General features: G+C 71.6%; 43 protein-coding genes. 16 read left to right on the top strand and 27 right to left on the bottom strand.

All coding sequences use genetic code 11. The features are described from left to right. On the top strand, positions 1 to 195 hold a 195-nt coding region (locus tag ACIPK4_RS12825; RefSeq protein ID WP_402311757.1), incomplete at its 5' end, for a hypothetical protein. 170 nt (positions 196 to 365) lie between these two features. Here the strand turns inward: ACIPK4_RS12825 and ACIPK4_RS12820 are convergent. Next, entirely contained in the window at positions 366 to 1007 is a 642-nt protein-coding gene (locus ACIPK4_RS12820; protein WP_402311755.1) for a DNA-3-methyladenine glycosylase, read from the bottom strand. Between the two features lie 111 nt (positions 1008 to 1118). On the opposite strand from ACIPK4_RS12820, the gene ACIPK4_RS12815 reads away from it, so the two are divergent. From ACIPK4_RS12815 to ACIPK4_RS12805, 3 genes are all read left to right on the top strand, one after another. Next, the gene (locus ACIPK4_RS12815) at positions 1119 to 1901 is read left to right on the top strand and encodes a sporulation protein (protein WP_054222285.1); all 783 of its coding nucleotides are present in this window, start codon (positions 1119 to 1121) and stop codon (positions 1899 to 1901) included. A 50-nt stretch (positions 1902 to 1951) separates the two neighbouring features. Continuing rightward, on the top strand, positions 1952 to 2485 hold the full coding sequence (locus ACIPK4_RS12810; RefSeq protein WP_054222284.1) for a YbhB/YbcL family Raf kinase inhibitor-like protein: 534 nt from the start codon (positions 1952 to 1954) through the stop codon (positions 2483 to 2485). A 149-nt stretch (positions 2486 to 2634) separates the two neighbouring features. Continuing rightward, positions 2635 to 3141 (top strand): HNH endonuclease, encoded by a 507-nt coding sequence (locus ACIPK4_RS12805; protein ID WP_402311752.1) that lies wholly within the window; start codon positions 2635 to 2637, stop codon positions 3139 to 3141. Positions 3142 to 3189: 48 nt separating this feature from the next. Here the strand turns inward: ACIPK4_RS12805 and ACIPK4_RS12800 are convergent, their stop codons facing one another. The 4 genes from ACIPK4_RS12800 to ACIPK4_RS12785 form a co-directional block, all read right to left on the bottom strand. Beyond that, positions 3190 to 3960: a sulfite exporter TauE/SafE family protein gene (locus ACIPK4_RS12800; RefSeq protein WP_054222288.1), complete on the bottom strand. Its 771-nt coding sequence runs from the start codon at positions 3958 to 3960 to the stop codon at positions 3190 to 3192. Between the two features lie 124 nt (positions 3961 to 4084). Then, positions 4085 to 5077, bottom strand: coding sequence for an SPFH domain-containing protein (locus tag ACIPK4_RS12795; protein ID WP_054222282.1), 993 nt, complete (start codon positions 5075 to 5077; stop codon positions 4085 to 4087). A 101-nt stretch (positions 5078 to 5178) separates the two neighbouring features. Continuing rightward, entirely contained in the window at positions 5179 to 5607 is a 429-nt protein-coding gene (locus ACIPK4_RS12790) for an NfeD family protein (RefSeq protein ID WP_402311750.1), read from the bottom strand. Positions 5608 to 5696: 89 nt separating this feature from the next. Further along, positions 5697 to 6497 carry an ABC transporter ATP-binding protein gene (locus ACIPK4_RS12785; RefSeq protein ID WP_054222280.1) on the bottom strand — a complete coding sequence of 267 codons (801 nt, stop codon included), beginning with the start codon at positions 6495 to 6497 and terminating at the stop codon, positions 5697 to 5699. Positions 6498 to 6642: 145 nt separating this feature from the next. Here ACIPK4_RS12785 and ACIPK4_RS12780 point away from each other — a divergent pair, with 145 nt between their 5' ends. Beyond that, the gene (locus ACIPK4_RS12780; RefSeq protein ID WP_402311748.1) at positions 6643 to 7455 is read left to right on the top strand and encodes a hypothetical protein; all 813 of its coding nucleotides are present in this window, start codon (positions 6643 to 6645) and stop codon (positions 7453 to 7455) included. 90 nt (positions 7456 to 7545) lie between these two features. Here ACIPK4_RS12780 and ACIPK4_RS12775 read toward each other — a convergent pair whose 3' ends face one another. The 3 genes from ACIPK4_RS12775 to ACIPK4_RS12765 form a co-directional block, all read right to left on the bottom strand. Further along, the gene (locus tag ACIPK4_RS12775) at positions 7546 to 7791 is read right to left on the bottom strand and encodes a chaplin family protein (protein ID WP_402311746.1); all 246 of its coding nucleotides are present in this window, start codon (positions 7789 to 7791) and stop codon (positions 7546 to 7548) included. 151 nt (positions 7792 to 7942) lie between these two features. Continuing rightward, positions 7943 to 8584 carry a response regulator transcription factor gene (locus ACIPK4_RS12770; RefSeq protein ID WP_054222278.1) on the bottom strand — a complete coding sequence of 214 codons (642 nt, stop codon included), beginning with the start codon at positions 8582 to 8584 and terminating at the stop codon, positions 7943 to 7945. Further along, positions 8577 to 9722, bottom strand: a complete 1146-nt coding sequence (locus tag ACIPK4_RS12765; protein ID WP_402311743.1) for a GAF domain-containing sensor histidine kinase — start codon at positions 9720 to 9722, stop codon at positions 8577 to 8579. The genes ACIPK4_RS12770 and ACIPK4_RS12765 overlap by 8 nt, the downstream gene beginning before the upstream one ends. A gap of 509 nt (positions 9723 to 10231) precedes the next feature. Between ACIPK4_RS12765 and ACIPK4_RS12760 the strand changes: the two genes are divergently transcribed. Beyond that, the gene (locus ACIPK4_RS12760; RefSeq protein ID WP_402311741.1) at positions 10232 to 10909 is read left to right on the top strand and encodes a transglycosylase SLT domain-containing protein; all 678 of its coding nucleotides are present in this window, start codon (positions 10232 to 10234) and stop codon (positions 10907 to 10909) included. Positions 10910 to 11041: 132 nt separating this feature from the next. Here ACIPK4_RS12760 and ACIPK4_RS12755 read toward each other — a convergent pair whose 3' ends face one another. Then, positions 11042 to 13570: an FHA domain-containing protein gene (locus ACIPK4_RS12755; protein WP_402311739.1), complete on the bottom strand. Its 2529-nt coding sequence runs from the start codon at positions 13568 to 13570 to the stop codon at positions 11042 to 11044. 324 nt (positions 13571 to 13894) lie between these two features. Between ACIPK4_RS12755 and ACIPK4_RS12750 the strand changes: the two genes are divergently transcribed. Further along, entirely contained in the window at positions 13895 to 15463 is a 1569-nt protein-coding gene (locus ACIPK4_RS12750; RefSeq protein ID WP_402311736.1) for a streptophobe family protein, read from the top strand. Positions 15464 to 15684: 221 nt separating this feature from the next. Continuing rightward, entirely contained in the window at positions 15685 to 16884 is a 1200-nt protein-coding gene (gene serB / locus ACIPK4_RS12745; protein WP_054221798.1) for a phosphoserine phosphatase SerB, read from the top strand. Between the two features lie 81 nt (positions 16885 to 16965). On the opposite strand, the gene ACIPK4_RS12740 is transcribed toward serB, so the two are convergent. From ACIPK4_RS12740 to ACIPK4_RS12725, 4 genes are all read right to left on the bottom strand, one after another. After that, positions 16966 to 17487 (bottom strand): SixA phosphatase family protein, encoded by a 522-nt coding sequence (locus ACIPK4_RS12740; RefSeq protein ID WP_402311733.1) that lies wholly within the window; start codon positions 17485 to 17487, stop codon positions 16966 to 16968. 124 nt (positions 17488 to 17611) lie between these two features. Next, positions 17612 to 17827: a hypothetical protein gene (locus ACIPK4_RS12735; protein WP_402311731.1), complete on the bottom strand. Its 216-nt coding sequence runs from the start codon at positions 17825 to 17827 to the stop codon at positions 17612 to 17614. 166 nt (positions 17828 to 17993) lie between these two features. Further along, positions 17994 to 18113, bottom strand: a complete 120-nt coding sequence (locus ACIPK4_RS12730) for an SGM_5486 family transporter-associated protein (protein WP_376202100.1) — start codon at positions 18111 to 18113, stop codon at positions 17994 to 17996. Between the two features lie 5 nt (positions 18114 to 18118). Continuing rightward, positions 18119 to 19426: a CynX/NimT family MFS transporter gene (locus ACIPK4_RS12725; protein WP_402311728.1), complete on the bottom strand. Its 1308-nt coding sequence runs from the start codon at positions 19424 to 19426 to the stop codon at positions 18119 to 18121. Positions 19427 to 19539: 113 nt separating this feature from the next. On the opposite strand from ACIPK4_RS12725, the gene ACIPK4_RS12720 reads away from it, so the two are divergent. Further along, entirely contained in the window at positions 19540 to 20238 is a 699-nt protein-coding gene (locus ACIPK4_RS12720) for a FadR/GntR family transcriptional regulator (protein ID WP_402311823.1), read from the top strand. Between the two features lie 94 nt (positions 20239 to 20332). Here ACIPK4_RS12720 and ACIPK4_RS12715 read toward each other — a convergent pair whose 3' ends face one another. From ACIPK4_RS12715 to fabG, 3 genes are all read right to left on the bottom strand, one after another. Beyond that, positions 20333 to 20803 (bottom strand): hypothetical protein, encoded by a 471-nt coding sequence (locus ACIPK4_RS12715; protein WP_402311727.1) that lies wholly within the window; start codon positions 20801 to 20803, stop codon positions 20333 to 20335. A 213-nt stretch (positions 20804 to 21016) separates the two neighbouring features. Then, positions 21017 to 21787: an enoyl-ACP reductase FabI gene (gene fabI / locus ACIPK4_RS12710; protein WP_054221794.1), complete on the bottom strand. Its 771-nt coding sequence runs from the start codon at positions 21785 to 21787 to the stop codon at positions 21017 to 21019. Positions 21788 to 21792: 5 nt separating this feature from the next. Continuing rightward, positions 21793 to 22512 carry a 3-oxoacyl-[acyl-carrier-protein] reductase gene (fabG, locus tag ACIPK4_RS12705; RefSeq protein ID WP_048476758.1) on the bottom strand — a complete coding sequence of 240 codons (720 nt, stop codon included), beginning with the start codon at positions 22510 to 22512 and terminating at the stop codon, positions 21793 to 21795. Positions 22513 to 22696: 184 nt separating this feature from the next. Here fabG and ACIPK4_RS12700 point away from each other — a divergent pair, with 184 nt between their 5' ends. The 3 genes from ACIPK4_RS12700 to tyrS are packed head-to-tail and all read left to right on the top strand — an operon-like array spanning position 22697 to position 26947. Further along, entirely contained in the window at positions 22697 to 24220 is a 1524-nt protein-coding gene (locus ACIPK4_RS12700; RefSeq protein ID WP_402311723.1) for a TldD/PmbA family protein, read from the top strand. Further along, a complete protein-coding gene (locus ACIPK4_RS12695) occupies positions 24217 to 25620 on the top strand; it encodes a metallopeptidase TldD-related protein (RefSeq protein WP_402311720.1) in 1404 nt (467 codons plus the stop codon). The genes ACIPK4_RS12700 and ACIPK4_RS12695 overlap by 4 nt, the downstream gene beginning before the upstream one ends. A 58-nt stretch (positions 25621 to 25678) precedes the next feature. After that, positions 25679 to 26947, top strand: a complete 1269-nt coding sequence (gene tyrS / locus ACIPK4_RS12690; protein WP_376192151.1) for a tyrosine--tRNA ligase — start codon at positions 25679 to 25681, stop codon at positions 26945 to 26947. Between the two features lie 78 nt (positions 26948 to 27025). On the opposite strand, the gene ACIPK4_RS12685 is transcribed toward tyrS, so the two are convergent. After that, positions 27026 to 27304 (bottom strand): GlsB/YeaQ/YmgE family stress response membrane protein, encoded by a 279-nt coding sequence (locus tag ACIPK4_RS12685; RefSeq protein WP_054221790.1) that lies wholly within the window; start codon positions 27302 to 27304, stop codon positions 27026 to 27028. 234 nt (positions 27305 to 27538) lie between these two features. Here ACIPK4_RS12685 and ACIPK4_RS12680 point away from each other — a divergent pair, with 234 nt between their 5' ends. Both ACIPK4_RS12680 and ACIPK4_RS12675 read left to right on the top strand, forming a co-directional pair. Next, positions 27539 to 27817, top strand: a complete 279-nt coding sequence (locus tag ACIPK4_RS12680; RefSeq protein ID WP_054221800.1) for a DUF3099 domain-containing protein — start codon at positions 27539 to 27541, stop codon at positions 27815 to 27817. Positions 27818 to 27963: 146 nt separating this feature from the next. Beyond that, positions 27964 to 28239, top strand: coding sequence for a hypothetical protein (locus ACIPK4_RS12675; RefSeq protein ID WP_402311718.1), 276 nt, complete (start codon positions 27964 to 27966; stop codon positions 28237 to 28239). A gap of 41 nt (positions 28240 to 28280) precedes the next feature. Here ACIPK4_RS12675 and moaA read toward each other — a convergent pair whose 3' ends face one another. The 3 genes from moaA to ACIPK4_RS12660 form a co-directional block, all read right to left on the bottom strand. Then, a complete protein-coding gene (gene moaA, locus ACIPK4_RS12670; RefSeq protein ID WP_402311716.1) occupies positions 28281 to 29270 on the bottom strand; it encodes a GTP 3',8-cyclase MoaA in 990 nt (329 codons plus the stop codon). 177 nt (positions 29271 to 29447) lie between these two features. Next, positions 29448 to 31085 (bottom strand): cation acetate symporter, encoded by a 1638-nt coding sequence (locus tag ACIPK4_RS12665; RefSeq protein WP_054221787.1) that lies wholly within the window; start codon positions 31083 to 31085, stop codon positions 29448 to 29450. Next, entirely contained in the window at positions 31082 to 31447 is a 366-nt protein-coding gene (locus tag ACIPK4_RS12660) for a DUF485 domain-containing protein (protein WP_054221786.1), read from the bottom strand. The genes ACIPK4_RS12665 and ACIPK4_RS12660 overlap by 4 nt, the downstream gene beginning before the upstream one ends. Positions 31448 to 31707: 260 nt before the next feature. On the opposite strand from ACIPK4_RS12660, the gene ACIPK4_RS12655 reads away from it, so the two are divergent. Next, entirely contained in the window at positions 31708 to 33249 is a 1542-nt protein-coding gene (locus ACIPK4_RS12655; RefSeq protein WP_402311712.1) for a S8 family peptidase, read from the top strand. Between the two features lie 76 nt (positions 33250 to 33325). Here ACIPK4_RS12655 and ACIPK4_RS12650 read toward each other — a convergent pair whose 3' ends face one another. The 3 genes from ACIPK4_RS12650 to ACIPK4_RS12640 are packed head-to-tail and all read right to left on the bottom strand — an operon-like array spanning position 33326 to position 36037. Further along, complete coding sequence (locus ACIPK4_RS12650) at positions 33326 to 34369, bottom strand: zinc-dependent alcohol dehydrogenase family protein (RefSeq protein WP_402311709.1); 1044 nt, start codon at positions 34367 to 34369, stop codon at positions 33326 to 33328. Between the two features lie 28 nt (positions 34370 to 34397). Continuing rightward, the gene (locus ACIPK4_RS12645) at positions 34398 to 35093 is read right to left on the bottom strand and encodes a lysoplasmalogenase (protein ID WP_402311706.1); all 696 of its coding nucleotides are present in this window, start codon (positions 35091 to 35093) and stop codon (positions 34398 to 34400) included. Then, on the bottom strand, positions 35090 to 36037 hold the full coding sequence (locus ACIPK4_RS12640) for a sterol desaturase family protein (RefSeq protein ID WP_402311704.1): 948 nt from the start codon (positions 36035 to 36037) through the stop codon (positions 35090 to 35092). Before ACIPK4_RS12640 ends, ACIPK4_RS12645 begins: the two co-directional genes overlap by 4 nt. Positions 36038 to 36150: 113 nt before the next feature. On the opposite strand from ACIPK4_RS12640, the gene ACIPK4_RS12635 reads away from it, so the two are divergent. Then, the gene (locus ACIPK4_RS12635) at positions 36151 to 39246 is read left to right on the top strand and encodes an NACHT domain-containing protein (RefSeq protein ID WP_402311702.1); all 3096 of its coding nucleotides are present in this window, start codon (positions 36151 to 36153) and stop codon (positions 39244 to 39246) included. A gap of 22 nt (positions 39247 to 39268) precedes the next feature. Here the strand turns inward: ACIPK4_RS12635 and ACIPK4_RS12630 are convergent, their stop codons facing one another. From ACIPK4_RS12630 to ACIPK4_RS12615, 4 genes are read right to left on the bottom strand one after another with little or no spacing between them, the layout of a single operon-like run. After that, the gene (locus tag ACIPK4_RS12630; RefSeq protein WP_402311699.1) at positions 39269 to 40489 is read right to left on the bottom strand and encodes an amidohydrolase family protein; all 1221 of its coding nucleotides are present in this window, start codon (positions 40487 to 40489) and stop codon (positions 39269 to 39271) included. Beyond that, positions 40486 to 41778, bottom strand: a complete 1293-nt coding sequence (locus tag ACIPK4_RS12625) for an amidohydrolase family protein (protein ID WP_402311696.1) — start codon at positions 41776 to 41778, stop codon at positions 40486 to 40488. Before ACIPK4_RS12625 ends, ACIPK4_RS12630 begins: the two co-directional genes overlap by 4 nt. An 11-nt stretch (positions 41779 to 41789) precedes the next feature. Then, on the bottom strand, positions 41790 to 42674 hold the full coding sequence (locus tag ACIPK4_RS12620) for an SDR family NAD(P)-dependent oxidoreductase (RefSeq protein ID WP_402311694.1): 885 nt from the start codon (positions 42672 to 42674) through the stop codon (positions 41790 to 41792). Between the two features lies 1 nt (position 42675). Further along, positions 42676 to 43473: an acetoacetate decarboxylase family protein gene (locus ACIPK4_RS12615; RefSeq protein ID WP_376192127.1), complete on the bottom strand. Its 798-nt coding sequence runs from the start codon at positions 43471 to 43473 to the stop codon at positions 42676 to 42678. Between the last annotated feature and the right edge of the window lie 92 nt (positions 43474 to 43565).

The raw sequence follows: 43565 nt of genomic DNA, 5'->3' as shown, positions 1-43565 counted from the left end.
CTGGCGTTGATTTTTGGCACGCTGTTGAGTTCTCAAGGAACGGACGCTTCCTTTGTACTCACCCTCGCGGGCTTTCCTCCGGGCTTTCGTTCTTCGTTTCCAACTCTACCAGATCATTTCCGCTGTCGTTTCCGACTTGGATTTGAATTCGGTGGCCGTTGGGGGCCTTTGCCTTTCGGCGTTCCACCACTTTAGCGCTTATCCCTTGCGGCTCATAATCGAGCCACTGGATTCGAATTCGGGCGCGCCGAAATCGACCCCGCCAGGGGTGCGTCGTTGGTAGTGGGTTGGCCGCTCCGGGGTCTGCTGATGGCAGTGCCCCGTTCAAGCGGCTCGGACTACGTTAGGCGTCCGCCAAGGGCGAGTCAAGTTGAGCGGCGGCGTGGCGCGTGGGCGCGGTACGGGCTGACCGTCGGGTCGTGGGTGATCCAGTAGCGGTAGGGATGGCCGGCTCCGGCGCCGCCCACTCCCGTGCGGGGACCGTTGCTCACCAGGTCGGACGACGTGGCGGTGCCGGTCAGGAGCTCCAGCGGGGAATCGGGGCCGGCGCAGAGGTCGGTGCCGTCCAGGGAACGGTCGATCGCCAGGGCAGTGGCCAGGCGGGCCGGCCCTCTGGCCAGTTCTCGGTCACTTCTGGCTGAAAGTCGACGTTTGCGGGCCAGCTCGGCGCCCACGGTGATTTCACCCGCGCGCAGCAGGACCCCGCTCGCGTGGCCCGGCGGCCCGCACACCAGGTTGAGGCTGAACCACATGCCATAGATGAAGTAGACGTACGCATGTCCGGGCGGACCGAACATCGATGCGTTGCGTGCGGTGCGTCCGCGGTAGGCGTGGGAGCCGGGGTCGGCCTCCCCCTCGTACGCCTCCACCTCGGTGATGCGGAGTTCCAGCGGGCCCTCCGGTGTACGGCGGACGAGGGTGCGGCCGAGGAGGTCCGGGGCCACGGTGAGGACCGGCCGGTCGAAGAAGGACCGGGTCAGGGGCGTACGGTCGGGGCGCGCGGTCATCCGGTCGAGCGTAGTCGAACGCGCACGTGTGCAACCGGGGCCTAAGGTTCCGCGTTTGTCAGGGTGTACTCGTAAGCGGTAGTCGCACGAGCCTTCAAGGGGAGTCAGAGCATGGGGTTCAAGAAGCTGTTCGCGGCGCTGGGTGCCGGCGGTGCTTCGGTGGACACGATCATCACCGAGCCGAACGTCGTGCCGGGCGGGATCGTCCAGGGCGAGGTCCGCATCCAGGGCGGTTCCGTGGAGCAGCAGATCGAGGGCCTGTCCGTCGGCCTGCAGGCGCGGGTCGAGGTGGAGGGCGGCGACCAGGAGTACAAGCAGGACGTCGTCTTCACGAAGCAGCGCCTCGGCGGTGCCTTCCAGGTGCAGCCGGGTGCCCTGCACGTGGTGCCCTTCGGGCTGGAGATCCCGTGGGAGACGCCGATCACCCACTTCGGGGGTCAGCACCTGCACGGGATGAACATCGGGGTCAGCACGGAGCTGGAGATCGCGCGTGCGGTGGACGCCGGCGACCTCGACCCGATCAACGTGCACCCGGTGCCGGCGCAGCAGGCGATCCTGGACGCGTTCCGTCAGCTCGGCTTCAGCTTCCGCAGCGCGGACATGGAGCGCGGGCACATCCGCGGCACGCGCCAGACGCTGCCGTTCTACCAGGAGATCGAGTTCCTGCCGCCGTCGCAGTACCGCGGGCTGAACCAGGTGGAGCTGACCTTCATCTCGGACGGCCGTGAGATGGACGTCGTCCTGGAGATGGACAAGAAGTCGGGGCTGTTCACCGAGGGCAGCGACACGTACCGCTGCTTCCAGGTGGGGCTGCAGTCGTACCAGGGGACCGACTGGGCGGCGTACCTCAACCAGTGGATCGCGTCCGTGGGTTCGCAGCGCAACTGGTTCTAGGCTCGGGCCCGGTACCGGCCGGTACCGGTTCGCGATCAGGAGGTTCAGCAGTGGCCGAGCAGAACAGGGCGCCCCTTCCGCACGACTTCCACCCCCGGGTGCACGCGTTCTCCGTGGAGAGTGCCGATCTCGAACCCGGTGGGGAGCTGGGCGACGCCCAGGTCCTGCGGGGCGGGAACGTCTCGCCGCACCTGCGGTGGGAGGGGTTCCCGGAAGGGACGAAGAGCTTCGCCGTGACGTGCTTCGACCCGGACGCCCCGACGGGCAGCGGGTTCTGGCACTGGGTGCTCTTCGATCTGCCGGCCTCGGTCACCGAGCTGCCGGCCGGGGCGGGCAGCGGGAAGTTCGAGGGCCTGCCCGCCGGGGCCGTGCACGTTCGCAACGACTACGGCACGCAGGACTTCGGCGGGGCCGCTCCGCCGGCCGGGGAGCGGCACCGGTACGTGTTCACCGTGTACGCGGTGGACCAGGAGAAGCTGGGCCCCGGTGCGGACGTCTCGCCGGCGGTCGTCGGATTCAACCTGCGCTTCCACACGTTGGGACGGGCGCAGCTGATCGGTGAGTACGAGGCCCCCGCGAGCTGATCGTTCGCCGCGCGTTTGCCCGGTCCTGGTCTAAAGACGACCAGGACCGGGCATTTTTATTGCGTTGTCCCGCGTGGCGCGCGCGGCCAGAGTGGTTGCGGGCCCTGCCGCCAGGGTGGTCGCGGGCCTGCACACGGGAGGTGGGCGAGATGCGGGACACGCTGGTGCTGAATGCGAGCTTCGAGCCGCTGTCGACGGTGACGTTGAACCGGGCTGTGGTCCTGGTGCTCCAGGACAAGGCCGTCGTCGAACAGTCTCATCCCGAGCTGCGTGTGCGCGGTGCCAGCATGGACCTTCCGATGCCCCGGGTGATCAGGCTGTGCAGGTACGTACGGGTGCCGTTCCGAAGACATGCTCCCTGGTCACGGAGGGGGGTGTTGGTCCGGGACCAACACCGTTGCGCGTACTGCGGGAAGCGCGCGACGACCGTGGACCACGTCCTTCCCCGGGCGCAGGGCGGTGGGGACACGTGGTTGAACACGGTGGCCTCCTGTGCCGAGGACAACCACCGCAAGGCGGCGCGGACTCCGGAGGAGGCGGGGATGCCGCTCCTCCGGAAGCCGTTCGTGCCGTCTCCGGCGGATGCGATGCTGCTGGCCCTGGGGGTGGCGGCCGGTGATGCGCTCCCGGAGTGGCTGGAGCGCTCCGCTTCGTAAGGCTGTATGACCGCTGGTCCGCTGGGTGGCGTATTTCGGGTACGTCGCTCAGCGGAGCACGAGCTGGACGATGGCGATGACGCCGACGGCCACGATCACCGCGCGGAGCACGGTCGGTGAGAGGCGTCGGCCGACCTTGGCGCCGATCTGGCCGCCCAGGGTGGAGCCGACGGCGATCAGGAGCACGGCCGTCCAGTCGAACTCGGCGACGAAGAGGAAGACGACGGCCGCGATGCCGTTCACGAGGGCGGCGATGACGTTCTTGACGGCGTTGATGCGTTGCATGTCCTCGTGGAGCAGCAGGCCCATCAGGCCGAGGTAGAGCACGCCCTGGGCGGCGCCGAAGTAGCCCCCGTAGGCGCTGGAGAGCAGCATCCCCGTCAGCAGGGCGGGGCCGCCGTCGGGGTGTGCACCGTCTCCTCCGGCGGCTTCCTGGCGTGTGCGCAGGGCCGCGGCGAGCCGGGGCTGGAGGATGACGAGCACGAGGGCGAGTCCGATGAGGACGGGCACGATCGTGTCGAAGGAGTCCGACGGCAGGGTGAGCAGCAGGACGGCGCCGGCGAATCCCCCGACGAGGGAGACGGCGCCGAGCCGGAGGATGCGGCCGCGCTGGCCCCGCAGCTCCTTGCGGTAGCCGATGGCCCCGCTGATGGAGCCGGGCACCAGGCCGAGGGTGTTGGACACGTTGGCGGTGACCGGCGGGAGTCCGGTGGCGAGCAGCACCGGGAAGGTGATGAGCGTGCCGGATCCGACGATGGTGTTGATGGTGCCGGCGCCGATGCCGGCCGCGAAGACCGCGAGTGATTCCCACAGGGACATCGAGAACAGAGACGTGGACATGGACTGGGCCATCCCCTTTGCAGAGTGAGTCGCCTCCCCGCCATGAAGGTCGAGGGGCCTCACTGATCATGCAACAGGGGATGCCGGTCCGGGTCGGCGGGTGCTAGTCGATCGGGGGCTGTTCGCGCCGGTCCGTGCCGTTCGCCGCCTTGCCCCCGCCGTTGCCGTCGGCTCCCGCGGCCTTGCCGGTGTTCTGCGGGTTGAAGCCCGTACCGCCGCCCATGGGGCCGAAGTTGCCCATGGCTCCCGAGAGGCCCTTGAGGGCGTCTCCGATCTCGCTGGGCACGATCCAGAGCTTGTTGGCGTCGCCCTCGGCGATCTTCGGGAGCATCTGGAGGTACTGGTAGGCGAGGAGCTTCTGGTCGGCGTCTCCGGCGTGGATGGACTCGAAGACCGTGCGGATGGCCTGGGCCTCGCCCTCGGCCTTCAGTGCGGCGGCCTTGGCCTCACCCTCGGCGCGCAGGATGGAGGACTGCTTCTCACCTTCGGCGCGCAGGATCTCGGACTGCCGGACGCCCTCGGCCTGGAGGATCGCGGCGCGCTTGTCGCGGTCGGCGCGCATCTGCTTCTCCATCGAGTCCTGGATGGAGGTCGGCGGCTCGATCGCCTTGAGCTCGACGCGGTTGACGCGGATGCCCCACTTCCCGGTGGCCTCGTCGAGGACTCCGCGCAGGGCGGCGTTGATCTCCTCGCGGGAGGTCAGGGTCCGTTCGAGGTCCATGCCGCCGATGATGTTGCGCAGGGTGGTGACGGTGAGCTGCTCGATGGCCTGGATGTAGCTGGCGACCTCGTACGTCGCGGCGCGGGCGTCGGTCACCTGGTAGTAGATGACGGTGTCGATGTTGACGACCAGGTTGTCCTGGGTGATGACCGGCTGCGGCGGGAACGGCACGACCTGCTCGCGCAGGTCGATGCGGTTGCGGATCGAGTCGATGAACGGCACGACGATGTTGAGGCCCGCGTTGAGGGTGCGCGTGTAGCGGCCGAAGCGTTCGACGATGGCGGCGCTGGCCTGGGGGATCACCTGGATCGTCTTGACCAGGGCGATGAAGACCAGGACCACCAGGATGATCAGGACGATGATGATCGATGACATGCGGTTCCCCGTGCCCTTTCCGGCTGTCCGTGCTGCCCCGTTGATCGGAGTCTCGCAGACCCCGGGGCCGCGGGTCGGCTCCTTGGCTCAAGCTCGCGGGATCACATCACGACGGCGGTGGCTCCGTCGATCTCCACGACGTCGACCTGCTGGCCCGGTTCGAAGCTGCTGTCCGCGTCGAGGGTGCGGGCGGACCAGATCTCGCCCGCGAGTTTGATACGGCCTCCCCTGCCGTCGACGCGTTCGAGGACGAGCGCGCTTCTGCCCTTCAACGCGTCGATCCCGCTGCGGTGTTGGGGACGCTGCTCGCGGTGGCGGTTGGCGATCGGCCGGACGACGGCCACGAGCGCCACGGACACGGTCACGAAGACCAGGACCTGGGCGACCGGTCCGCCGCCGAACGCCGCCGTGACGGCGGCGGCGAGCGCGCCGACGGCGAACATGCCGAACTCGGGCATCGCCGTCAGGACGAGCGGGATGCCCAGTCCGACCGCGCCGATGAGCCACCACAGCCACGCGTCGATGTTCACATGGTCATGGTAGGTCGGGCGGGTGCGGTCGGGACAGGGTGCGACGGTCCCCGTACGGGGCGTACGGGTGCCGGTTCGCGGGAGGTTGCCTAGCGGAGCGGGAGGCCCTGGGCGGTCCAGCGGTCGCTGTCGTTGCGCTCGACGACGAGGGGGAGGCCGAAGCAGAGCGACAGGTTGCGGGAGGTGAGTTCGAGGTCGATCGGGCCCGCGGTGACGACCTTGCCCTGGCGGATCATCAGGACGTGGGTGAAGCCGGGGGCGATCTCCTCGACGTGGTGCGTGACCATCACCATGGACGGCGCGAGCGGGTCGCGGGCGAGGCGGCCGAGGCGGCGTACGAGGTCCTCGCGGCCGCCGAGGTCGAGGCCGGCGGCGGGCTCGTCGAGGAGGAGGAGCTCGGGGTCGGTCATCAGGGCGCGGGCGATCAGGGTGCGCTTGCGCTCGCCCTCGGAGAGGGTGCCGAACTTCCGGTCGAGGTACTCGGTCATGCCGAGGCGGTCGAGGAAGGCGCGGGCGCGCTGCTCGTCGATCTCCTCGTACTCCTCCTGCCAGGTCGCCGTCATGCCGTAGGCGGCGGTGAGGACGGTCTGCAGGACGGTCTGGCGCTTGGGGAGCTTGTCGGCGAGCGCGATGCCGGCGACGCCGATGCGCGGGCGCAGCTCGAAGACGTCGCTGCCGGGCTTGCCGAGGGTGCTGCCGAGGATGGTGGCGGCGCCCTTGGTGGGGAAGAGGTAGCTGGAGGCGAGGTTCAGCAGCGTGGTCTTGCCGGCGCCGTTGGGGCCGAGGATCACCCAGCGCTCCCCCTCCTTCACCGACCAGGAGACCTGGTCCACCAGAGCCCGGCCCTCGCGGACCACGGATACGTCCACCAGCTCCAGAACATCGCTCATGAGCGTGTTGTCTCCCCTTGCAGTCTCGGTTTCGTCTGTGCACCGGTAGGCGCAGCCCCAGGGGAAAACCTACGCCACTCGGCGAGGGGTCCGGGCGCCAGGTTGGCCGCGGGGCCCGATCCGGGTCGATCCGTAAAGTGGGGGGATGCTTTTCGAACCACGTTCAGGGCGGTTGGCCGCCTGGGGGAACGCGCTGCTGGCCGGACTGGTCTCGCCCGACGAGGCCGTGTCGTCGATCGTGGGCGAGGACGCCGTGCACCGGGTGGTGGGGGTCCCCCCAGCGAAGCGAGGGGGAGGGCTGCCGGGCGAATCGGGTCCGGTGGGCCTGACGCTGGCGCTCGGGCGGCTCCGGGCGCTGGGGGTGACCGGGCTGCGGGTGGCGCTGCCGGCGCCGGGACACCCGCTGGGGCTGAGCGGGCCCGCGGAGTTCAATGCGCGGGCTCTGGATGCCGGGGAGGCGGTGGTCGCGGTGGGCGCGGCGGTGGGCCTGGTGCCGGAGGTGGCCGAGGCCGGGCCGGGCCGCGGGGACCTGCACGTCTCGGTGACGTGGCACTGCCTGCCGGTACGGGAGGCCCCGCCGGCGGACGTGCCGTCGCTCGGTGAGGCGGAGCGGGAGCTGGCGGAGGCGCTGCGCGAGGCGACGGTGGTCCTGACGCGGCTGGACGTGGCGGGCTCCGGGCCGGTGGCGGAGGCCGCGCTGTCGGCGTACCGGGCACGGGCGGAGGCCGGGCGGGAGGTGCTGGCGCCGGGGTATCCGCCGCGGGCGGTGCGGGTGCTGGCGCTGGCGCAGCGGGTGGACCTGCTGGTGTCGCTGGCGTACGAGCACGGGCCGGGCGGTGCGGTGGCCGCCTCGGAGATGGCAGCGCGGACGGAGGCGCTGCGGCCGGTGGAGCGGGTGGCGCGCCGGGCGCTGGTGGCGGCGTACAACGCGGCCGTCGAGGAACGCGAGCGGGGCTGAGGGCCGTTCCGTAGGACCGGCCAGGGTGTGGCGCGGCCCCGCTTCCCGGGGAGAGTGGGGGGAAGCGGGGCCGGGGCCGTGGGGGTGGGGTCAGGCGTTGACGCCCGTGTTGCCCCAGACGCCGTTCAGCAGGCCGATCACCGTGACGGTGTTGCCGACCACGTTCACCGGGACGTCGACGGGGACCTGGACCTGGTTCCCGGAGGCGACGCCCGGCGAGCCCGCGGCCTGGCCCTCGGCGGACGCACCGCCGTGCGCCGAGGAGATGCCGGCGCCCGCGGCAAGGAGACCGCCCGCGATCATGGTGACGGCAGTGGCCTTCTTGATGTTCTTCACGTTCTTCGTCCTCCAGTACGTCTGCCGCGGCCAGCCGCCGCGGCACGTCATGAAGAACGGTCATCCGACGAACCGGATGCGCCATGTGGGCGACATACACCCGACCGTATGAAATTCGGGATGGAGCCGGACGGTGCTGTCCCGCCCGGGTTCAGTCCGTGATCCCGTGCCTGACCGCCCACAACGCCGCCTGGGTGCGGTCCGCGAGGTCCAGCTTCATCAGGATGTTCGAGACGTGCGTCTTGACCGTCTTCTCCGACAGCACGAGCGCGCGGGCGATTTCCCGGTTGGAGCGGCCGTCCGCGATGAGCGACAGGACCTCCTGCTCCCGCTCGGTCAGCGAGCCGCCCCGGCTCGACGAGGGCTGGCCGTCCTCGGAGAGCAGGGCCTGCGCCACCTCCGGCTGGAGCAGCACGTGCCCGGCGTGGACGGAGCGGATGGCTCCGGCCAGGGCCTCGGGGTCGATGTCCTTGTAGACGTATCCCGCGGCGCCGCCGCGCAGGGCCGGCACCACCGTGCGCTGCTCGGTGAAGCTGGTGACGACCAGCACCCGCGCCGGGTGCGCCAGCGCACGCAGCCTGCGCAGGGCCTCGATGCCGTCGGTTCCCGGCATCTTGATGTCCATGAGGATCACGTCGGGCCGCAGCTCCTCGGCCCGGGCCACGCCCTCCTCACCGTCGGCGGCCTCCCCGACCACCTCGATGTCGTCCTGGACCTCCAGGAAGGTGCGCAGGCCTCGGCGGACGACCTGGTGGTCGTCCACGAGGAGCACGCGGATGGGTGTGTCAGCCACCGGGGACCTCCATCTCGATCGTGGTGCCCGTTCCGGGCTCCGAGTGCACGGTGAGGCGGCCGCCGACGCCGCTCGCCCGGTCCCCCATGGAGACGAGGCCGAGGTGACGCCCGGCCGCGCGGATGGAGGAGGGGGAGAAGCCCCTTCCGTCGTCGGTGACGGTCAGCACGGCTCCCGCGGCCCGGCGGGCGAGGGTGACCTCGACGCGGTCGCCGCCCGAGTGCCGCAGGGCGTTGTGGAGGGCCTCCTGGGCGACCCGGAGCAGCGCCTCCTCCTGGGTCGCTGGGAGGGCCCGTACACCGTCACAGGTGAAGGTGACGTGCGCGGTGTGGGCGCGGTCGAGCACGCGGACCTGGTCGCGGAGGGTCGCGACCAGGCCGTCCTCGTCGAGGCCGGCCGGGCGCAGCTCGGTCACGGCGGCCCGCAGCTCGTCGGCGGCCTCCGCGGCGAGGGCGGCGACCTGGTGGAGTTCGCCCTTGGCCCGGGCCGGGTCGCGGTCGACGAGGGCCGCGGCGGCCTGGGCGGTCAGCCGGAGCGAGAAGAGCTTCTGGGCGACGGCGTCGTGCAGCTCGTGGGCGAGGCGGGAACGCTCCTCGGCGATGGTGAGCTCGCGGCTGCGCTCGTAGAGCCGGGCGTTGGTGAGCGCGATCGCCGCGTGCTGGGCGAGGAGTGCGAGGAGCTCCTCGTCCTCCTCGGTGAACCCGCCCGGGCTGCGTTTGTTCGCGAGGAAGAGGGCGGCGAGGGTCTCCTCGCCGTCGCGGACGGGCTGCCCGAGGAAGTCGGACATCTCGGGGTGGGCCGGGGGCCAGCCCTCGAAGCGCGGGTCCTTTCGCACGTCGGCCAGCCGCTCGGGGCCCTCCTGGTGGAGCATCGCGGCGAGGATGCCGTGCTGGCGGGGCAGCGGGCCGATCCGGCGCCACTGTTCCTCGCTGATGCCGTCCACGACGAACTGGGCGAACCCGCCGTGGTCGTCGGGGACGCCCAGGGCCGCGTACTCGGCGTCGAGCAGCTCGCGGGCGGAGACGACGATCGTGCGCAGCACGTCGCGGACCTCCAGTCGGCGGCTCATGGCGAGCAGGGCGGTACTGACGGCGGCGAGGCCGCTGCGGGGGCCGCCGAACCCGGGGCTGGCTGTCATGAGGTCACCGTACTCGCGGCTCTGACCTGCGGGATCGGGCTGCGGCCCCAGGGCGGGGGGCCGGAAGTCCTCGTCCGCAGGGAGGGGGCCCGGGGGGCCGTCTGCGCCCTGGGGATGAGGGCGGCCGGGGGTTTCTGGTCCTCAGGTCGGAGAATTTCGCTACTCATTGCATTGCTACAGCAACGCATGGTGAGACCGTTACAGAGCCGATGTGAGCCCGCGCATAGGACCCAGGTCACTTACGAAGGAGCCTAGTGGCCACGTAAAGACGTTGTCAGCACTGTTGCGCCTAGCACCGGGCCCGGAATTCCGGGCTCAACGGCCGCCCCTGATCCACTAAGCGGCATCGTACGTCACACCTTTGCCAGGCGATTTTGCCCCCGCTAAGAATTGCTCCCGTCGCACAGCGCCGCGGATCCCGGATCCCAGCGGCGCTTTCCTGCGGCTCCCGCTATTCGAAGAGGTTGCTACGCATGTCCAAGACCAGCACCCCCGGCCACAGTCGTCGCATGACGAAGGCGCACAAGATGTCCTTCGCCGCGCTCGCCACCATCGGCGCCGCCGCCCTGGCCGCCACCGTCGTCCCCGCCGGCACCGCCGACGCCGAGACGACCGTGACCGCCGCCCCCGTGGCGTGGACCCAGGCCGTCGAGAGTGTCCAGGCCAAGACCGTGCAGCACCTCAGCACCCAGACCAAGCTGGCCACGGACGCCGCGAAGCTGGAGGCCGCGGTGAAGGCCAAGGCCGCCGCGGCCGCGAAGGCGAAGGCCGACGCCGAGGCGAAGGCCAAGGCCGAGGCGAAGGCGAAGAAGGACCGCGAGGCGAAGGCTGCCGCCAGCCGTTCCGCGGTCCGCCAGCCGGTCTACGCGAACAACCTTGACGGCTGGATCAAGGAGTCGCTGGCGATCATGAAGGCGCACAAGATTCCGGGCACCTACAACGGCCTGTACAAGAACATCATGCGCGAGTCGAGCGGCAACCCGCGGGCGATCAACAACTGGGACATCAACGCCCAGAACGGTGTGCCCTCGAAGGGTCTGCTCCAGATCATCAAGCCGACCTTCCTCGCGTACCACGTGCCCGGCACCCCGCTGGACCAGTACCACCCGGTCGCCAACATCGTGGCCTCGGCGAACTACGCCGCCCACCGTTACGGCTCGATCGACAACGTCAACAGCGCCTACTGAGGGCCGCTGGCGGGCGGAGCAACCCCCATGCGCCTCAGGGCGGCACCCGGTGTCCGGGTGCCGCCCTGAGGCGTTGGTGCGGGGTTGTTCGCCGGAGCGGGTCCGACCGGCCGGAGCGAGTCCGGCTAGTTGCTAGTTGCGCATGACCTCCGGCTCGTGGCGGCGCAGCAGCTTCTGCACGGCGAAGCCGCAGGCGACGCCGAGGAGCAGCAGGATCGTGATGTTCACGCCCCACTGGGCGACCGAGTGCTCCCAGAGCGGGTCGGTGTTGGTCGGGTTCTGCTGGTCCCACGGCGGCATGAGCTTGCCGAGGTTCAGCGTGGTGCCGGCGGCGGCGACGGCCCAGCGGGAGGGCATCAGCCAGGCGAACTGCTCCAGGCCCGGGGAGTCGTACACCTGGAAGAGGATGCCGGTGAACACGACCTGGACGATCGCGAACATGACCAGCAGCGGCATGGTCTTCTCGGCGGTCTTCACCAGCGAGGAGATCACGAGGCCGAACATCATCGAGGTGAAGCCGAGCGCGGTGACCGACAGGCAGAGCTCGACGGCCGGCGGCATGAGCAGGCCCTCGGTGGGCAGGTCGCGCGGGGTGAAGCCGATGGCGCAGATGACCGCGCCCTGGATGGCCGTGATGAAGCCGAGGACGATCACCTTCGACATGAGGTACGCCGACCGCGACAGGCCGGTGGCGCGCTCGCGCTCGTAGATGACGCGTTCCTTGATCAGCTCACGGACCGAGTTCGCGGCGCCCGAGAAGCACATGCCGACGCAGAGGATCAGCATGATCGTGCCGGCGTCGCCGTTGAACCGCGACGGCGGGGTCGGCGGCGCGAGGCCGAAGGTCGCGGGGATGACCGTCGAGACCACGCCCAGGACCGCGGGCAGGATCAGCATGAGGGCCATGAAGCCCTTGTCGGACGCGATCACCGAGACGTAGCGGCGGACCAGGGTCCACAGCTGGTCGCCCCAGCCCTGCGCCTTCGGCGGCATCATCTGCTGCATCGGCGGCATGGCGACCTGCTGGGGGGCGACCGCGTCGAGGTCGGCGGCGTACAGCTGGTAGTGCTGCGAGCCCTTCCAGCGGCCGGCCCAGTCGTAGTCGCGGTAGTTCTCGAAGGCCGAGAAGACGTCCGCCCACGTGGTGTAGCCGAAGAAGTTCAGCGCCTCGTCCGGCGGGCCGAAGTACGCGACCGAACCGCCCGGGGCCATGACCAGCAGCTTGTCGCACAGGGACAGCTCGGCGACGGAGTGGGTGACGACCAGGACGGTGCGGCCGTCGTCGGCGAGGCCGCGCAGCAGCTGCATGACGTCGCGGTCCATGCCCGGGTCGAGGCCGGAGGTCGGCTCGTCCAGGAAGATCAGCGAAGGCTTGGTGAGGAGCTCCAGGGCCACGGACACGCGCTTGCGCTGACCACCCGAGAGCGCGGTGATCTTCTTGTCCTTGTGGATGTCGAGCTTGAGCTCGCGCAGGACCTCGTCGATGCGGGCGGCGCGCTCGGCCTCGGCGGTGTCGCCGGGGAAGCGGAGCTTGGCCGCGTACTTGAGCGCCGTGCTGACCTTCAGCTCCTTGTGCAGGATGTCGTCCTGCGGGACCAGGCCGATGCGCTGGCGGAGCTCCGCGAACTGCTTGTACAGGTTGCGGTTGTCGTAGAGGACGTCGCCCTGGTTGGCGGGCCGGTAGCCGGTCAGCGCCTTGAGCAGCGTCGACTTCCCGGAGCCGGAGGGGCCGATGACGCCGATGAGCGACTTCTCCGGGACGCCGAAGGTGACGTCCTTGAGGATCTGCTTGCCGCCGTCGACCGTCACCGTGAGGTGGCGGGCCGAGAAGGAGACGTCACCGGTGTCGACGAACTCCTCGAGCCGGTCACCGACGATCCGGAACGTCGAGTGGCCGACGCCGACGATGTCGTTCGGGCCGAGCAGCGCGGTGCCGGACTTGGCCAGCGGCTGGCCGTTGACGTAGGTGCCGTTGTGGCTGCCGAGGTCGTGGATCTCGAAGCGGCCGCCCGCGGAGCGGAACTCCGCGTGGTGGCGCGAGACCTGGAGGTCCGAGACGACGAGCTCGTTCTCCAGCGCACGGCCGATCCGCATCACGCGGCCGACGGCGATCTGGTGGAACGTCGTCGGGCTGCGGTCACCGCCGTAGGCGGGACCCGCGCCCTGCTGCTGCGGCAAGTGCGGCTGCTGCGGCTGCTGGTGGGCGGCGGGCTGCTGCGCCTGCTGCTGCCAGGCCTGCTGCTGCGGCTGCTGGGCCTGTGCGGGCGCCTGGTAGGCCGGGGCCGCCTGCTGGGCCGGAGCCTGGTAGGCGGGCGCCTGGGCCTGGTAGGCCGGGGCCGCCTGCTGCGGTACGGCCTGCTGCGGTACGGCGGCGGCGCTCAGATTCAGCCGCGGGCCGTCGGTGGCGTTGCCCAGGTGTACCGGGGTGCCCGGTACGAGCTCCGTCTGCTGGACCCGCGCGCCGTGCACGTAGGTGCCGTTGGTGCTGCCGTGGTCCTCGATGCCCCAACCCCGGCCGTTCCAGGCGATGGTGGCATGCCGCCACGACACCCGGGCGTCATCGATCACCACGTCTCCCTGGGGGTCGCGCCCCAGCGAGTACGACCTGGACGGATCGAGCGTCCAGGTCCTTCCGTTCAATTCCAGTACGAGTTCCGGCACTCCAGCCCCACTTAAGTCCCCCGAGAATCCCCCTGACGCCAGGGAGTCCGACGTCAGGGAGTCTAGGGATGGCGAACATCCGGGGGAACTATTTCAGGCCTGCGGCCACATGTGGAATCGGGGCCTTCCCGGGGGCGTCTACGTCTGCCCGTTGACGGGGGTGAAAGTCACCCGGAGAGTGAGATACGGGACTTCTCGCCCCGGCCGGGCCCCGTCCCGCCCGGCTCGCGCACACCGCACGCGCACACCGCACGCACACCGCACGCACGGCAGGTCGTTCTGCACGTATCGGGGGCACGCATGCGCCGTATTCGCTGGGGGGACGTGCTCTTGCCGGCCCTCGCCGCCACCGGCTGGGCCTTCGTCACCATGGCCGGCGTCGCCGCCCTGGGGCTCCACCTGCTCGGCGCCGACGCCCGGGGGTCCCTCGGGGCGATGACGGCCGCCGTGGTGGTCCTGGCGGCCGGCGGCACGGTGACCCCGTCGGGCGACGTCCCGGTCCCCGGCATCACCGGGCCGGGAGTGCAGACCTCCCTGGACGTCATGCCGCTCGGGGTGGGGCTGGCCGGGGCGCTGGTCCTGGCGCGGGTCTTCCTGCGCTCGCTGCGGACCGGGGCGCCGCCGGGGGAACTCGCCGTGCGGACGGTGGCGGTGACGGCGCTGTTCGTCGCCGCGGCGGGCGGTCTGGCCCGGGCCGGGCACGACGTGGTCGCCCTGGACGGGCCGCGGCTGCCGAGGACACCGCCGGAGCTGGTGGTCCCCGGGATCGGTGACATCGGCGCAGCGCTGCCGGACCGCGTCGGCGACCTGATCGACATCCAGGTCACGGTGGGGTTCTCGGTGGATTCCGGGCCGACGCTGCTGGGCGCGGCGGTGTGGGTGTCGGCCGTACTGGCGGTGGCGCTGCTCGCTTCGCGACGCGGGCCGGCGGCGTTCGCCCGGCTGCGGCCCGCCGTGTCGGCGCTGGTGACGGCGCTGCTGGTGGCGGTGGTGGCCGGGCTGGGGGCCGCGGTGTGGGCCGCCGCGGGTGACGGGCATCCGGGGCGGGTCCTGGGCGCGGCCCTGCTGGGGGCGCCGAACGGGGCGTGGACGGGGGTGCTGCTGGGGCTGTTCGTTCCGTTCGACGGCCGGGTCACGGGCATTCTGGGGCGCCTGCTGCCGGATCCGCTGGACGATCTGCTCGGGGTGCCCGCGCCGGAGCCGGTGACGGTGTCCCGGCTCGCGGAGTACGACGGCCGCCTCTGGCTGCTGGTCGCCGGGGCGGGGCTGCTGCTGCTCTGCGCCGGTGTGCTGGCCGCCGTACGGACTCCCGGGCGCGGGATCGCGGAGTGCGCGGTGCGGCTGTCGGCGTCGACGGCGGTGGCACTGGCGGTGCTGGTGCGGCTGACGGGCGTGTCGGTCGGGGGTCCCGCCGGCGGAGCCGGCGGAGTCTGGCCGTCGGTGCTCGGGGTCGACGCGGTGGACGCCGGGGTGCGGCTGTGGGGCGACACGCTGTTGGCGCTGCTGCTCGGGGCGGCCTGGGGTGCGGTGGCGGGCGGTGCGGGGGCCCTGCTGGCCGGGCGGCGCCGTCCGCGGGCGTCGGCGTCGGCGGGTGCGTGGGGCGGAGCCGCGGGAGCGGCCCGGCCGTGGGGAGCCGCTGGCGGGGGTCCCGATGCGCCGACGGCCCCGTACCGGCCGCCGCCGGGGCGGCCGGACCCGTACGCCCGCCCGGCCCACGGGCGGGACCCGGAGCCGGAACCGGACCCCGGGCCGGACGGGTCCTGGGACGTCACGATCACCTGGCTGCCCCGTGCACCCCGCCGGCGCCCGGCCCCGCCCCACCGGCCGCCGTTCACGCCGCCCCCACCACCTCCCGCGCCGCCACCGCCGAGGCCCCCGAGGCCCCCGGACTGAGCTGCCGGACCGGGCGGGGCATATCGAACACGGCCGTCCGCGGGGCCGCCCCGAAGCCACTGGCACCTGCCCTTCCGCTCCCGTTCATCCCCTCGCCACTCCCCCGCCGTCCCCCGGGCGCCCGCCCCGGGCGGCGGCGGAGGGCCCTGCGCCGCAAAATGGTTCCGGCAGGTGGGACGGGGGTCCAAGCACGGAGGGCGGGAAGATACGGTGAGGGCACCATGAGCGCTTCGCAGACCTCCGACGTCCCCACCCTCCTCGTCAAGATCTTCGGCAAGGACCGTCCCGGGATCACCGCCGGGCTGTTCGACACCCTCGCCGCCTACTCCGTCGACGTCGTCGACATCGAGCAGGTCGTCACCCGTGGCCGCATCGTCCTGTGCGCCCTCGTCACCCAGCCCGCCGGCGGCGCCGAGGGCGAGCTGCGGGCCACCGTCCACAGCTGGGCCGAGTCGCTCAAGATGCAGGCCGAGATCCTCTCCGGCACCGGCGACAACCGGCCGCGCGGCAGCGGCCGTTCCCACGTCACCGTGCTCGGGCACCCGCTCACCGCCGAGTCCACGGCCGCCATCGCCGCCCGCATCACCGCGACCGGCGGCAACATCGACCGCATCTTCCGGCTCGCCAAGTACCCCGTCACGGCAGTCGAGTTCGCCGTCTCCGGCTGCGAGACCGAGCCGCTGCGCACCGCCCTGGCCACCGCCGCCTCGCACATCGGCGTCGACGTGGCCGTGGTCTCGGCCGGTCTGCACCGTCGGGCCCAGCGCCTGGTCGTCATGGACGTGGACTCGACGCTGATCCAGGACGAGGTCATCGAGCTGTTCGCGGCGCACGCCGGCTGCGAGGCCGAGGTCGCCGAGGTGACCGAGCGCGCCATGCGCGGCGAGCTGGACTTCGAGCAGTCGCTGCACGCCCGGGTGAAGCTGCTGGCCGGGCTGGACGCCTCCGTCGTGGACAAGGTCCGCTCCGAGGTGCGGCTCACGCCGGGCGCCCGGACCCTGATCCGCACCCTCAAGCAGCTCGGCTACCAGGTCGGCGTGGTCTCCGGTGGGTTCACGCAGGTGACGGACGACCTCCAGGAGCGGCTGGGGCTCGACTTCGCCTCGGCCAACACCCTGGAGATCGTCGACGGGAAGCTGACCGGCCGGGTCACCGGCGAGATCGTGGACCGGGCGGGCAAGGCACGGCTGCTGCGGCGTTTCGCGTCCGAGGCCGGCGTTCCGCTGGCCCAGACGGTGGCCATCGGCGACGGCGCCAACGACCTGGACATGCTGAACGCTGCCGGGCTGGGCGTCGCCTTCAACGCCAAGCCGGTGGTCCGCGAGGCCGCGCACACGGCGGTGAACGTGCCGTTCCTGGACGCGGTGCTGTACCTGCTGGGGGTCACCCGGGAAGAGGTCGAGGCCGCGGGCCTGACCTGAGCCGCCCGTCCGCCCCTCTGCCCGCCACGAGGACGGGCCCCGGCGCGATCGATCCGCCGGGGCCCGTCCTCGTACGCGTACTCAGTGGTCCTTGGGCGTCCAGTAGTCCAGCAGCGTGCCCACTCCGTGCTCCACGGACTTCCAGGAGCCGGTGAAGGAGACGACGGCGAAGGCCGCGGTCGGGAACCCGGTACGGGTCATCCTCGTCGCGGTGTCGCCCTCCGCGCGCCCGGAGAGGGCGTCGGCGAGTGCGTGCATGCCGGGGTTGTGGCCGATGACGAGGAGATCGCGGACGTCGTCCGAGGTCTCGTTCAGCAGGGCGATGAGCTCGCCGAGCGAGGCGTCGTACAACCGCTCCTCGTAGTGGGTCTTCGGCCGGTGCGGCATCTCCTGGACGGCGAGCTTCCAGGTCTCGCGGGTGCGGGCCGCGGTGGAGCAGAGGGCCAGGTCGAAGGTGATGCCGGTCTCGGCCAGCTTCAGTCCGACGGCCGGTGCGTCCTTGCGGCCGCGTTCCGCCAGCGGGCGTTCGTGGTCGGCCACATCGGGCCAGTCGGCCTTGGCGTGCCGGAGGAGGACGATCCTGCGGGGTGTGTCGGCGCTCATGGCTCCCAGCTTCGCACGGATCGAGCCACGGAGCGCAGGGTGTTGGAGCGCCCGGCGGCGCGTGCGGGGCGGCTGCCGGCACGCGTCGCGCCCGTGCGCCCGGCGGTCCGGGCGGGGTGCCCCGTCAGCCGACGACGCGCAGGATCCGTTCGGTGACCTGGAGGATCGCGGAGGCCTCTCCGGTGGCGGCGTGGGCCTGGCCGGAGCCGGCGAGGAGCATCAGCAGGAGGCCGAACGCGAGCGCGGGAAGGGCCGGCGCCCACCAGTGCAGCCGGGTGCTCGCGCCGCGGACTCGCGGGCGGGGGCCGGGGATGTTCCGGGACGTCATGGGGGCCGACATGGCCGCCTCCGTGGGTGCGCGGGGTGGGACTGGCTCGCTCTCTTCGAATCTATGGATCCGAAGCCGCGGTTCCCATCCGGGGCACACCCCAGTCGACCCTGAACCTGACCCCCTAGGGGTTGGGGGGTTGTCCCCACCCTGCCCCGGGGGTCGTCCCCACCGGCCCCTAAGGGCTGACGACGGACGCGATGACGGAGATGATCACGGTCACGACGAGCATCGCGCCCAGCACCATGCCGAGCTTCTTGTGACTGTTCTGCGGGTTGGGTTCGAGTACGGGCGACATGCCGCTCAGTCTCCCATGCCGCATTCGTCCTCGATCGTGCGGTCCCGGCCGGCCAGGACGCCCAGCGCGATCTGTGGGACCAGCAGACCCGCCATGACGGTCAGGGGCAGGTCCCAGCCCCCGCTGTGCTGGTAGAGCGTGCCGATGAGGAGCGGCCCGGGGATGGAGATCAGGTAGCCGACGCTCTGCGCGAAGGCGGACAGCTTGACGACTCCGGCCGGGGACTTGGCGCGCAGCCCGATCATCGTGATGACGAGGGGGAAGGCGCAGTTGGAGACGCCGAGCAGGAGCGCCCAGGCCCAGGCTCCGGCGGCGGGGGCGCAGTGCAGGCCGCTGTACCCGACGAGCCCGAAGACGCCGAGGGTGGCGGCGATGGCCCCCTGGTTGCGCATCCGGCCGGCCAGGTTGGGGATGACGAAGGCGAGCGGGACGCCCATGACCATGGTGACGGCGAGCAGGACGCCGGCGGTGCCGGCGGAGACCCCGGCGTCGCGGAAGATCTGCGGGAGCCAGCCCATGGTGATGTACGCACCGGTGGCCTGGAGGCCGAAGTAGCAGGCCAGGGCCCAGGCGGTACGGCTGCGGACGATCTTCGGGCCGGCGTCGGCCCGTACGTCCGCGGCGGCCCCGGAGGCGGCGGCCCGCCTCTCCCGCCGGACGGCCGCCGTGACGGGCAGCCAGGGCAGTACGGCGGCCACCGCGAGCACGGCCCAGACCAGCAGGCCCGTTCGCCAGCCGCCGCCGAGGGCGGAGGTCATGGGGACGGTCACGGCGGCGGCGAGCGAGGTGCCGATGGCCAGGGCCATGGAGTACAGGCCGGTCATGGTGCCCACGCGGTCCGGGAACCAGCGCTTGACGATGACCGGGAGCAGCACGTTGGTCAGGGCTATGCCCGCCAGGGACAGGGCGCTGGCGGCGAGGAACCCGACGGCGTCGTCGGTGAAGGGCCGGATCAGCAGGCCGGCCGCGACGGCGCCCATGCCGGCGCAGACGACGGCGGCCGGGCCGAAGCGGCGGGAGAGCCGGGGCGCGGTGACGCCGAAGACGGCGAAGCAGAGCGCGGGGACGGAGGTGATCAGTCCGGCGACGGTGCCGCTCATGCCGAGGCCGGTGCGGACCTCCTCGAAGAGGGCGCCGAGGCTGGTGATGGCGGGCCGCAGGTTGAGGGCGGCCAGCACGATGCCGACGATCAGGACCGGGCCGAGCCAGGTGGGCTGCGGACGCGGGTCCTCGGGAGCGGTGGGGCGGGGCTGTGCGGGTACCGTGCGGGCGGCCTGGGGCCGGTTCAGGGTCCTGATGTCTTCGTCGGGCATAACACCATCATAGAATCATGGGATGATTGACTGTCACCCCCCGTGCTGAACCACCCCGTGCCGAACCACCCCCCGTGCTGAACCATGCTGCACTCGGAGAGGACCCCGCCCGCATGCCGCTGACCTCGCCCCGGCGCTCCGCGCTCGTCGATCAGGTGATCGCCCAGCTCCGGAACCAGATCACGTCCGGCGAATGGCCGGTGGGATCCCGCATCCCCACCGAGCCGGAGCTGGTGGAGCTGCTGGGCGTCGCCCGCAACACCGTGCGGGAGGCCGTCCGGGCCCTTGCGCACAACGGGCTCCTGGACATCCGGCAGGGCTCGGGGACGTACGTCATCGCCACCAGCGAGCTCGCCGGGGTGATGCACCGCCGGTTCGCGGGCGCCGACCCGCGGCACATCGCGGAACTCCGCTCGACGCTGGAGTCCGCGGCCGCCCGGCTGGCGGCGGAGCGGCGCACCGAGCGGGACCTGGGGCAGCTGGACGCACTGCTGGCACGGCGCGAGGAGGCCTGGGAGAGCGGGGACGCGGAGCGGTTCGTCGCGGCGGACGTGGCACTGCACATGGCGGTGGTGGCGGCTTCGCAGAACGAGGTGCTGATCGAGCTGTACGCGGACCTCGGCGACCTGGTGGCCGACTGGCTGCGCACGGACGTGGGCACGGAGCTGGATCCGGCGGCGCACCTGGACCACGCCCGGCTGATCGAGGCGATCCGGCGCGGGGACGGGGACGCGGCGGCGTCGGAGGCGGCGGGCTACCCGTTCGCCTGCCTGGGCCGGAAGCAGCCGGGGCCGGAACCAGCCCGGGCATGAAACCAGCCCGGGCATGAAACCGGCCCGGGCCGGCCGCCCGGCTCACGGGCGGCCGGCGGCTCACAGGCGCCGGCGGCTCACAGGCGCCGGCGGCTCACGGGCGCTGGTGGGTGACCCAGGCCGAGCGGACTTCCTTCCAGCAGCGGCTGGTGAGCTCGACCCGACCGGCCGGCCCGAGGGCGGTGGCGGCGGTGTCCGCGTCCAGGTCCCACCAGCGGTCGCATTCCACGTGCAGGCGCAGGAGGTCGGTCTCCGCGTAGCTGTTGTGGCAGGCCGCCGTGACCTGCGACCCCTCGATCACGGTGTCGCAGTCGGCGCCGAACAGTTCCTCGGCGGCGGGCGGCCCGGTCCGTACGGGCGGCTCGGCGGGGATCTCGTCCAGGTCCACGACGGCCCGGTCCGGCACCTGGTCCGACACCTGCTCCGCCGCGGCGGGTGCCACCGCCTCGGGCCCGGGGGCCGGCTCGCCCCACTCGGGCTGCGCGACGGCTCCCGGGATCAGGCATCCCGTCAGGACCACCGAGGTGACCAGCAGCGATACCGCTCGGCTCCGCCTCGCGCGCACTCCCGTACCTCCTCCCCGCACGAGCCGGGAAGATCCCGACTCGGTCAGTTTGCAGGTATCCGTCCCGGTTTTCGACTCGGGAAGACCCGGTCGGAGGTCGGACATCCGATCGAGTGTGCCGCCGGGATCCCCGCCCCCGCGGGCACGAACGGCGGCGGCCGCGCCCCCCGGAAGGGAGACGCGGCCGCCGCCGTACGGACGTACGCGTGCCGCTCAGGCACCCATCGCGTGCAGGCCGCCGTCCACGTGGACGATCTCGCCGGTGGTCTTCGGGAACCAGTCCGACAGCAGGGCCACGACGCCCTTGCCCGCCGGCTCCGGGTCGCTCATGTCCCACTCCAGCATGGAGCGGGAGTTCCAGACGTCGGCCAGCTCCGAGAAGCCCGGGATGGACTTCGCGGCCATCGAGCCGATCGGACCGGCGGAGACCAGGTTGCAGCGGATGTTCTCCTTGCCCAGGTCACGGGCGAGGTAGCGGCTGGTGGCCTCCAGCGCGGCCTTGGCCGGGCCCATCCAGTCGTACTGCGGCCAGGCGTACTGGGCGTCGAAGGTGAGGCCGACGACGGCCGCGCCCTCCGCCGGGAACAGCGGCTTGCACGCCATGGTCAGCGACTTCAGCGAGAACGCCGAGACGTGCATCGCGGTCGCGACCGACTCGAACGGGGTGTTCAGGAAGTTGCCGCCCAGGGCGTCCTGCGGGGCGAAGCCGATGGAGTGCACGACGCCGTCGAGGCCGCCGAGCTCGTCGCGGACGAGGCCCTCCAGGCGGGCCAGGTGCTCGTCGTTGGTGACGTCGAGCTCGATCACCTTGACCGGCTTCGGCAGCTTCTTGGCGATGCGCTCGGTCAGCGTCGGACGCGGGAACGCCGTGAGGATGACCTCGGCGCCCTGCTCCTGGGCCAGCTTGGCGGTGTGGAAGGCGATGGACGACTCCATCAGCACCCCGGTGATGAGGATGCGCTTGCCGTCGAGAATTCCGCTCATGGTGATCAGTGACCCATGCCCAATCCGCCGTCAACGGGAATGACGGCTCCTGTGATGTACGCGGCGTCGTCGGACGCCAGGAAGCTCACGGCGGCCGCGATCTCCTCGGGCTGCGCGTAGCGGCCCAGGGGCACCTGGCCCACGATGCCCGCACGCTGCTCGTCGGTGAGCACCTTCGTCATGTCGGTGTCCACGAAACCGGGGGCCACGACGTTGAAGGTGATGTTGCGCGAACCGAGCTCGCGCGCGAGCGAACGGGCGAAGCCGACCAGCGCGGCCTTGGAGGCCGCGTAGTTGGCCTGTCCGGCCGAACCCAGCAGGCCGACGACCGAGGAGATCAGGACGACGCGGCCCTTCTTGGCACGGAGCATGCCACGGTTCGCGCGCTTGACCACCCGGAAGGTGCCGGTCAGGTTGGTGTCGACGACGGACGCGAAGTCGTCCTCGGACATCCGCATGAGGAGCGTGTCCTTGGTGATGCCGGCGTTGGCCACCAGCACCTCGACCGCGCCGTGCGCGTCCTCGATCTCCTTGTAGGCCTGCTCCACCTGCTCGGAGTCGGTGATGTCGCAGCGGACCGCCAGGACGCCGAGCGCGGTGAGCTCCTGCGGCGGCTCACCCGACCGGTACGTGATCGCGACCTTGTCGCCGGCCTGCGCGAAGGCTCGGGCGATGGCGAGGCCGATGCCCCGGTTTCCTCCGGTGACGAGAACCGAGCGGCTCAACGGATCACCCTTTCGACTAGCGGTCTGAGTACCAGAAACCTATAGGCCGGGCCCCCCGCACGCAGAATCGATCTCCCACAGGGCCTCGGTACGGGCTCTGTCGAGTCCCTACAGAAAGATGTAGGCACAGGCGCCCCGAGCGCGACATGATCGAGGCGACCGGCCCCGACCCCGGGAGGACTTCGTGCCCCATTCCATCGACGCGGCCTTCACCGCGCTGCCCTTGCGGGCGCTCGCCGACGCGGCGCTCGCCCGGGCCCGCGCGCTGGGCTCCGACCATGCCGACTTCCGGCTCGAACGGATCCGCAGCGCCTCGTGGCGGCTGCGGGACGCCAAGCCCTCGGGCAGTTCCGACACCACCGACCTCGGGTACGCGGTCCGCGTCGTGCACGGGGGCAGCTGGGGGTTCGCCTCCGGTGTGGACCTGACCATGGACGGCGCCGCCAGGGTGGCCTCGCAGGCCGTGGCCATGGCGAAGCTGTCCGCCCAGGTCATCAAGGCCGCCGGTGCGAACGAGAGGGTCGAGCTCGCCGACGAGCCGGTGCACGCCGACAGGACGTGGATCTCCGCGTACGAGGTGAACCCGTTCGAGGTGCCGGACGCGGAGAAGGCGGCCCTGCTCGCCGACTGGAGCGCCCGGCTGCTGGCCGCCGAGGGGGTCTCGCACGTCGACGCCTCGCTGCTCGCCGTCCACGAGAACAAGTTCTACGCCGACACCGCGGGCACGACGACCACGCAGCAGCGCGTGCGGATCCACCCGCAGCTCACCGCGGTGGCCGTGGACGCCGACACCGGCGAGTTCGACTCGATGCGCACCCTCGCCCCGCCGGCCGGGCGCGGCTGGGAGTACCTGACCGGCACCGGCTGGGACTGGAACGCCGAGCTGGAGCAGATCCCGCAACTGCTCGCCGAGAAGATGCGGGCGCCGAGCGTCGAGGCCGGGCGCTACGACCTGGTCGTGGACCCGTCCAACCTGTGGCTCACGATCCACGAGTCCATCGGCCACGCCACCGAGCTCGACCGGGCGCTGGGCTACGAGGCGGCGTACGCGGGGACCTCCTTCGCCACCTTCGACCAGCTCGGCAAGCTGAAGTACGGCTCGCCGATCATGAACGTGACCGGTGACCGCACCGCCGAGCACGGCCTGGCCACCGTCGGCTTCGACGACGAGGGCGTCCAGGCGCAGAGCTGGGACCTGGTCAAGGACGGCACCCTGGTCGGCTACCAGCTCGACCGGCGGATCGCGCAGCTCACCGGCCTCGGCCGATCCAACGGCTGCGCCTTCGCCGACTCCCCCGGGCACGTGCCCGTCCAGCGGATGGCGAACGTCTCGCTCCAGCCGGATCCCGGCGGGCTGTCCACCGAGGACCTGATCGGCGGGGTGGAGCGCGGTATCTACGTCGTCGGCGACCGCTCCTGGTCGATCGACATGCAGCGCTACAACTTCCAGTTCACCGGACAGCGGTTCTTCCGGATCGAGAACGGCCGGCTGGCCGGGCAGCTGCGCGACGTCGCCTACCAGGCCACGACCACCGACTTCTGGGGCTCGATGGAGAAGGTCGGCGGCCCCCAGACGTACGTCCTGGGCGGCGCCTTCAACTGCGGCAAGGCCCAGCCGGGGCAGGTCGCCGCGGTTTCGCACGGCTGCCCGTCCGCGCTGTTCCGCGACGTGAACATCTTGAACACCACGCAGGAGGCCGGCCGATGAGCACGCTTTCGAACGGACGCACCAAGCCCCACGAGATCGTCGAGCGGGCGCTGGAGCTCTCCACCGCCGACGGCTGCGTCGTCATCGCCGACGAGGAGTCGACGGCCAATCTGCGCTGGGCGGGCAACGCGCTCACCACCAACGGCGTGACCCGCGGCCGGACCCTGACGGTCATCGCCACCGTCGACGGCAGGGAGGGCACGGCCTCGGGGGTCGTGTCGCGCTCCGCCGTCACCGCGGACGACCTGGAGCCGCTGGTCCGGGCGGCCGAGGCCGCCGCGCGGGGCGCCGGCCCCGCGGAGGACGCCCGGCCGCTGGTGACCGGGACCCCCGCCTCGCCTAACTTCACGGACGCCCCGGCCGAGACCTCCTCGGCGGTGTTCGCCGACTTCGCCCCGGCTCTCGGTGAGGCCTTCGCCCGGGCCCGCGCGGGCGGCCGGGAGCTGTACGGCTTCGCCAACCACGAGCTGGTCTCCACGTACGTCGGCACCTCGACGGGGCTGCGGCTGCGCCACGACCAGCCGAACGGCACCCTGGAGCTCAACGCCAAGTCCCCCGACCGGCAGCGCTCGGCCTGGGCCGGCCGCTCGACCCGGGACTTCAAGGACGTGGACCCGACCGTGCTGGACGCCGAGCTCGCCGTACGGCTGGGCTGGGCGGAGCGGAAGATCGACCTGCCCGCCGGCCGGTACGAGACCCTGCTGCCGCCGACGGCCGTGGCCGACCTGCTGATCTACCAGATGTGGTCCGCGGCGGCCCGGGACGCGGTGGAGGGCCGGACGGTGTTCTCCAAGCCCGGCGGCGGCACCCGGCTCGGCGAGAAGCTGTCCCGGCTGCCGCTGACCCTGCGCAGCGACCCGGACGCGCCGGGCCTGGAGTCCGCGCCGTTCGTGATCGCGCACAGTTCGGGCGACGACGCGTCGGTCTTCGACAACGGCCTGCCGGTCCCGGCGACGGAGTGGATCCGCGAGGGCGAGCTGGCCCGGCTGACCACGACCCGGCACAGCGCGGCCATGACCGGCATGCCGGTCGCGCCGGGCTTCGGGAACCTGATCCTGGACGGCGGCGGCGACAAGTCGCTGGAGGAGATGGTGGCCGGCACCGAGCGGGGTCTGCTGCTGACCTGCCTCTGGTACATCCGCGAGGTCGACCCGGCGACGCTGCTGCTCACGGGCCTGACCCGGGACGGCGTGTACCTCGTGGAGAACGGCCGGGTCGTGGGCGAGGTGAACAACTTCCGGTTCAACGAATCGCCGGTGGACCTGCTGTCGCGGGCCTCGGAGGCGGGCCGGACCGAGAAGACGCTGCCGCGCGAGTGGAGCGACTGGTTCACCCGGGCCGCGATGCCCGCGCTGCGGATCCCGGATTTCAACATGAGCTCGGTCAGCAAGGGCGTCTGATCCACCTAGACTGGTTCATCGGCGTGACGCAATCATCATCTGAAGGAGTCGAGAGACCTTGACGGACATCGTCGACGAACTGAAGTGGCGTGGGCTCTTCGCCCAGTCCACCGACGAAGAAGCGCTGCGCAAGGCGTTCGCGGACGGTCCGGTCACCTTCTATTGCGGCTTCGACCCGACGGCGGCCTCCCTGCACGTGGGGCACCTGGTGCAGGTGCTGACCGTGCGACGGCTCCAGCAGGCCGGCCACCGGCCGCTGGCGCTGGTCGGCGGGGCCACCGGTCAGATCGGTGACCCGCGGCCGACCGCCGAGCGGACGCTGAACGACCCGGAGACCGTCGCGAACTGGGTGGGCCGGCTGCGCTCCCAGATCGAGCCGTACCTGTCCTTCGAGGGCGAGAACGCGGCCGTCATGGTGAACAACCTGGACTGGACGGCGGGCATGTCCGCCATCGAGTTCCTGCGGGACATCGGCAAGCACTTCCGCGTCAACAAGATGCTGACGAAGGACTCCGTCGCCAAGCGGCTGGAGTCGGACCAGGGCATCAGCTACACGGAGTTCAGCTACCAGCTGCTCCAGGGCATGGACTTCCTGGAGCTGTACCGGCGCTACGGCTGCACCCTCCAGCAGGGCGGGTCCGACCAGTGGGGCAACCTCACGGCCGGCCTCGACCTGATCCACCGCCTGGAGCCGCACGCCGAGGTGCATGCGCTGGCGACCCCGCTGATGGTCAAGGCGGACGGCACCAAGTTCGGCAAGACCGAGGGCGGGGCCGTCTGGCTGGACCCGGAGATGACCACCCCGTACGCGTTCTACCAGTTCTGGCTGAACGTGGACGACCGGGACATCTCCACCTACATGCGGATCCTCTCCTTCAAGTCCCGCGAGGAGCTGGAGGAGCTGGAGGCGCAGACCGCCGAGCGGCCGCAGGCGCGCGCCGCCCAGCGGGCGCTGGCCGAGGAGCTGACCACCCTGGTGCACGGCGCCGACCAGTGCGCCGCCGTGATCGCGGCGTCGAAGGCGCTGTTCGGCCAGGGCGAGCTGGCGGACCTGGACGAGGCCACCCTGGCCGCGGCCCTGTCCGAGCTGCCGCACACCACGGTCGCCGAGCCCGGCCTGGTGGTGGACCTGCTCGCGGAGACCGGGCTGGTGGCGAGCAAGTCGGCCGGGCGCCGGACCGTGAAGGAGGGCGGCGCCTACGTGAACAACGTGAAGGTCACCGCCGAGGACGCGGTCCCCGCCAAGGAGGACCTGCTGCACGGGCGCTGGCTGGTGCTGCGCCGGGGCAAGAAGAACCTGGCGGCGGTCGAGGTCACGGGCGCCTGAGCCCCGTGTCCGGGCACTGAGCGCGGCGGAGGGGCCGGTACGGACGGATGTCCGGCCGGCCCCTCCGTCATGCCGTCCTCAGGTCGTCTGCCTGCTGCCGCCCCGGACCGCCTTGTACATCATGTCGCCCAGGAACACGATCAGGACCGCTCCGGCGAGCTGGAGCAGGTGCCGGGTCCAGTCGATGCCCCGGGTGTCCGCCACGCCGATCCAGCCCGCGACGGCGTTGCCGAGGATGGCGCCGACCATGCCGAACAGCGTGGACAGCCAGATCGGCTGATGCTGTTTGCCCGGCAGGATCGCCCGGGCGATGAGGCCCAGCACGAAACCGACGATGATCGCCCACAACCATGACATGTCGAGCCTCCTCGTGGCGCGTCGCGCGCATGTGGGCCCAGTCTCGACCCGTACGGCCTACCACGCATTTCGGACGGCCCCATTCGGGGGACACCCCCTCTCCTCGTCACGAAGCGGGCGGCGTACGGTGGGAGGGGTCCGGACCGGGATGTGTCCGGCGGGTGAATCGGGCGGTGGAGCGTGGAGCGGAAGAAGCGGAACGGGGCCGAGGTCTTCCGGATCACCGGGGCCCGGATGGGACTCGACGAGGACGTGCGCGGACGGCAGCGCCGGTACGTCATCTCCATGTCGATCAGAACCCTGTCGGTCCTGGCGACGGTGATCCTGTGGAACGTGGAACGTCACGTGGCGATCGTGACGCTCATCGCGGGCGCGCTGCTGCCGTACGTGGCCGTGGTCATCGCCAACGCTGGGCGCGAGTCGACCCCCTCGTTGCCCTCGCACTTCATCCCCTCACCTGTGCGTCCGGCACTGAACACGGGAAACCTCAAGAAAACCTCAGATCAATCATGAAGTTCCGGTGCACTGCACCGGGTCCTGCGTGACATACTGCCTACGCGCTCCGCATCCCCCGTCGGAGCGACGGACCGACGCCGGGCAGCTCCCCCCGTGGCTGCTCGGCGTCGCCTTTCCGTGGCAGGGGTTTGTAGGGTTGAGGCGTGAACTCCCCTGATTCCCCCGACGCTCCCGACGCCGCTCGCTCCGAAGGCTCCGGCGAGGCCCCCGCCTGTTCGGCGAAGGGCTGCCGCGATGCGGCGGTCTGGGTCCTGGCGTGGAACAACCCGAAGCTGCACACGCCGGAGCGCCGCAAGACCTGGCTGGCGTGCGAGGAGCACCGCGAACATCTGTCCCGGTTCCTGGGGGTCCGCGGTTTCCTCAAGGACGTCGTGAAGCTGGACGAATGGGTCCAGCCGGAGGGCTCGGAGCGCCGCTAGCCGCCGGAGCGGCGGGGCCGGCGGTCAGCTGCCGGTGGCCCTCAGCCGCCGATCGCGGACATCGGGCGGTCGGGCTGGAGGAAGGACGGGTCGTCGAGTCCGGACCCGGCCTTCTTGCCCCACATCGCCACCTTCCACAGGCGGGCGATCTCCTCGTCGGGCGCGCCGGAGCGCAGGGCCCCGCGCAGGTCCGACTCCTCGGTGGCGAACAGGCACGTACGCACCTGGCCGTCCGCGGTGAGCCGGGTGCGGTCGCAGGCGCCGCAGAAGGGCCGGGTGACCGAGGCGATCACGCCGACGGTGGCCGGGCCGTCGTCCACCAGCCAGCGCTCGGCCGGGGCGGACCCGCGCTCTTCGGCGCCCTCCTCGGTGAGCGTGAAGCGGGTGCGCAGCGAGGCGAGGATGTCCCCGGCGGTGATCATTCCGTCGCGCTTCCAGCCGTGCTGGGCGTCGAGCGGCATCTGCTCGATGAAGCGGAGTTCGTACTCGTTCTCCACGGCCCAGGCGAGCAGGTCGGGGGCCTCGTCGTCGTTCAGGCCCGGCATCAGGACGGCGTTGACCTTGACGGGGGTCAGGCCGGCCGCGCGGGCGGCGGCCATGCCGTCGATGACGTCGTGGTGCCGGTCACGGCGGGTGAGGGTCTTGAAGACCTCGGGCCGCAGGGTGTCCAGCGAAACGTTTACCCGGTCCAGGCCCGCGGCCTTGAGCGCCTGCGCGGTGCGCTTGAGACCGATGCCGTTGGTGGTCAGCGACATCTTGGGGCGGGGCTCCAGGGCCGCACACTGCTCGACGATGCCGACCAGGCCGGGGCGCAGCAGCGGCTCGCCGCCGGTGAAGCGGACCTCGGTGATCCCGAGCCGGGTGACCGCGATCCGGATCAGCCGGACGATCTCCTCGTCGCTCAGCAGATCCGATTTTCCGAGCCACTGCAGTCCCTCCTCGGGCATGCAGTACGTACAGCGCAGATTGCACCGGTCCGTCAGCGAGACGCGAAGGTCAGTGGCCACGCGGCCGTAGGTGTCGAGAAGCATTTCGGGCCCCCTCCCCTGTCCGGTCCATAGAGGTTTGCGCCACTTTGGATAAAGGCCTGGCGCCGTATTCGAGCCTACGCGACGGCCGTGACTCCTTGGGATGCCCAAATGAACGAGACACGGCGTGGCCGCGTCGTAGAGAAGTACGACGCGGCCACGTTCCGTGTGGGGAGTATTTCAGTGGGCGCCCGTTCCCGTCAGGGATCGGACCTCGAGTTCCGCGAACTTCCTGGGGTCGGCCTTCTCCTTGGACAGGAGGGTTCCCAGCCAGCCCAGCAGGAAGCCGAGCGGGATCGAGACGATGCCGGGGTTCTCCAGCGGGAACCAGTAGAAGTCGGCGTCCTTGAACATCGAGGTGGGCTTTCCGGAGACGACCGGGGAGAAGAGCACCAGGACGACCGCGGAGACGAGGCCTCCGTAGATGGACCACAGCGCGCCCCGGGTGGTGAAGCGCTTCCAGAACAGGCTGTAGAGGATCGTCGGCAGGTTGGCGGAGGCGGCGACCGCGAAGGCGAGGGCGACGAGCCCGGCGACGTTGAGGTCGCGGGCCAGGGCTCCGAGGCCGATGGCGACGGCGCCGATCACGACGGTGGACCAGCGGGCCGCCCGGACCTCCTCCTGCTCGGTGGCGTTGCCCTTGCGGATCACGTTGACGTAGAGGTCGTGGGCGAAGGACGAGGAGGAGGCGAGGGTGAGCCCGGCGACCACCGCGAGGATGGTGGCGAAGGCGACCGCGGAGATCACCGCGAGCAGGACCGCGCCGCCCGTGGAGCCGGCTCCGCCGCCGACCTCCTGGGCGAGCAGCGGGGCGGCGGTGTTGCCGGCCTTGTTGGAGGCGAGGATGTCGGTGCGCTTGAGCAGGGCGGCGGCGCCGAAACCGAGGGCGATGGTCATCAGGTAGAAGGCGCCGATGATGCCGATGGCCCAGTTGACGGACTTCCGGGCGGCCTTGGCCGTGGGGACCGTGTAGAAGCGGATCAGGATGTGCGGCAGGCCGGCGGTGCCGAGGACCAGGGCGATGCCGAGCGAGACGAAGTCCAGCTTCGTCGTCGCGTCCTTGCCGTACTTGAGGCCGGGCTCCAGGAACTTGGCGCCCTGGCCGCTGTTCTCGGCCGCCTTGCCGAGCAGGTCGGAGATGTTGAAGTGGAACTTCAACAGGACGAGGAAGGTGATGAGCAGGGTGCCGGCGATGAGCAGGACAGCCTTGATCATCTGGACCCAGGTGGTGCCCTTCATCCCGCCGATGGTGACGTAGAGGATCATCAGTACGCCGACCAGCGCGACGACGGCGACCTTGCCGCCGTCGCTCGTGATGCCGAGGAGCAGCGAGACGAGCACGCCGGCGCCGGCCATCTGGGCGAGCAGGTAGAAGATCGAGACCACGATGGTGGAGGTGCCGGCGGCGGTGCGGACGGGCCGCTGGCGCATCCGGAACGCGAGGACGTCGCCCATCGTGTAGCGGCCGGAGTTGCGCAGCGGCTCGGCGACGAGCAGCAGGGCGACCAGCCAGGCCACGAGGAAGCCGATGGAGTAGAGGAAGCCGTCGTACCCGAAGAGCGCGATGGCGCCGGCGATGCCGAGGAAGGACGCGGCGGACATGTAGTCGCCGGAGATGGCCAGGCCGTTCTGGAAGCCGGTGAACTGGCGGCCGCCCGCGTAGAAGTCGGCGGCGTCCTTGGTCTGGCGGCCGGCCCAGATGGTGATGCCGAGGGTGGCGACGACGAACAGCCCGAACAGGGTCATGATCAGCGGCCGGTGCTCGGTGGCCCCTGCGGCGAGGTCCGTCGTGAGGGCGAGCTGGAGGGTGCCGCTCATTCGCCGGCCTCCATCCGCGCCTTGATCGCCGCGGCCTTGGGGTCGAGCTTCGCGGCGGCGTGCCGGGAGTAGAAGTACGCGATGAGGAAGGTCGTCGCGAACTGGGCGAGGCCGAACACGAGGGCGACGTTGACGTTGCCGAAGAGCCTGGTCCCCATGAACCCGCCGGCGTAGTTGGACAGCAGGACGTAGAGCAGGTACCAGGCGATGAAGGCCACGGTGAGCGGGAAGGCGAAGGAGCGGTAGGAACTGCGCAGTTCGGCGAATTCGGCGCTCTGCTGGACGCTTTCGAACTCTTCGGCGGCGGGGCTCGCCGCAGGCGTTCCCGCGCTGCCGTGCGGCGGCGCTGCTTCGGTGGTCACGGGGGGCTCTCCTTGTGACGCGGGTGCGGTGGGGACGGACAAAACAACCTCCGTGTGGGGGGACGGTGGCGCTGATCACCCCCTGACAACGGCACGTACGGCGCGTCGGGACGGTTCAACGCCCACTGATACTCGGGAAACTGATTTGTCGAACTGATGGCGGAGAGGCGAACGGCGGCACTAGGTTCACCTGTCATGAACCCGTCGTCCTGCGCGATCACGCGCAGGACGGCTTCTTTCACGGATGATGTGGAGAACCCATGGCTCATCTGGGATCCGGTCGCCGGCGTATCGCCGTACCGATCGGCCTGGCGCTCACCGCCTCGCTCGCCTTCCTGCCCACGGTCGCGGCGTCCGCCGCCCCGCTCGGCACCACGGCGGGCACGGCGACCGCGGCGAAGCCCGACACCACGGGCCCCAAGCTCTCGTACGTCGCGAACCTGAACACGTACGCCACGGTGCAGGCCGCGAAGAAGGCCGTCGAGCGGGCCGGCGGAACGGTGGTGACGTCCTATGAGCAGATAGGGGTCGTCGTCGCACACTCCCAGAACCCGGACTTCGCCAAGCAGCTGCGTGCCCAGCGCGGCCTGTTCGTGTCGGTCGGCGCCACCCGGACGGCCCCCCTGCAGACGGTGGCGACCACCGAGGAGGGCACGACGCAGAAGCTGAGCGCGGCGGACGCCGCCAAGGCGACGGCAGCCGCCACGGACGGTCAGGAGCCGCTGGAGCCCAACCAGTGGGACCTGCGGGCGATCAGGGCCGATCAGGCGCACAAGATCAACGATGGCAGCCCCGACGTCACCGTGGGCGTCATCGACACGGGTGTCGACGACACCCACCCGGACCTCGCCGCGAACTTCTCCAAGGGCCAGTCGGCCAACTGCGTCGGCGGCATCGCGGACACCACCGACGGCGCGTGGCGCCCGTACCCCGACGGCAGCGACCACGGCACGCACGTGGCGGGGACCATCGCGGCCGCCCGCAACGGCATCGGCATCTCGGGTGTCGCGCCGGGTGTGAAGGTCGCCGCGATCAAGGTCAGCGAGCCGGGGACCAGCCTGTTCTTCACCGAGGCGGTCGTCTGCGGCTTCATGTTCGCCGCCGAGAAGGGGATCGAGGTGACCAACAACAGCTACTACGTCGACCCCTGGCTCTACAACTGCAAGGCGGACGACGACCAGAAGGCACTGGTGGAGGCCCTCGGCCGGGCGACCAAGTACGCCGAGCGCAAGGGCGTCCTCAGCGTGGCCTCGGCGGGCAACTCCAACCACGACCTGGCGTCGAACGCGATCGTCGACGACACGAGCCCGGACGACGGCACCCCGGTCCCGCGCACGATCGACCCGCACGTCTGCCTGGACATCCCCACCCAGCTGCCGGGTGTGGTCACGGTCAGCGCGACCGGCGACCAGGGCATCCGGTCGTACTACTCCAGCTTCGGCCTGGGCGTCGTCGACGTCGCCGCCCCGGGCGGCGACAAGTGGCAGATCCCGGCCACCCCCGACGCCAACGGCCGCGTGCTGTCCACCCTGCCGGGCGGCGGCTACGGCTACAAGCAGGGCACCTCGATGGCCGGACCGCACGTGGCGGGCGTGGCGGCGCTGCTCAAGAGCGCGCACCCGAACGCCACGCCCTCGCAGCTCCAGGCCATGCTGAAGGCGCAGGCCACGAAGGCGGCCTGCCCGGAGAAGCTGTACGACGCCACGGGCGCGCTGGTCGACGCCACCACCTGCCAGAGCAAGTGGGGCCAGACCGGCTACTACGGCTACGGCGTGGTGGACGCGCTGAAGGCCGTCAAGTAACGGGCTGAACGACCCTGAACGGCAGGGGCCGGCCCGGGGGACTCCCCGGACCGGCCCCTGTGCGCGTTCCCTGCCGTCAGGGCTTGATGAGCACCTTCAGCGCGCTGCGGTCGTCCATCGCGCGGTAGCCGTCGGGGACCTCGTCCAGGGACACGGCGCGGTCGAAGACGGGCGCCGGGTCGATCGCGCCGCTCAGCACGTCCGCCAGCAGCTCCGGGATGTACGCGCGGACCGGGGCGACGCCGCCGCGCAGGGTGATGTTGCGGTCGAACATCACGCCGAGGTCAAGGCCGGTGCCGCTGCCGTGCGGGACGCCGACGTAGCCGATCGCCCCGCCGTCGCGGGTGATGTTCACGGCGGTGCGCATGGACTGCTCGGTGCCGACGGCCTCGATGACCGAGTGGGCGCCCTGGCCGCCGGTGAGCTCGCGGACGGCGGCCTCGGCGGCCTCCCCGCGCTCGGCGACGACGTCGGTGGCCCCGAAGAGCTTGGCGATGTCCGTACGGACGGTGTGGCGGCCCAGTGCGATGATCCGCTCGGCGCCGAGGCGCTTGGCGGCGAGGACCCCGCACAGGCCGACCGCGCCGTCGCCGACGACGGCCACGGTGGAGCCCTTGCGGACGCCCGCGCCCAGGGCGGCGTGGTGGCCGGTGCCCATGACGTCGGACAGCGCGAGCAGGCCGGTCAGCAGGTGGTCGTCGGAGACGGCGTCCGCGGGCAGCTTCACGAGGGTGCCGTCGGCGTGCGGGACGCGGACGGCCTCGCCCTGGCCGCCGTCGTGGCCGACCGAGCCCCAGAAGCCACCGTCCACGCAGGAGGTGTGCAGGCCCTCGGAGCAGTAGTCGCAGGTGCCGTCGGACCACATGAAGGGGGCGACGACGAGGTCGCCGGGCTTCAGGCCGGACACCGCCGGGCCTGCCTCCTCGACGATGCCGAGGAACTCGTGGCCGATGCGCTGGCCGGGCTGGCGCTCGGCCTCTCCGCGGTAGGCCCACAGGTCGCTGCCGCAGATACAGGCACGCAGGACGCGGACGACGGCGTCCTCGGGGCGCTGGATCGCAGCGTCGGGCACCTCCTCCACGCGGATGTCGTGCGGGGCGTGGATGACGGTGGCTCGCATGGTGGTGCAGCCCTCCGGATCAAATAGTTCAGTCTTGTATGACCGTCCTACCGTACGCCTGCGTCGGGGCGAGCGCCCCGGCGGCCAGCAGGTACTGGGCGGCGACGTAGGTGGCCATGATCCAGAAATCGGGACGGGGCAGCTGCGGCCAGTCGGCGACGCCGGTGGCGATCAGCGTGTCGGAGAGCAGGAACAGCGCCCCGCCGAGACCTGCGCGCAGGCCGAGGGAGCCGGAGCGCCAGGCCATGGCCGTGAGCAGCAGGCTGTACCCGGCGACCGGGATGCGCAGGTCGGCCGGCAGGTCGCCCCAGAGCAGCGCGACGGTCCCCACCAGGGCCACGGCGTACGCGCCCCCGAGCGCGGGATGCGTCCCGCGCCGGCCGAACAGCACCAAATAGCAGACGTGCCCGGCGGCGAAGGAGCCCATCCCGACGAGGAAGGCGGGGTCGGCGTCGAAGAGCAGGGCCAGGTCCCCGCCCCACCCGAAGAGCAGGGCGGCGATCAGCAGCCGGGGGGCCCGGCGGGTGGCCACGTACGCGACGAGCAGCGGCATCAGCAGCGGCTTGGCGATGACGTGCCCGAGGTGCCAGCCGGCCAGCAGCGAGCCGAGGTCGGCGGCGGTCGCGGCGGCGAAGGCGCCGAGCAGGATCCGGCCGGCCGCTCCGTCGGCGGCGGCCACGGCGGGGCGCGCCCAGGCGGGCGTACGGGAGTCGGTGTCGCTCACGCGGCGTGCTCCGGGGCGGTCGCGGACCCGGCGGTGGGGGCGCCACCGGCCGCCGGGGCGGACGCGGGGGCCGGGGTCGGGGCGGACGCCGGGGCCGGGGTCGGGGCGGACGCCGGGGCGGGCTGCCAGCCGGGGCCGCGGAAGACGCGGCCGGCCCGCTCGCGCCAGCTGCGGGCGGCGCGGACGTCGCGGACGATGGCCGCGTACTCGTGGGTGGCCACGCGCAGCGGGTTGAAGGTGTCGATGTTCTTGGTGAGCCCGTAGACGGGCCTGTCGGTCTCCCCGACCCAGGAGCCGAACATCCGGTCCCAGACGATCAGGATCCCGCCGAAGTTGCGGTCCAGGTAGCCGCCCTGGGAGGCGTGGTGCACGCGGTGGTGGGAGGGGGTGTTGAAAACGTACTCGTAGGGGCGCGGCAGCTTCCCGATGCGCTCGGTGTGGACCCAGAACTGGTACAGGAGGTTGAGGCCGTAGCAGAACGGGATCGCGGCCGGGTGCACGCCGAGGGCGACCATCGGCAGGTAGAACCACCAGGTGGTGGCGCTGGTCCAGGGCTGGCGCAGGGCGGTCGTGAGGTTGAACCGCCGGCTGCTGTGGTGGACGACGTGACAGGCCCACAGGATGCGGATGACGTGGTGGAGCCGGTGCTGCCAGTAGTAGAGGAAGTCCTGCGCGAGCAGCATCAGCAGGGCGGTCCACCACAGGAACGGCACGCGCAGCGGGGTCAGTTCGTAGACCGCCGTGAAGACCGCGACGACCGGGATCTTCCAGAGCAGGTCGAAGCCGATGCTGCCGAGACCCATGGCGACGCTCGTGACCGCGTCCTTGGTCTCGTAGCCGGCGGCGTCGTCGTCGGGGTGGAGCCGGTAGCTCACCACCTCGATGACGGTGAGCAGCACGAAGGCAGGTATGGACCACAGCACGACATCGGGCAGGTTCGGCATGCCCGCACCATAGAGCGGGTTCGGGGGCGCCGCCAGGGGTTGTTACCGATCGGTATCCATCGGTGTTACCCCGGGTTCGCGAGATGATGTACGGGCCAAGGGGAGGGCGGGGGATGACGGGCTTCGAGACGGTTCTGTTGAAGGTGGCGGGGACGGCGGCGGGCGCACTGGTGAAGTCCCTGCTGGGACGCGCACCGGGGGCGGGACTGGCCACCGACCCGGCACATCCGGCGGCCCGCTGGCAGCGCCCGCAGGAACTGGGCGAGCCGGAGGTCCGCCGGCTCGCCCGCGTACTCGCCGAACGCCTGGGCGAGGCGGCGGACCGCCTGCCGGAGCACGAACGCCTCGCGGTGGTCGACGCGGTGGGCGACGCGTTCGCCGCACTGGGGACGCTGGACGCGGAGGCCCTCTTCGGGGCGGACCTGGACCCGGCGGCGCTGGCCGCGACGCTGCTGCCGCCGCGCGGCGCGGCCCTGAGCGAGGCGGCCGAGTCCGTCTACCGCGACCTGGTCGCCCTGTGCTGCGCGCACGCCGTGGAGTACACGACGACGCTGCCGGGCTTCGGGGCCCGCGCGGAGGTGGAGCTGATCCGCCGCACCGGCGAGCTGACCCGCGCCGTGGAGCGGATGGGGCGGCACGAGGACGGCGGCGCGGCCCACGCGTTCGAGGAGCGGTACGCACGCTACGTCGCCGAGACCCACGGCCGCCTCCGGCTGTTCGGCCTGACCTTCAGCCGGGCCCGCGAGGAGTGGCCGCTGGACCTGGCGTACATCAGCCTGGCGGTGAACGGCGAGCAGCTGCTGGAGGAGCCGGGCCGCCACTCGGCGATGAAGACCGAACTGGCGCTGAGTTCCTCCGAGCGCGTCCTGCTGCGCGGCCCGGCGGGTTCGGGCAAGAGCACCCTGGTGCAGTGGCTGGCCCTGAACGCAGCCCGCCGCAGCTTCGAGCCCGGCCTGCGCCACTGGAACACGCTGGTCCCCTTCGTCCTGCGGCTGCGCTCGTTCAACTCGCCGGAGGGCCTGCCGATGCCGCAGGACTGGCTGCGCGCCTCGGGCGTGCCGCTGCGGGCCCCCGACGGCTGGGTCGAGAACCTGCTGGCCGAGGGACGGGCGCTCGTCCTGGTCGACGGCGTCGACGAAGTGCCGTCCAGGCTCCGCAGCCGTACGGAGGACTGGCTCCGGTCCCTGCTCGCGGCCTATCCCCGGGCCCGCTACGTGGTGACCACCCGCCCGTCGGCCGTCCCGGAGGACTGGCTGACCGGGCAGGCGTTCTCCCTCCTGTCCCTGCTGCCGATGGAACGCGCCGACGTCAGCGCGTTCATCACGCACTGGCACGACTCCGCCCGCGCGGAGTGCGGCTCCGAGGAGGAGCGGGCGGTCCTGGACCGGTACGAGACCTCGCTCATCGAATCCGTCGGCTCCCGCCGGGACCTCGGATGGCTGGCCTCCAACCCCCTCATGTGCGCCCTGCTGTGCGCGCTGAACCGGGACCGCCGCATGCACCTGCCCCGGGCCCGCAAGGAGCTGTACGACGCCGCCCTGGACATGCTCCTCGTGCGCCGGGACACCGAACGCGACATATCCGGTGTCGAGGGGGTGTACCTCAGCAGGGACGAGCAGACCCTGCTGCTCCAGCGGCTCGCGTACTGGCTCATCCGCAACGGCCAGGTGGAGGCGTCCTGCACGGAGGCGCGGGAGATGGTCGGCGAATGGCTCGCCGCGATGCCCCAGGTACGGGCGCAGGCCGGGGCCGAGCAGGTGTTCCGGCACCTGCTGATCCGCAGCGGGCTGCTCCGGGAGCCGGTGCCGGGGTCGGTCCACTTCGTGCACCGGACCTTCCAGGACTACCTGGGGGCCAAGGCGGCCGTGGAGGCACGGGACTTCGGCGTACTGGTGGGCAACGCCCACGAGGACGCGTGGGAGGACGTCGTCCGCATGGCGGTCGGGCACGCCCGCCCCGACGAGCGCGCGCGCCTGCTGCGGCAGCTGCTGCGGCGGGCCGACAAGGGCAAGCGGGACCACAGCCGCCTCGTCCTGCTGGCCGCGGCCTGTCTGGAGCACGCCCCGGAACTGGACCCCGCGGTCTGGCGCGAGGTGGAGGAGCGCACGGCGCACCTGCTGCCGCCGCACTCGGTGGGGCAGGCCGAGGAGCTGGCCAAGGCGGGCGAGCTGGTCCTGGAGCTGCTGCCCGGCCCGGCGGGTCTGGACGAGCAGCAGGCCGCCGCCGTCATCCGCACGGCAGCGCTGGTCGGCGGGGAGCGGGCGCTCCGCGTCATCGCCGGCTTCCGCCGGGACGACCGCTACGACGTGGTCCACGAACTGTCCGACTCCTGGGGGCGGTTCCCCACCGACGCGTACGCGGACGCGGTCCTCGCCGAGGCCCCCGTCCGCGTCGGCCACCTGCACGTGCGCACGCCGCAGGAGCTGGCCGTGCTCGGCCGGATGCCGCACATCCAGCGGGTCCACCTCACGTGGAACGGCCCCGTCCCGGAGGCGATCTCCGGGCGCCGGGACCTGGAGTGGCTGGTCATCCACCGCAATCCGGGACTGACCGATCTGGCACCGCTGGCCGGGCACCCGTCGCTGCGGCACCTCGGCGTACTGGACTGCCCGGAGGTCTCGGGCATCGAGGCGGTCGCCGAGCTGTCGGCGGACAGCCTCGCCTTCGGCTACCTCCGGGACGGCCTGTCGCTGGCCCCGCTGGCGGCGGTCGACGGGCTCAAGTCCCTGGTCATCGGGTTCGAGCCGCAGCAGCGGCGGATCGGGGACGTCCCGGCCGCCGAGGGGCTGACCTCCCTGGCCCTGTGGCAGGGCGTCCGCAGGATGACCCTGGACGGGATCGACCGGTGGCCGGGGGTGAAGGACCTGACGATCGCGGGCGGCATGCAGTACCGGGAGCTGGTCCGCTCGCTCCCGCTCCCGGGGCTGCACTCCCTGCAGCTGCGCCACGCCGCCCCCGTGTCGGCCGCGGCCCTCGTGCCGTACCAGCAGCTGACCGAACTCGTGCTGCTCAGGTGCGTGTTCGAGGGGACGCTGGAGCCGCTGACCGAACTGCCCGGGCTGCGGCGGCTCGTCCTGCGCGAATGCCTGGGGACCCTGGACCTCTCACCGTTCGCGGAGGCGGACGGGCTCGTGGTCGAGGTGGACCGGCGCACCGGCGTGGTCGGCGCCGAGCGGATCCCGCCGGAGCGGCTCGTGTACCGGAACTGAGCCGCCCGGCGCGGTCGCGGGATCACCAGACGCGGACGGAGCCTCCCCGGGCGAAGGCCGGGCTCGTGGCGTCCGGCGGGACCTGCGTCAGCGGCTCGGCGATCTCCGCGACCGTCGGGCCGTGCTTGGCCGCCAGCGCGTCCAGCAGGGCGAGGTCGAAGCCGTAGACGCGGGCCGCGTTGCCGCCGGCCATCGCGGCGACCTCCTCCCGCGGGAGGCCCGCGTACGCGATGCGCAGGCCTTCGCGGGAGAACGGGGTGGTGCCCTCGTCGTGGGGGTAGTCGCTGCCCCACATGATCTTGTCGAGGCCGATCCGCTCCCGCAGCGGGACCTCGTGGGGGCGCATGAAGCTGGCCCCCACGAAGCAGTTGTCCCGCCAGACCTCGCTCGGGCCCTTGCCCATGGACTCCGCCAGGCCCGCCCCGAACTTGGCCTCCGCGGTGGCCGACGCCGCGACGAGCCGGCCGTGGTAGTAGTCCAGCATGTCGAGCACGCCCGGGATCCAGCCGGAGCCCTGCTCGGTCAGGACCAGCTTCAGGCCGGGGTGGCGGCGGAAGGCCCCGCCGAAGATGAGGTGCCACAGGGCCCGGTGCGAGAACCAGGTGGTCTCCACCATGAACACCGCCCGGGCCGCCGGTTCGTCGCCGAGCGGCGGCGACGCCGAGCCGCCGTGGTGGTTGACCGGGACGCCCAGCTCGTCGCACACCGCCCAGATCGGGTCGTACGCCGCCGAGTGGAGCTCCGGGACCGAGGAGCCGGGCGGGACGCCGGGCAGCAGGATGCCGCCCGTGAGGCCCGCCCCCCTCGTGCGGCGGATCTCCTTCACCGCCGCGTCCACGTCGTTCAGCAGGATCTGGACCACGCCCGCCCGGCGGCCCGGCGCCTCCGCGCAGAAGTCCGCCAGCCAGCGGTTGTGGGCCTGGAGCCCGGCCCAGCGCATCGTGTACTCCGCGGCCGTCGGCGGCTGGGCCATCAGGGAGGCCTTGGGGAAGAACGGCGGGATGGTGTTGGGGAAGACGACCTCGGCGACGATGCCGTCCGCCTCCAGTTCGGACAGCCGCCGCGCCGAGTTCCAGTTGCGGTCCGCGGTGTCCGCGAGGAGGTCCTCGTACGGGTTCACGTACGTGGCGGCCCAGGCGTCGAACTCGTCGTGGTACCGCTTCTCCAGGTACGGCCTGTAGTCCAGCAGGTCGGCGCCGGCATGGCAGTCCGCCGAGATGACCGTGTAGCGGTCGTCCGTCACGGCGACACCCCCAGGACCGGGAAGTCGTTGTCCGTCAGCCAGTGGCGGCCCACCTCCCTGGAGCGGGCCCACGAGGCCTCGACGCAGGCCTGGTCGGCGCTCTGGCCCAGCTCGGCCGGCGTCGGGCCGATCCGGCGGGCGATCGGGGCGAGCTCGTCCGTGTCGAAGCCGAACACGTCCGCCGCGGCCAGGCCCAGCATCCGGCGGGTCTCGCCGACGGGGATGTCGTGGAAGGTGTTCTTCAGCCAGCTCCGGGTGGCGGGCCAGGTCCCCTCGGGGTGCGGGAAGTCCGAGCCCCACAGGATGTTGTCCACGCCGATCTCGTAGCGCTGGGCGAGCTCGCGCCGTTTGGTGTTCGTGGCGCAGATGAACACCTGGCGGTCCAGGTATTCGCTCGGCGGGCGCTTCAGCTCCTCGAACGGCGACAGCTTCTTGCCGCCGTGCGCGCCGAGGTACAGCCGGTCCATGAACCACAGCTGGTTGGGCAGCCACCAGCAGCCCGATTCGGCCACCCCGAACTTCAGGCCCGGGTGCCGTTCGAAGACCCCGGACCAGAGCAGGAACCACAGCGGGCGGGCCGGCCACCAGGTGACCTCGGATACGAAGATGCCCAGGTGGTCGCCGTACTCGTGGCGGGGCGAGGACCCGGAGTGGGTGACGACCGGCATCCGCGTCTCGGCCGCGGCCGCCCAGACGGGGTCGTAGCGGCGGTCGTGGTAGGGCGCCTTGTCCACCCACATCGCGGGGATCATCAGCGCGCCGAGCCCGGACTCCTTGGCCCGGTGGATCTCGGCGACGACCTTCGACGGCTCCCCCGTGACGGGCAGCAGGGCGACCCCGCAGTGCCGCTCGGGGGTCTCGGAGACGAACTCCGCCAGCCAGCGGTTGTGCGCCTGCGCGCCCGCCATGCCGAGCTCGGGATCCTGGTCCCCGGAAAGCCCGAGGCCCACCCCGAAGGGCGCGGCGGTCTGGCTGTCCACGGCGTCGGCGTCGGGGAAGACGACCTCGGCGGCGACCCCGTCGCCGTCGAGCTCCTTCAGGCGCTGCGCGGTGTCCCAGCCGCCCTTGAGGCCTTCCTCGTGATCGTGGAACCACTTCTCGGCGAAGGCCTCGTTGCGGACGCCGAGGCGGGTGGCCTCGGCTCGGCGGGCGTCGCGCTGGCCCAGGAACTCGTCGAACTCGCGGTGGAAACGGGAGTCGAGGTAGGGGCGGTACCGCTCGGTCGGCAGTCCCGCGTGGCAGTCGGAGGAGATGATCAGGTACGGGTCTTCGTACGGCGTGTCACTCACGGCACGGCTCCTCAGTCGAGGATGAAGCTCTCCAGGTAGGCGGGGTTGGCGCGGTCGAGCATCGACTGCGACCGGGCGCGGATCTGCCGGTCGCTGTGCTCGCTCGCCGGGAGCATCCAGAAGCGGTCGGCGCGGATGCCGTCGACGACGTGCTCGGCGACCTCCTCGACCGGGGTGAAGGCCACCTCGTGGCCGGCTTCCCTCATCGCGGTCTCGTACTGTTCGAGGCTGCGGTACGGGGTCCTGCGCGGCCGCTGCTTGGCGTACCGCTCGGGCCGGTTGCGGTGCGACTCCCACAGCCCGGTGCGCAGCATGTGCGGTCCGGGGAAGAGGACGGACGCGCCGATGGCGGCGCCCTCCGCCTTGAGGTGGGCGTACAGCGACTCGGTCATGGTGACGACGGCCGCTTTGGTGACGGCGTAGACGGAGGCGGTGGGCAGCGGGGCGATGCCTCCGTCGCCGGAGGAGGTGTTGACGACGTGGCCGGGGCCGCCGCCGGCGATCATGCGGGGGACGAAGGCCTGGATGCCGTAGAAGACGCCCCAGACGTTGACGGAGAAGGCCCATTTCCAGTCGTTGGGCTCGTGCTCCCACATCCGGCCCTCGGCGCCGGAGCCGACGCCCGCGTTGTTGCAGAGCACGTGCACGGCGCCGAAGGTCTCGTAGGCGGCGTCGGCCAGTGCGGTCACGGAGTCGCGGTCGCTGACGTCGACGGCCCGGGCGAGCACCCGGGCGCCGTCGGCGGTCAGCTCGTCGGCGGCCTTGCGCAGGGCGCCCTCCTCCACGTCGGCGAGGACGACCGTCAGTCCCTCGCTCGCGAAACGGCGGGCCATGGCCAGTCCGATGCCACTGGCGGCGCCGGTGACGACGGCCACCTGTCCGGGTTCGAGGCGCACCTCACACGCTCCCCTCGGGCGGGCCGTCGAGGATCTGCATCGGGTCGTCGTAGCGCTGGTGGATGTACGGGAGGAGGGCCTGGGCGCTGATGCGCTCGACGACCCGGCCCTTCTGGTCGGTGGTCTTCTCGCCGATGGTGATCTCCGTGATCCGGCGTACGGGGAGGTCGGCGACGGGGTCGAACATCGACTCGCGCAGGACCACGTCACCGGTGATGTGCTCCAGCTTGCGGACCTTCTCGTTGCGGGTGACGTGCACGAGCACCGGGTCGGCGTCGAAGCCGGATCCGTCCACCGCGGGAAGGAACTTGAAGTAGAAGTCGGTCTTGGGCGCGGGCTCGGGCAGCGGCAGCTCGCGGTCGACCGCCCCGCGCACCTCGACGAAGGCGATCCCGTGCCGGGCCAGGGCGGCCCGTACGACGAGGCCCTCGCGCTCGACGGTGACCTCGCCCAGCTTCTTCGGCTCCCCGAAGACCTCGCGGCCGCCGACGAGCGCCCGCTCGTGGGTCATGGGCATGACCAGCGGGTACCAGCCCTCGACCCCGCCGTGCCGGGCGGCGACGGCCACCGAGCCGGCGCCGAGGGGGTATCCGGGCAGATCGACCTTGCTGATGTTGGCCCGCACCAGGGGCCGCTCGGCGGGCTTGAGCGGCGGCGGCAGGACCGCCGCCACCACGTCCGGGTCGCTCTCCCAGACCGCGACCACGCCGGTGGACCAGATGTCGGGGAGCCGGGAACTCTTCTCGCGCGACGCCGCGATCTCGCCCTCGGTGCGCGCTCCGTACCGTACGCGTGCCATGTATCGCACCATCCCTCGTCTCGGGGGGGGGAGCCGGTTCTGTAACACAGTTACACCGCCACCGATGAAGGGTAAAGACCCCTGCACCGACC

It is taken from the genome of Streptomyces sp. NPDC086989, assembly GCF_044745505.1.
Lineage (GTDB): Bacteria > Actinomycetota > Actinomycetes > Streptomycetales > Streptomycetaceae > Streptomyces.
This window is presented reverse-complemented; position numbering and strand designations above follow the sequence as displayed.

What these genes read in the sequence shown, in the direction of transcription:
- ACIPK4_RS12820 (WP_402311755.1), bottom strand. Translation starts at nt 1,007, where the DNA reads ATGACCGCGCGCCCCGACCGTACGCCCCTGACCCGGTCCTTCTTCGAC.
- ACIPK4_RS12815 (WP_054222285.1), top strand. Translation starts at nt 1,119, where the DNA reads ATGGGGTTCAAGAAGCTGTTCGCGGCGCTGGGTGCCGGCGGTGCTTCG.
- ACIPK4_RS12805 (WP_402311752.1), top strand. Translation starts at nt 2,635, where the DNA reads ATGCGGGACACGCTGGTGCTGAATGCGAGCTTCGAGCCGCTGTCGACG.
- ACIPK4_RS12800 (WP_054222288.1), bottom strand. Translation starts at nt 3,960, where the DNA reads ATGTCCCTGTGGGAATCACTCGCGGTCTTCGCGGCCGGCATCGGCGCC.
- ACIPK4_RS12795 (WP_054222282.1), bottom strand. Translation starts at nt 5,077, where the DNA reads ATGTCATCGATCATCATCGTCCTGATCATCCTGGTGGTCCTGGTCTTC.
- ACIPK4_RS12785 (WP_054222280.1), bottom strand. Translation starts at nt 6,497, where the DNA reads ATGAGCGATGTTCTGGAGCTGGTGGACGTATCCGTGGTCCGCGAGGGC.
- ACIPK4_RS12780 (WP_402311748.1), top strand. Translation starts at nt 6,643, where the DNA reads ATGCTTTTCGAACCACGTTCAGGGCGGTTGGCCGCCTGGGGGAACGCG.
- ACIPK4_RS12765 (WP_402311743.1), bottom strand. Translation starts at nt 9,722, where the DNA reads ATGACAGCCAGCCCCGGGTTCGGCGGCCCCCGCAGCGGCCTCGCCGCC.
- ACIPK4_RS12760 (WP_402311741.1), top strand. Translation starts at nt 10,232, where the DNA reads ATGACGAAGGCGCACAAGATGTCCTTCGCCGCGCTCGCCACCATCGGC.
- serB (WP_054221798.1), top strand. Translation starts at nt 15,685, where the DNA reads ATGAGCGCTTCGCAGACCTCCGACGTCCCCACCCTCCTCGTCAAGATC.
- ACIPK4_RS12740 (WP_402311733.1), bottom strand. Translation starts at nt 17,487, where the DNA reads ATGAGCGCCGACACACCCCGCAGGATCGTCCTCCTCCGGCACGCCAAG.
- ACIPK4_RS12735 (WP_402311731.1), bottom strand. Translation starts at nt 17,827, where the DNA reads ATGTCGGCCCCCATGACGTCCCGGAACATCCCCGGCCCCCGCCCGCGA.
- ACIPK4_RS12730 (WP_376202100.1), bottom strand. Translation starts at nt 18,113, where the DNA reads ATGTCGCCCGTACTCGAACCCAACCCGCAGAACAGTCACAAGAAGCTC.
- ACIPK4_RS12725 (WP_402311728.1), bottom strand. Translation starts at nt 19,426, where the DNA reads ATGCCCGACGAAGACATCAGGACCCTGAACCGGCCCCAGGCCGCCCGC.
- ACIPK4_RS12720 (WP_402311823.1), top strand. Translation starts at nt 19,540, where the DNA reads ATGCCGCTGACCTCGCCCCGGCGCTCCGCGCTCGTCGATCAGGTGATC.
- fabI (WP_054221794.1), bottom strand. Translation starts at nt 21,787, where the DNA reads ATGAGCGGAATTCTCGACGGCAAGCGCATCCTCATCACCGGGGTGCTG.
- ACIPK4_RS12695 (WP_402311720.1), top strand. Translation starts at nt 24,217, where the DNA reads ATGAGCACGCTTTCGAACGGACGCACCAAGCCCCACGAGATCGTCGAG.
- ACIPK4_RS12685 (WP_054221790.1), bottom strand. Translation starts at nt 27,304, where the DNA reads ATGTCATGGTTGTGGGCGATCATCGTCGGTTTCGTGCTGGGCCTCATC.
- ACIPK4_RS12680 (WP_054221800.1), top strand. Translation starts at nt 27,539, where the DNA reads ATGGGACTCGACGAGGACGTGCGCGGACGGCAGCGCCGGTACGTCATC.
- moaA (WP_402311716.1), bottom strand. Translation starts at nt 29,270, where the DNA reads ATGCTTCTCGACACCTACGGCCGCGTGGCCACTGACCTTCGCGTCTCG.
- ACIPK4_RS12665 (WP_054221787.1), bottom strand. Translation starts at nt 31,085, where the DNA reads ATGAGCGGCACCCTCCAGCTCGCCCTCACGACGGACCTCGCCGCAGGG.
- ACIPK4_RS12655 (WP_402311712.1), top strand. Translation starts at nt 31,708, where the DNA reads ATGGCTCATCTGGGATCCGGTCGCCGGCGTATCGCCGTACCGATCGGC.
- ACIPK4_RS12650 (WP_402311709.1), bottom strand. Translation starts at nt 34,369, where the DNA reads ATGCGAGCCACCGTCATCCACGCCCCGCACGACATCCGCGTGGAGGAG.
- ACIPK4_RS12640 (WP_402311704.1), bottom strand. Translation starts at nt 36,037, where the DNA reads ATGCCGAACCTGCCCGATGTCGTGCTGTGGTCCATACCTGCCTTCGTG.
- ACIPK4_RS12635 (WP_402311702.1), top strand. Translation starts at nt 36,151, where the DNA reads ATGACGGGCTTCGAGACGGTTCTGTTGAAGGTGGCGGGGACGGCGGCG.
- ACIPK4_RS12615 (WP_376192127.1), bottom strand. Translation starts at nt 43,473, where the DNA reads ATGGCACGCGTACGGTACGGAGCGCGCACCGAGGGCGAGATCGCGGCG.